This is a genomic window from Actinoalloteichus caeruleus DSM 43889 (genome assembly GCF_000429185.2).
GTDB classification, from domain to species: domain Bacteria; phylum Actinomycetota; class Actinomycetes; order Mycobacteriales; family Pseudonocardiaceae; genus Actinoalloteichus_B; species Actinoalloteichus_B caeruleus.
This window is the reverse complement of sequence record NZ_AUBJ02000001.1, coordinates 5,297,806-5,355,476: the sequence shown is the minus strand read 5'-3', so window position 1 is coordinate 5,355,476 and position 57,671 is coordinate 5,297,806. Positions and strand designations below refer to the sequence as shown.

The window sequence follows — 57,671 nt, the reverse complement described above, 5'->3', positions numbered from 1 at the left end:
CGACGGCGTCGGCGGCGCGTGTCGTGTCCTCGCCGCGCACGTCGCGTTCCCTGACCACCACCGTCCAGGAGTCGGGGCGGGTCACGTTCGGTAGTGCGGAAGCGGGCATTCGCGGGCTCCTGGGAACGTGCGGGCGGTCGTCCTCGCACGGTACTGAGGGGGTTGCCCGCCGATCGAACCGTTTTCCGCCGGGCCGGTCGGCGGCCGTGAGCCGCCGGTCGCCCGCCGAGGGGATCCACCGAAGGAGTCAATCCGAGGCTGAACCGTTCCGGTGTCAGGACGCAGCTGACTAGCGTTGCCGGATGGCCAGCAGCAGCGGGCGGTCACTCCGCTCCCGGGCGGTGGGCGCCCGCCTCCGGCAGGCCCGGTTGGCCGCCGGGATGTCCCCCCGCACCGTGGCGACGAGGGTGGGTGTCCCCGTCGGCGTCGTCGGCGGGTGGGAACGCGGGGACACGCTGCCCACCGCCGCGCAGGCGGCCGCCTACCTGACGGAGGTCGGGGTGGGGGCCGGGGAGTTCGTCAGCGTGACGGCGGAACTCCTGGAACTGGCGGAACGGCGCCGGGAACGCCGGCGGTGGGCCGCGCCGGACCCACCGGACGGGACGGAGCCGTCCGATGCGGACACCAGCTCGATCGTCGAGGCCTCGGCGTTCCTGGTACCCGAGGTGGTGCGCACGGCGGAGTACGCGCGTGCCTGGCTGACGGCACGGGGCACTCCGACGTCGGTCGTGGAGGCGGAGGTCGCCGCCCGGCTCGAACGCCAGGAGATCCTGCACCGGCCACGCCCCCCCACCCTGCGGGTCCTCCTCGGCGAGCCGGCGGTGCGTCCGGGTCCCGACCTGGGCCGGGCCGGCCCCGCCGTGTTGGCCGGTCAGCTGTGGCACCTGTTGGAGCTGGTGAAGCTCCCCCACGTGCGCGTCCAGGTCGTGCCGACCGCGAGGCTGGCCGCCCTCCTCGCCGTCGGGGACTTCCAGTTGCTGGAGTCGGAGCGGGTACCCCCGCTGGTCAGGTTGGACCTCGCCGCGGGGACCACCGTCCTCGACGGAGCGGGGCGCGCCGCCCCCTACCGGCTGGCGGCCGAACGCGTCGGGGGGATGGCGCTGTCCGACCAGGAGTCGGCGGCGTTGCTGGACCGCCGTGCCCGCGACCTCGCGAGGGACTGACACCAGGGCTCGAACCGCTCGGCAGCGGTCCGGGGAAAACCTCACGGGCGCTCCGCGACCGCTGTCCTATGCTCCGCCGATGATCAACGGAGTTCGGAACTTCCTCAGCGGCGTGGGCATGCTGGGGCGCGGGTTCGGGCTGGTGACGCGCACACCACGCCTTCTGCTGCTCGGCGCGTTGCCCGCCCTGCTGACCTCGGTGCTCCTGCTCGGCGCCATCGCCGCCCTGGTGTACTACTCCGGGGACCTCGCCGCGCTGGTCACGCCGTTCGCCGACGACTGGGCGGCTCCCCTTCGGGCGTTGGTGCGCGTCGCCGCCGGCGTGGCGGTGGTGGCCCTGGCGCTGACCGTGTCGATGCTCAGCTTCACCGGAATCGCGCTGGCGATCGGCGGACCGTTCTACGAGGCGATCGCCGAGCGCGTCGAGGACGACCTGGGAGGCGTTCCCGAGTCTGAGGAGGCGTCCTGGTGGCGCTCCTTCTCGGTGGGACTGGGCGAGACAGCGCTACTGGTGCTCATCGCGGTCCTGGTCGCGATACCCCTGTTCCTCATCGGCCTCATCCCCGTCGTCGGTTCGGTGCTGGCCCTCGTGCTGGGTGTCCTGGTCAACGGCTGGCTGCTGGGGCTGGAGATGACGGCCGTCCCCTTCGGTCGCCGTGGCCGCACCCTCGGGGAGCGTCACCGCTGCCTGCGGCGGAACCGGATGCGCGCGTGGGGGTTCGCGCTGCCCACCTACCTGCTGCTCCTGGTGCCCTTCGCGGCACTCCTGGTCATGCCGGCCGCGTTGGCCGGCGGGACCCTCGTCGCTCACCGAGCGCTGACCGAGGACGAGGGGGCGACGACCACCGGCGGGTGACCTCCGCGCCTCGGCGGTCCCGGTGGCCGTGTCCGGTCGGGGACGCTGCCGGTCCTCGCCCCCGACCGCGCCAGGGACGGCGCACCGGTGGCCGCTCCGATGCGAGCTCAACCGGGTGCCGGGGTCGTGGCGGATCGGCTCCCCGGGTGCCCCCTCCGCCGCCGACGGTCATCCGCTCGTCCCAGGCCGGCCGACACGGCCAGCCCGGTGCCGGTGGGAACGCCCTCGGGGCGGAACCACGAGATCCACACTCGCGGGGAGCGCCACGCCGCCGGCACATCCTGGCTCGCCGGCGCCCCAGCAGCCCGCGAGCTGACCTCCCGGGTCGCCGGTCCTGTCGCGGCTCCTCCACAGGACCTGTTCCCGCACGGTCCGCCCGGGGGCCGGGAGGTCCGGGGCCCCTCGCCGGGGCCCGCCCCTCCCCTCGACCCCGCCCCGTGGCCCGCCCCGCCACCCTGCGGGGGACCAGCCCCCTCCGACAGCGTTCTCGTCGGACGGGGCCCCTCGTTCGACGACGTCCGACTGGAACCACCTGGTGCTGGCCGCTCCCATTCGGCCGCCCCCTATTCCGCCACCACGCTTTTCCCCGCGCACCCGTTGACGCCGATGCGGATCCGGGTGAGCTCGTCGATCGCGTGTTCTCCTCGAGCCGGGAGAGGACAACGAGCACACCCGGGCCAGGAGCGTCACCGAATCCACCGGCCCCGGTCGGGGCCGAGGAGCCCGGGCGGGTTGATCCTCGGCCGAATTCCGTGCCCAGGGCTGGGGAGGCCCCGGAGTCGATGTGGGTTTTCCCGCACTCGCCGGGCCGTGCCGGGATGCCGGCCAGCAAAGCGAAGGGAGCAGGCGGCGGCCCGGTTCGCGGCCCAGGTGACGATGTCCGCTTCGCCCAGCGCATTTCGTGATGGACGGTTCTGGATCTGATGGGGGTCGGACCGGTCGCCGTCGCGGTCCGCACCTTTCGACCCACCGAGCGGCGACCCATTCTCGGGACGGGACCCCCGGTCGGCAGGGCTCTGGGCGGCAGCGCACACCATCCCAAACGGCGCCCGTTTCACCGCACCCCCATTCCACCGGGTGGCACACGCCGTTCTGGTCCGCCCGGTCGACCACGGGCCCGGATAGCGCGGGATTGCCGACGAGCCGGGGGCTCCCACTGCGGGTGCCGGCGGACGCTTTTTATCGGGAGAACGGCGGGCGGTGGCGTTTGCGGCGCGGACGGAACACTGTCGAGCACCTCGCGAGCGGGCCACGGGTTTCCGGTTAATCGCACTGTTCACGGCATGGTTTGCCCGCCCCCGGCGAGTGACTTCGGACTAGCTGACACCCGACCTCTTACGTGTTGTGTGCGAATAAGAACTTCCGTGCTATTCTCGCTATCACGCGCTCACGATGCGTTATCAGCGCACTGTCCGACACGTTCCACACCCCGGCTTCGGTCACAAAGGCACCGCCGCGAGCCGCCGCCGGGGAGGGTTCGCGGGGCGGGTGGGCGCGTACCGAAGCAACATCGGATGACAGCACGGCGACCGGTTCGAACAGGCCGAGTTCGCCAACCACGACGAAAAGGAAAAGATCGTTTTCGGGGGCGGACTTCCTCCCGAATTGGTTCCGTGCTGCCGTCTTCAGGCACTGGACAACGGCCGAACACGACGGTCAACAACCATCCGAGAGCACCGAACCCGCTGGTCAGCAGCCCTGCGGCGGATTGGTGCACAGATCGGGACAGCCGTCGGGTCGCGCCACGCGGGAAGGCGGATGGAAAGGATGCCCACCGTGGATGACCTGCTGAAACGAATGATGGACCGTGGCTTCCTGTTCATGCCGGCGCCGGGAGATGCCGAGGTGCCCCACACCCTGATGGCGTCCTTTGGCTGGCCGGGCTACATCGACTGGATTCATATCCGGGGCGAGGACGACGCCACGGCCTGCCGGTTCCGGGACGAACGCGGAGACGGCCGTGACCGGCCCGCGGGAAGGGTGGTGTGGAAGTACGAGGGCACTTTCGCGGACACGGCGATCGAGCTGCTGTGCCTCCCCGATCCGGGGGAACGGAACTCGCCTTACCGGATCACGTCCCCGCCCAGCGCGTTGTGGCTTCCGGAATGGCCGCGCATACCCGAACCCCGCCGGCCCTGACGATCCGACGCCGGCACCACCCGTCCGAACTCGCCAGCCCGGACCGGAGATCGGATCCGCCCGGAATGCCGGAAGTCCCCCGGACGGACCGGGGGCAATGCGCGGCTCCTGGACACGGCCACGCGAGCCCGACCAGCGAAAAGGCGCCAGCACCCGACATCGCCGAGCTGATGCCGGCAACTTCCCCACCCGCCCTCTTTTCGGCGGACCGGTGACCGTCCCGGTGCGGCCAACGCGGATTCGCTTCCGCCACCGAGTCGTTCTCCACCCCTACTGGTCGCGTGCCCGGACCGCGAACGCGCCCGGGCACGCGACCTCGTCGTGCGCGCGATCAATTCGCATCCGGCGACATTGTCGAGCTCCGCCGAACGGTCCATCGGAGAACGGCGCCGTGCCGCCGGGCCCGCGGAAACCGGGATCCGAATAGGGGGAAGCCCGCCGGGGAACCACCCGGAGTGGCCGCTGGTGTGGTCGGGTTCCCACCGACCACACCGCTGTTTTCGTTCCGGATCCCGGGCGCGGCCCGCCGAACGCGGTCGGCCCCGATGAGGACGCGGAGTCCCGTGATCGGGGAGTTCGTCACGAGCGGTGTTCCCAGGTGGCGTGGCGGTCACGTGACCAGCGCACCGCTGACGAAAAGGGCGAATGCCGGCACGCTCACTTTCCTCACTTTCCTCTCACATTCGAATGAGCATTGCCGTCCCCTGCGGCCTCCGCCCCGGCACGTCCGCGTCCCTGCCCACCCGCCCAGGACCTCCCTGCCCTACCCCGCCACCGGACCCCCACCCACTCATCAGATGTCTTTGCCCCCTTCCACTGGCGAGCTGGAACACCTGATCCCGGGTCCACCACGGGTCCGGCCCCTGATCGGCGGGTGTCCGGTCCTGGCCAAGGCCGGACAGACACCGGATGTCTCTCGACACGGCTTGTAGCGTCGAACCACGACGGTCGCTGGTCCCCGCTGTCCCGGGTTCGATCGGGCTCCGAGGGCCGGGGGCCGCCTCGCCATCACGATCGAGCAGCCCGCCCGTGACGTCGGGCGGGCCACCGGAGGTGCGGATGCGACGAGTCGCCCAGGTCATCCGGGTTCGCCCCGAGATGCTCGCCGAGTACCGCCGCCTGCACGAGGAGGTCTGGCCCGCCGTACTCGATCGGATCCGGCACGCCAACATCCGCAACTACTCGATCCACCTGCGGGACGACCTGCTGTTCTCCTATTTCGAGTACCACGGGACGGACCTGGCGGCCGATCTGGCGTCGATGGCCGAGGACCCGGTCACCCAGCGGTGGTGGCGGCTGACCGACCCCTGCCAGCGTCCGCTGGCGAGCGCGGGACCCGGCGAGTGGTGGGCGCCGGCCGAACAGGTTTTCCTGATGGAGGAGTGAGATGTCCCAGTCGACGTTCCCGCAGGACTTCACCGGACTGGTGGCCGTGGTGACCGGAGGGGTCTCCGGCATCGGGCTGGCGACGGGCCAGCTCCTCGCCGCCCGGGGCGCCACCGTGATCGCGCTCGACAGGGCGGGCCGCGCACCGGAACCCCTGACGACCGTGCACGCCGACGTCACCGACGACGAGTCGGTGCGGGCCGCGGTGACCTCGGTCGTGGCCCGCCACGACCGGCTGGACGTGCTCGTGAACAACGCCGGGATCGGCGCGGCCGGCACGGTCGAGGACAACCCGGACGCGGAGTGGGCACGGGTGTTCGACGTCAACGTGACCGGGGTCGCCCGTGTCTCCCGGGCGGCGCTCCCCCACCTGCGCCACTCCCCCGCCGCGTCGATCGTGAACACCTGCTCGATCGCGGCGACGGCCGGGCTCCCGCACCGCGCGCTGTACTCGGCCTCGAAGGGCGCCGTCCTCGCGCTGACGCGGGCGATGGCCGTCGATCACCTCGCGGACGGGGTCCGGGTGAACTGCGTGAACCCGGGGACCGTCGACACCCCGTGGGTGGCTCGGCTGCTCGACGCGGCCGAGGACCCGGTGGCGGAACGGGCGGCCCTGGAGGCTCGGCAACCACTGGGCCGGCTCGTGTCGGCGGACGAGGTGGCCTTCGCCGTCGCGTCACTGGCCAGCCCACTCGCGGGTTCCACCACCGGGACGGCCCTGGAGGTGGACGGTGGGATGGCGGGCCTGCGTCCACGCCCCCGCGTCAGGGGCGGCTCCCGGTGACGGGTGGTGAGGCGAGGACGGCCAGCCGGGGAGGCTGGCGGCTCCGGAGCTCGGGGATCGGCCGGGTCGGTTTCGGGGCGGCGGCGCTGGGCGGGCTCTACGCGGAGGTGTCCGACGAGGAGGCGGAGCGGACGCTCGAGACCGCCTGGCGGTGCGGGCTCCGCTACTTCGACGTCGCGCCCCACTACGGCGCGGGCCGGGCCGAACGCCGGCTCGGCGCGTTCCTCAGCGATCTGCCGCGTCACGAGTTCGCGGTGTCCACCAAGGTGGGTCGCCTGCTGGTCGCGGACGGCGGTGCCCGGGAGACGTCCATGTTCGCCGGGGAGCCCGCGCTGCGCCGGGTACGCGACTACTCCGCGACCGGGGTGCGCCGCTCGCTCACCGAGAGCCTCGAACGGACCGGCCTGGACCGCTTCGACCTGGTTCTCATCCACGACCCCGACGACTTCGCCCGGGACGCCCTCGACCACGCCTACCCGGAGCTGGAGCGGTTGCGGTCCGAGGGGGTCGTACGGGCCATCGGGGTGGGGATGAACCACACCCCGCTGCTCAGCCGGTTCGTCAGCGAGACCGACATCGACGCGGTGCTCGTCGCCGGCCGCTACAGCCTCCTGGACCGCACGGCCGGGACCGACCTGCTGCCCGCCTGCGCCCGGCGCGGAGTCGACGTGATCGTGGGCGGGGTGTTCAACAGCGGCATCCTCGCCGACCCCAGGCCGGGTGCGACGTTCGACTACGCACCGGCCCCCGAACCGGTGCTGCGCCGCGCGCGACGGCTGGCGGCGGCGTGCCGGCGCTGGGACGTGCCCCTCGTCGCGGCGGCGCTCCGGTTCCCGCTCCGCGACCCCGCCGTGAGCAGCGTCCTGGTCGGCATGCGATCGGCTCGGGAGGTGCGGGAGAACGTGGACCTGCTCGCCACCCCTGTCCCGGCCGGGCTGTGGGCCGAGTTGGACGCCATCGCGTCCGGGGAGGCGGCGGAGGCGCCCGGCCCGGGGGAGGAGGCCGCCGCCCGGCCGTGGCCGGGTCTCGGGGAAGCCCGGCACACGGTGCTCGGCTCCGGAACGACCGAGGCGGGCGCACGACCCGGCGAGCCCGTCGTGGACGGCCCGGGACGAGGTGGCCGCCACGGCGAGGCGGAGCGCGCCGCTCCCCCGGCGGACCCGCCGGCGGGTCGGGTGGACGCCCACCACCACGTGTGGCGGCTGGGCGACCGCCCGCAGCCGTGGATCGACCCGGTCGGGATGGCGGCGATCCACCGGGACTTCACCCTGGGGGACCTCCGGCCCGTCGCCGAGGCGCGCGGTGTGACCGCGACGGTGCTCGTGCAGACAGTTCCGGACCCGGGCGAGACCGAGGAGCTGCTGGCCCTGGCCGACTCGGACGACCTCGTGGCCGGCGTGGTCGGCTGGGTCGACCTGGCCGGCGGTGGTGTGGCGGACGAGCTGGAACGGCTCCGGGGCCTGCCGGGTGGCCGCCGGTTGGTCGGGGTCCGCCACGGAGTCCAGGACGAGGTCGACGAGCGGTGGCTGTGCCGGCCGGAGGTGCGGCGGGGGCTGCGGGCCGTGGCCGACGCGGGCCTGGTCTTCGACCTGCTCACCCTGCCCCGGCAGCTCCCGGCCGCCGTCGAGACCGTCTCCGCGTCGCCGGACCTGACCTTCGTGCTGGACCACCTGTCCAAGCCGGCGATCGCCCGTGGCGCGGTGCGGGACTGGGAGTCGGACCTCCGCCGCCTCGCCCGCTCGCCCAACGTCTGCTGCAAGCTCTCCGGGCTGGTCACGGAGGCCGATCACGAGCGGTGGTCGGTGGAGGACCTCCGCCCGTACGTCACGGTCGCCCTGGACGCCTTCGGACCGCACCGGGTGCTGTTCGGTTCGGACTGGCCGGTCTGCCTGCTCGCGGCGGAGTACGGCACGGTCGTGGCGACCGCGGAGGAGCTCACCCGGGAGTTGGGCGCGGCCGAACGCGCGGCGGTGTTCGGGGGGACGGCGCGGCGGGTCTACGGGCTGGGGGCGGGCTGAGCGGCGGCTACTCCGCCACCGGCGTGGAGGTGGACGGCTCCGGGTGGTCGGCGGTTCGGCGGCGGCGGCGGCGGTGCGGCGCGGCCCCGCCAGCGCCGGCCGTGCGCGCCCTCCCACCGGCTGAGGACGCCGCGCGGCGGGCGCACTGGCACCCGGGACACGCACCGGCGGGGGGTGGCGCGCCATCGAGATGGCGGGCGCCGCACCCCCTGGTCCGCCCACGGGGCGCGTTCCGCTCCGGGCTGGAGCCGGGGCGCGCTGGCGTCGCGGGGCGCCTGGTCGGGACCACCCCGCGCTCGGGGTGGGGTGCCCGCCGGCCTCCCGACCCGCGACACCGCGAACCCGGTCGGGCGTCCCGGCCTCAGACCTCGCCGTCGGGCGGGAGGTCGAGGGTGGGCAGCGCGAACTCGACGACCGCTCGTTGCCTGGCGGCCGCCGCCTGCCGGCTGCCCCGACGCCCCCATCCCAACAGGTCACCGACCCGGCGGGGGTCCACCAGCAGGCGGCGGTACGTCCGCCCGTTGTCCAGGTCCGGCGCCACCGGGTGGATCCGCGTGATCAGCGCCACCATCCTGACCTGCGCGTAGCGGTGGGTGCCGCCGTCCACCACGAGCTGGTACCCGAGGTAGCGAGGCGCCCCGATCTCCAGGGTGACCTCCTCCCAGGTCTCCCGGCGCAGGGTGGCGGCCGGGTCCGCGTCCTCGAGTTCCCGTTTGCCACCGGGCAGGCCGTGCCGGGCGCCGTCGACCCGGAGAAACGCGCGCCCGTCCGGCGCGAAGAGGAAGCCGTGCACCTGACGGACGGGGAGGTCGGGCGGGGGAGCCGCCCGGTACCACCTGAGCCGCACCACGGGCACCTCCTCGACCGCCGTCCTCCCGCAACCATCGGTCGCCCCGGGCGGGGGCTTGACGGGTGGGGCCGTGCGCGGGCTCAGAGCGCCGCGACCGCCGCGTAGGTGCCCGAGCGGTGCGGTTCGTCGTCGAGCAGTTCCCGGCCGTCCGGCCGCCACAGGGGTGTCCAGACCAGGCCCGGTTCCACCAGCTGGGTGCCGTCCAACAACGCCCGCACCTCCGCCTTCGTGCGATGGGCCACCGGGTTGGGTGAGTCGCCGAACAGACGTCTCAGCTCGGCCACGAGGTGGGGGTTCGCCTGGTCCGAGGTGGTGTGGGAGAGCACCAGCACGCTGCCCGGGGGGAGGCGGTCCCGGTAGGCGGCGATGATCGCGGCGGGATCGTCCTGGTCGGACACGTAGTGCAGCACCGCGACCATCATCAGGGCGACCGGCTGGTCGAGGTCGAGTTGCCGCCGGGTCTCGGGCGCCGCGAGTACCCCTCGGACGTCACGCATGTCGGCCGGGACGATGTCGGCGCGATCGTTGTCGCGCAGGATCTGCCGGGTGTGGCTGACCGCGACCGGCTCGTTGTCGACGTAGACCACGCGGGCGTCGGGGGCGGCGGTCTGCGCGATCTCGTGCACGTTGCCCTCGGTGGGGATGCCGGAGCCGAGGTCGAGGAACTGCCGAACGCCCTGGTCGAGGCAGTAGCGCACGGCGCGGCGGAGGAAGGCGCGGTTCGTCCTCCCGACCAGCGGCGCGTCGGGGTCGATCTCCGCGAGCCGGTCGAAGGCGTCCCGGTCGATCGCGAAGTTGTGCGCCCCGCCGAGGGCGTAGTCGTACATGCGCGCGGGGTTGGGTTGGGAGAGGTCCACGCCGGGCGGGCCCTGTTCCATGCTGACCTCCGTGTCGATGTCGGCACTCACAGTATGCGCGTTCATCCGATCACGCAGCACCCTGTGAGCACCGATCACCCTCGGTCGAGACTCCACCCCGAAACTGGTCACCCTCGGTGATAACTGGTGTACGCACCGGGTGACTCCAACCCGGGAGTCGCGAGGGGCCCCGCCGCGGGCCGACCACGACCCCCGGGTCTCCCACCGAGTCCCTGTCGTCCCCGGGCAACCGGGGCTGGCCAGCTCACGGCACCGTCCACCCGCGATCGCGGCGGGGTGCGGGCCGAGGCTGCCGCCCGCAGGCCCGGCGGTCAGCGGTCGAGGTGCTCGACCACGGCCGAGGAGATCTCCCGGGTCTTGCCGGACAGCCGCCCGGCGGTTCCCGCCGCGTTGACCGCCTTCTCGATGGCGGTGGCCTGTTCCTCGAACCCGATCTCGCGCAGCAGCAGGGCCGCGGACAGGATCGACCCCGTGGGGTTGGCCACCCCCAGCCCCGCGATGTCCGGTGCGGACCCGTGCACCGGCTCGAACAACCCCGGGTGCTGGTTGTCCGGGGCGATGTTGGCCGAGGGCAGGAACCCGATGCCGCCCGCCACCGCCCCACCGAGGTCGGTGACCAGGTCACCGAACAGGTTGTCGGTGACGGCCACGTCGAAACGCCCCGGGTCCTGGACCAGGTGAATGCAGGTCGCGTCGGCGTGCTGGTAGGCCACCTCGACCTGGGGGAAGCGCTGGTGCTGCTCCTCGACGACCTTCGCCCACAGCCTCCCGGCGTGGGTCAGCACGTTCGTCTTGTGGATCCAGGTCAGGTGACCGCGTCGCGCCGCGGCGAGCTCGAAGGCGTACCGCACCGCCCTGGTCACGGCCCTCCTGGTGTTCACCGAGTCCTGGAGCGCCAACTCGTCGGGGGTGTCGACGCGGAACGACCCCCCGGTCCCCGCGTAGGGCCCCTCGGTGTTCTCCCGCACGAAGACCATGTCCACGCTCTCGGCGTTCGCCGCGCGCAACGGGCTCCTGGCACCGGGGAGGAGGCGGACCGGCCTCAGGTTGACTCCCAGGTCGTAGCGGAACCGCAGCCTGAGCAGGATGTCGCGTTCCAACACGCCGGAGGGGACGGCCGGGTCGCCGACGGCCCCGAGCAGGATGCCCGCGCTGGTGTCGAGGCGCTCGAGTTCCTCCTCTCCGATGAGGTCCTCCCCTCGGTGCCACCGGCCCGAGTTGATGCCGAACTCCTCGAACTCGACCGGAGCCCCGGTCGCCTCGACGACGGCGATCGCCTCGCTGGTCACCTCGGGCCCGATGCCGTCGCCGGGGATGACGGCCACTCGCTTGCTCGTCACGCGTGTCTCTCTCCTTCGTCGTGCTGGCGCCTCGCGGCGCGGCAGGGCCGCCCGGGCACGGCGGCCCACCTCCCCGGACGGGCGCGGCGCCGGCGGAGCGGAGGCGGAGACCGTGTGCCGAGAACGGGGAACGCGGCCCGGTCGACGCTCTCCTCGGTCTGGGACGACGCGCCCGCGCGGTTCCGCCACCGTAGGGGCACCGCCCCCCGCGACCGAAGCCCAGCCGCGCGTTCGAGCTGACCGGGTGAGGAACAGCCCCACCTGTTCACCCGGTCGGGGGAGTACGGCGGGCGGGACCACCCGCCGCGCCGCCGGGCGGCGGACGCGGCGGCTCGGGCCAGCGCGGACCGCTGATCGCTCCCACCCGGCTCACCCGGGGGAGGCCCCGACGGATGCTCGTGGCTCACGAGCACGCCCGACGGAGTGCCGGAACCCTGTTCACGGGAACGACGTCGTCGCGCGGGGCGACCGGGTGGCACGAGCCCACGGCCGCCCCCGGTCGTGCGCCGGAGCCCCGCCTGGCCGAAGCGGGGAGGAACGCCGCCGCCTGGGTCAACCCGGCCACGGCCGCCGAGGGGGCGCCGTGGTCCGAGGACGGCGGCCTCGGCCGACCGCCTACGTGTCCCCCGCCCGCCCGGCGGCGACGGCCCGCCGGCCCCGCCACTCGTTGAGCGCCACCGCGAGGATGATCACCGCTCCCTGGATCGCCTGCTGCCAGTAGGCGCTCACCTGGAGGGCGATCAGGCCGTTGGTGATCAGGCTGAGCAGCACCGCGCCGAGCACCGCGCCGAGCACCGTTCCTCGGCCGCCGAACAGGCTCGCGCCGCCGATGACGACGGCACCGATCGCGGTCAACTCGTAACCGACTCCGGTGCTGGGCTGGGCCACCGACAGCCGCGCGGTCTCCAACAGGCTCGACAGGGCGGCCAGCGAGCCCGCGACCACGTAGACGAACATCTTGACCCGTTGGACCCGGATCCCGGAGAGGACCGCGGCGGGTTCGTTCGACCCGGTGAAGTAGACGTGCCGCCCGATCGTCGTCCTGGTCAGGACCAGGTGCGCCACGACCGCGACCACCAGCGCCACCCACACCGGCACGGGAAGCCCCAACCAGGACCCCTGCCCGATGCCCAGGAAGGGCGGAGCGAAGCCCGTCTGGGTGGAACCGCTGGTCAAGCCCAGGGCCACGCCGCGGGCGATGCCCAACATGCCCAGGGTGATGATGAAGGGCGGGACCTTCGTGAGCACGATCAGGGCGCCGTTGAGCAGCCCGCAGGCCAGACCGGTGGCCAGGGACAGCGGGATCGCGACGATGTAGGGGAGGTCCGCCGAGATCACCCAGAACCCGGTCGCCACCGAGGTCAGCGCGACGACGGAGCCCACCGAGAGGTCGATGCCGCCGGTGGCGATCACGAAGGTCATGCCCACCGCGATGATCGCGACGAGGGCGGCCTGCCTGGCCACCACGAGCAGGTTGTCGACGGTGACGAAGGTGTCGGTCCTGATCGCCAGGAAGGCCAGGATCCCCAGCACCACCAGCAGCAGCCCCGACTCCCTGCCCCGGAAGGGCCGCAGCCACGGCGAGTCGGTTCGGCGCGTGCTGGCGCCGGAGGAGCCGGTCCGGTCCGGGTCGGCGGTGGGCGTCGTGGTCGTGGACATGGTGTTCGCTCCTCAGCCCGTCGCCGGGGTGCCGATTCCGGTGGCCAGCGCCACGATGGCTTCCTCCGTGGCCTCGTCCGCGGTCAGCTCGCCCGCCGTCCGTCCGGCGGAGAGCACCACGATCCGGTCACTCATCCCGATCACCTCGGGTAGCTCGCTGGAGATCATCAGGACCGCGACGCCGGCCGCAGCGAGTTCCCGGATGATCCGGTAGATCTCCGCCTTCGCCCCGACGTCGACTCCCCGGGTCGGCTCGTCGAGCAGGAGGACCGATGGCTCGGTCGCCAGCCACTTGGCCAGCGCGACCTTCTGCTGGTTCCCGCCGGAGAGCCCTCCGACGAGGGAGTCGACGCTGGGGCACGCGATCCGCAACGACGTGCGGAACCTGTCGGCCACGTCGCGTTCCGCCCGAGGCCGGAACCACCCCTTCGGCGCGATCGTCCTCGGGACCGTCACGGCGATGTTGCGCCGGACCGACATCTCCAGGAAGAGCCCGGTGGCCTTGCGGTCCTCGGAGAGGTAGCAGACCCCCTCCGCCAGGGCCTCCTTCGGGTGGCCGAAGCGCACCGGCCGGCCCCGCAGCAGGATCTCACCCTGGTGGGGGTCGGCGCCGAAGACGGCCCGCGCGGTCTCGGTCCGCCCCGAGCCCACCAGGCCGGCCAGGCCGACGATCTCCCCGGCGCGCACCGCCAGGGAGACGTCACGCACCCGATCCCCGGAGGAGAGGTTGCGGACCTCGAGCACGACCTCGTCCCGGGCCTGGTCGGACCGCTCCCCGTAGAGCTGGGTGATCTCCCGGCCGACCATCCTGGCGACGAGGGCGTCCGGGTCGGTGTCGTCCGCGCGCGACAGACCGGTGTGCCGCCCGTCCCGCAGCACGGTGATGCGGTCGCAGACCTCGAAGATCTCCCGCATCCGGTGGCTCACGTACACGATCGAGACGCCGGAGTCCCGCAGCCTCCTGACGACCGCGAGGAGCCGGTCCACCTCGTCCTCGGTGAGTGCCGAGGTCGGTTCGTCCATGACGATGAGCCGTGCCTTCGCGGCCAGCGCGCGGGCGACCTCGACGAGTTGCCGCCTGGCCAGGGACAGCCGTTCCACCTCGACCCACGGGTCGAGCTGGATGCCCAGCTCGGACAGCGCCGCCTCGGTCCGCCGTTCCATCTCCCGGCGGTCGAGCATCCCGAACCGGGTCGGCTCGGCGGCGACCAGGATGTTCTCGGCGACGGAGAGGTGCGGGGCGAGGGTGAGTTCCTGGTGGATCACCGCCAGCCCCAGCCGCTGGGCGTCCCGGGGGCCGCTCATCCGGACGGGACGCCCCTCGACGAGCACCTCGCCCTCGTCGGGGCTCACCACGCCGGCGAGCACCTTGAGCAGGGTGGACTTCCCGGCCCCGTTCTCACCGACCAGGCCCATCACCTCGCCGGGCCGGACCTCCAGGTCCACCGAGTCGAGGGCGCGCACGCCCGGGTAGGTCTTCACGATCCCGGTCATCCGCACCAGGGGTTCGACGCCGGGGGCCGGTGGGTCGTCCGTGGGCGGTTCCGCCTCGGGTGCCGCGCTCACGAGATGGTCCGCTCGAAGTCGGGGAGCGTCTCCTTGGTGATGGCGACGACGCCGGTGTCCAGCTCGGTCTCGTCCACGTCCGCGTCCTGGGCCATCGCGACCAGCAGTTGGAGGGCCGCCGCCGTCATCCCGTAGGGCCGCTGGGAGACGAGCAGCTGGATGCAGTCGTTGCGCATCAGGTCCCTGGCCTGGGGGATCGCGTCGAAGCCCGCGACCAGCACGTCGCCGCACCGCCCCGTCTGCTGGAGGGCGGTCGCGGCTCCGGGCGCGTCGCCACCGTTGACGCCGACGATCGCCGCGACGTCGGGGTGCGCGGCCAGGATCGCCTCGGTCTTGCTGGTCGCCTCGGCGATGGCGTCGCCCGACTCCTCGATCGCGACGATCTCCACGTCGGGGTCGGCCTCGACGACCTCGCGCAACCCGGTCAGCCGCTGCTGGCTGTTCACCGCGCCGAGCGAGCCGACGATCACGGCGATCTCGCCCTCCCCGCCGATCTGCTCCAGCAGCTGCTCACCGAAGGTCCGCCCGGCGTTGGTGTTGTCGGTCCCGATGTAGCCACGAGCCTCGCTGTCGGGCACGGGCGAGTCCCAGGCGATGACCTCGATGCCCATGTCCCGCGCGGTGGCGATGGTGCCCAGGACGGACGCCGGGTCGTTCGGCGAGATCGCGATGCCCTTGGGCTGCCGGGCGAGGGCGGCCTCGAACATCTGCACCTGCTGGCCGACGTCGGTGGTCTGGGGGCCGACGAACTCCGCCCGGACCCCGAGCCGTTCCGCAGCGTCCTCCATCCCGGCCCTGGCGTCGTCCCAGTACGGGTTGTCCAACGACTTGGGCAGGAAGACGTACAGGTCGTCCGACTCACCGGAGACGTCCGGGATGCCCAGCTCGGCCGCGAGTTCCTCGGCGACCTGCTGGCTCTCCTCACCCAGGTCCTCGGCCTCGGCCCGGGTCGGCAGGTAGTCCGAGTTCGAACCACAGGCCGTGAGGGACACCGCGAGCGCGGTGCCGAGCACGGCGGTCACGAACGGTGGGACCCGCACTGCGCACTCCCTTTCCGGCCAGCCACGCCGGCCTCTTTCCTCGTTTTCCCGGTTCTCCGGCGCGGGTGGCCACCGGAATCCGGTCACACCGGAAACCGGAGAGGGACACGCTACTCCCCCACTCGCGTCACACCCGGGAGACGTGGCCGCGATCGGCCCTCTTTGCGCCTCGGCGTGCGATTCTCCACAAGCGGAAGATAATGGCGCACTCCTCGTCGACATTCGGCCGCGTTTCACCCAGAAGGAGGAGTTTCGGGCGGTGGTACGCCTGCTTCCGGCAGGACCCGCACGGCGCGGACCACCGGTCGACCACCGATGACCTGGCGCCCTCCGCCTGCGCGGATCTCGATGGCGGAGGGGCCGGCGGCTGGCAGGTCGAGGCCTCACGCCACCGCGCGAGGTGTGTTCGCCGCCGGGCCGACGCCCGGGGAACCGAATTCCCCCGCCACTCCCGGCAGTGCCGGTTCGGGGCGGGCGGAGAGTCGGGCGGAGCCACCACGTGATGCCCTCGAGTGCGTTCCGCCCGAATTCTCCGTTCCTTCCCGGGGACGCCGGAACGAATACTCCCCCACCCGAGGAATTCCATTGCTCCAAATGCCGGACAAACAGCTGGGCCGGTGGTCCGTTCCGCCTTCCCGGTTCTCGCCGGTGGCGGGACGCCATGCCCCGGACGAGGGCTGGAAGCGCGCCCCGAGCCGGTCACCCGGCGGGAGCGGAGCTCCCACCGCCCCTCGTGCCCAGCTCCGTCAGCTCCCCGCCTCCCCCGAGGCCGCGCCGCGCGGGGTCGCCGAGGCGGCCTCCGCCGGTTCGCCCGCCGCCTCCACCTGCCGCGCCTCCGCCGGCAGGAACAGCAGGCCCACCACCAGGATCACCGACAGGCCGGCGGCGGACAGGAAACCAGCCCTGATCGAGGTCGCCTCCATCAGGGGACCGAACAGCAGCGGCGCGGCGAACTGGCCCGCGAAGGTGGCGGTCCCGGTCAACGAAGCGGCCTGCGCCCGTGCGGCTGGCGGTGCGGCATCGGCGATCAGCACGGTGAGGGCGGGCATCGCCAGCCCCATGCCCAGACCGAAGACGATCACGGCGAGCAGGATGAGCGGCGGTGAGTCGGTCAGGCCGAGGCAGAGGAAGCCGGCACTCCAGCCCACCACCGCGACCCGCAGCATCGCCGGGTACCGGAGGCGTCCCCGGATCCGGGCGTACCCCAGGCCCACGAGGCTCATCGCGACCGCGAGGACCGCGCTGAAGACCGACACGACGAAGGGGTTGTGCACGCCGACCTGGGCGAGCCGTTGGGGCAGGAAGACCGCGACGACGAGCATCAACATCGCCAGTACCAGGAGCAGCCCGCAGTACGCCATCAGGCGCGGCACACGCAGCAGCGAGACCAGTCCTCCACCTCCACCGCCCCGGGCCGGCGCGGGCACCTCCGGGAGCACCACCAGGGTCGCGATCGCGATCGGGACTCCGACGAGGTAGACGGCGAACGGGCCGTGCCAGGAGACCGCTCCCGCGGCTCCCCCGATCAGCGGCCAGAGCACACCCCCCATGCTGACGGCCGTCGACCGCCATCCCACGACGCGGTCGCGGGCCGTCCCCTGGTAGAGCATGAGGACCGCCACCGTCGTCCCCGTGAAGACCGCCGCCGCCCCCAGACCGAAGACCAGGCGGGTGACCAGCAGCTGGGTGTAGGACTCGACCACCAGCCCGGCTCCCCCGGCCAAGCCGTACACCAGGAGCCCCACCACCAACGGGCGGCGCACCCCCCAGCGGTCCATGACCCATCCCACCAGGGGGCTCGCGAGCGCGATCGCCAGGGAGTGGGCGGTGAGCACCAGGCCCGCCGCCGTTCCCGTGACGGCCAGGTCGGCGCGCAGCACCTCGATCACCGGCCCCAGGATGGCGCCCGCCATCACGCTCAGGGTCGAACCGAGCAGCAGGACGACGAGGACCCCGGGCCGCTGCCCGGTCCCGAGGCGTGCTGTCGTGGTCATCAGGACTCCCATCGGCGAGGCCCCCGGGCGGCGGTTGGGGCTCGGGACCGGGGTGTGCCGCGCGGCGGCACCGTGAACCTGGCCCTGATGATCTCGCGAACGGGCACGCAGGGCACCCGATTGGTGACACGGAGCGGTCACACTTCCCGCGCGGTGCGCGCGAGCGGCTCCCCCCGGGCACGGGAGGATTCCTCCGGAGGAGGGAGTCGGGAACCGGTTGTCACCCCGACTGACGATCATCGGGGGAACGCCCTGGACGCGGTCGTCGCCACCGCCACCGGGTCCCGGGCACCTCGGGCGGCCCCGGCCGCACCGGGCTCGGGGCGCGCGGGGCGTCGGCGCGGCGGGTGCGCCGGGAGGACCCGGCCCGTGCCGGGGACGGCGTCCGGGCGGCACCTCCGGCACCGAGCGCGGTCCACGGGACGTCCAGCGGCGCTCCGGCGGCTGGTCGGTCCCGCTCGGGACCGGCCCGACCGGGAGCTCCCGCCGGGTGGCGGGAGGGGCGCTGGCCCTCGCCCGTGGAACTCGCCGACCGGGAGCCGGCGCGAGCCGGAGGGAGCGGACGAGCGGTGGGGCGGTGTGTTCCGGGTGGCGGCCTCCCCGGTCCGCCGACTTCGGTGGATGGCGGGCGGGGGCACCCGGGTCATGACCCTCGGGCGCCCCCGCGCCGGCCCGGCCGCGCCTGTCCTCAGTCGCCGGAGCCGGGTATCCCGTTGGCCTTGATCACGCGGGCGAAGAACCTGCCGCTGTCCTTGACGGTCCGTTCCTGCGTCTTGTAGTCGACGTGGACGACACCGAACCGCTGGTCGTAGCCCCAGGCCCACTCGAAGTTGTCCAGCAGCGACCAGCAGCAGTACCCGCGCAGGTCGACGCCCTGCTCGATGGCGTCGTGCACGGCTCGCAGGTGCCCGTCGAGGTACCGGGTGCGGTCCTCGTCATGGACCTGGCCGTCCTCCGCCACCGTGTCCAGGTAGGCCGCGCCGTTCTCCGTGACGTAGAGCGGAACGCCCGGGTACTCCCGGTGCAGTCGCAGCAACAGGTCGGTCAGCCCCCGGGGGTCGACCGGCCAACCCATCGCGGTCCTGGGCAGGTCGCGCTCGGGATTGCTGAAGGGGGCCGCGCCCACGAGGGGTGTGGGACGTCCGTCCAGCGAGGGCGCCTCCGTCCCGCCGTGCCCGGAGACGACCTCGTCGTGGTAGAAGTTCACGCCCAACAGGTCGATCGGCTGGGAGATGAGCTTCAGGTCACCGTCCCGCACGAGTTCGGAGAACCCGAACTGGTCGAACTGCGTGTGGGCGTCCTCCGGGTACTCGCCCCGGAACAGCGGATCGAGGAAGACGCGGTTGCGCACCAGGTCCACCCGCCTGGCGGCGGCGACGTCCACCGGGTCGTCCGGGTCCGCCGGCACGATGGGCGCGGGGTTCAGCGTGATGCCCAGCTTGACGTCGGGCCGCCGCGCCCTGATCAGCGCCGTGCCGAGACCGTGGGCCACCAGCAGGTGGTGCACGGCGGCGACCGCGGCGTCCGGCTCGGTCCGCCCCGGGGCGTGCTCTCCGGAGGCGTACCCGAGGAACGCCGCGCAGAAGGGCTCGTTCAGCGTGGTCCAGTAGGGCACCCGGTCACCGAGCGCGGTGACCACCGTGTCGGCGTACTCGGCGAAGCGGTAGGCGGTGTCCCGGTTCGTCCACCCGCCCCGTTCCTCCAGGGCCTGCGGGAGGTCCCAGTGGTAGAGGGTGATCCACGGAACGATGTCGCGTTCCAGCAGCTCGTCGACCAGACCCCGGTAGAAGTCCAGGCCCCGCTGGTTGACCGACCCACCGTCCGGTCGCACCCGCGGCCACGCGACGGAGAACCGGTAGGTGGCCAGTCCGAGATCCGCCATCAGCGCGACGTCCTCGGACACCCGGCGGTAGTGGTCCGCCGCCGGGTCACCGGTGTCCGCGTTGGCCACCGCGCCGGGTTTCCTGCAGAGGACGTCCCAGATGGAGTCGGTGCGCCCGTCGGCGGTGGTGGAGCCCTCGATCTGGAAGGACGCGGTGGACGCTCCCCAGAGGAATCCCTCCGGGAACGTGATGGCGGCCGAACTCGCGGCCGGGTCCTGGGCAGTGTGTTCCGTCATCTCGTTGTGGGGGCGCGCCGTCCCCGGCCGATCGCCGGGGAGCGCCCCTCGCCTCCGTCCTTGGCTCGGTGTTGCTCGCTGGTGTGTCTGCGGCGGAGAGATCAGGTGAACCCCGCGGGGAAGGCGCCGACCGGAGGCGCGTCCGGTCGGCGGTCGGGCCCCGCGGGCCCGCTCATCCCTTCACCGCTCCCTGGGCGATGTTGGCGACGATCTGCTTCCCGAAGATGACGAAGACCAGGAGGATCGGGATCGTGGCCAGCGTCGTCCCGGCCAGCACCAGCGAGTAGTTGGTGTAGTAGCCGGCCTGGAGCCGTTCCAGGGCCACCTGCACGGTCGGGTTCTGCGCGTCCAGGACCACGAGGGGCCAGAGGAAGTCGTTCCAGGAGTGCATGAAGGTGAACAGGCCGAGGATCGCGGCCGCGGGGCGGGCGATCGGCAGGACCACGTGCCAGAAGGTCCTGATCATGCTGCACCCATCGACCCTCGCGGCCTCCAGCAGTTCGTGGGGCAGCGCTCCGACCAGGTACTGGCGCATCCAGAACACGCCGAACGCGGTCACGAGGTTCGGGACGATCACGGCGGCGAGCTGGCCCTGCCAGCCGTAGGAGGTCATCGCGATGTAGAGGGGGATGATGCCCAGCTGGGTGGGTACCGCCAGCGTGGCGACCACGAAGGCGAACAGGGCGCCGCTCCCCCTGAACCGCAGCCGGGCGAAGGCGTAGCCGGCGAGGGTCCCGAAGAGCACCACCGAGACCGTCACCGTGGTGGCCACGATCAGGCTGTTGCCCAACGCCAGCCAGAAGGGAACGGTGTCGAACACCTCGGCGGCGTGGGAGAAGAAGTTCGCACCGGGCAGCAGGGGTGGGATGCGTTCCCGCACCACGGAGCTCTCGTGGCTGGCGACGATGAACGACCACCAGAGCGGGAAGACCGACCCGAGGACGAACGCGAGCAGCAGGCCGTAGGTCAGGAAGCGCGGCCGGCTGATCAGGGAGGCGTGTTCTCCTCCCTCGGACGCGCGGCGTCGGGTCCTCGGTGGCCGGGGAGCGGTCTGGGTACTCATCGACGTTCCTCCCCGGTCGAGGCGATCCGGCGGGTGATCAGGAAGTTGATCAGCGCGATCACGACGATCAGCAGGAACAGCGTCCAGGCGATCGCCGAGGCGTACCCGAGGTCGAAACGCTCGAATCCGGCCTGGTACATGAACAGGGTGATGGTCTGGAACTGGTTGTCCGACCCGCCGTTGTTCGAGCCCGGGATGTCGCTGAACAGCTTGGGCTCGGTGAAGATCTGGAGACCACCGATGGTCGAGGTGATCACGACGAAGATCAGCGTGGGCCGCAGCAGCGGCATCGTGACGCTGAAGAACCGGCGGAAGGGCCCGGCCCCGTCGACGACCGCGGCCTCGTAGAGGTCCCGGGGGATGGCCTGCATGGCGGCCAGGATGATGAGCGCGTTGTACCCGGTCCACCGCCAGTTCACCATCGTGGCGATGGCGACGTGGCTGGCGAAGCGGTCGCTGTGCCAGTTGATCCGGTCGAAACCGAAGAACTCCAGCACGTTGTTGATCAGACCGTAGTTGTGCCCGAACAGGTTGCTGAAGATGATGCCCAGGGCGACGAGGCTCACCACGTACGGGATCAGCACGCTGACGCGGAAGCCGGTGCGGGCGCGGATCCTCGCGTCCAGCAGCACGGCCAGCAGCACCGCGATCACCAGCTGCGGACCGGTGGACAGCAGGAAGATGCTGATGGTGTTGACCAGCGCCTTCCAGAACTGGTCCGACTCGATCAGCCTGGCGTAGTTGTCGAGCCCCACGAACTGCTGTTCGTCCGCCAGCATGTCCCAGTCGAACAGCGAGACGTAGGCGGTGAAGAGCAGCGGGAACAGGCCGACCAGGCCGAAGACGATGAAGAACGGCGCGATGTAGAAGTAGGGCGCCGACTTGACGTCGAAGCGGTAGAGGCGCTGTCGCAGGGTCAGGTCGTTCTTACCGGAGCCTGAACGGCCTCCGGGCGGTGGAGACGGTTTCCGGGACACCTCGGCGGTCTCGGAGCGCAGATCGGCCAACTCCCCTCCTCGGTAGGGGCTGCGCGGACGCGGCGGACGGATGACGGTCGTGGAGCGGACGGGGCGCCGTCACGGCGCCCCGTCCGGGAGGTCGCGGTCAGCCCTCCAGTTCGTTGGCGCCGCGTACCGCCTGCTCCCACGCCTCGTCCGGGCTGGCCAGTCCCTGCTCGATGGTCTGGATGGCCGGTCCGAAGACGTTGTCCTGCAGGTCGCCGTCGCTCGGGCCCTTGTACTGCGCCCGCTCGATCCGCTTGGCCGCCTCCGAGAAGAGCGGTCCGACGTCCGGGGTGGCGAAGTAGTCGTCGCGGTGCTCCAGCAGCTCCTCCATGTCGAGGGCCTCGACCTGCGCCGGGAACGGGCCCTCCGCCACGAAGGCGCGGATCTGCTGCTCGGGGGCGGTGAGCCAGGCCGCCAGCTCCGCCGCCTCCTCGGGGTGCTCGCTCTGGGTGGGCACCGTCAGGTAGGTGCCGCCCCAGTTGCCGCCGCCGTCGGGGAAGGTCGGGCTGATGGCCCACTGCCCGGCGTGCTCCTCGCCGGAGTGCTCCTTGATCGGCCCCATCATCCACGCGGGGCAGGTCTTGGTCGCGAACGCCGAGTCGGCGAACCCGCTCTCCCACTCGTTGCTGAACGCCGCCAGCCCGGCGGACTGGCCGCCCTCGACCGCCGCGGTCATCCGGTCCCAGTTGTGCCGGACGTCCTCGTTGCTCTCGACGATCAGGTTGTCCTCGGCGTCGTAGTAGCCGAACTCGAGCTGGTTGTTCATGGCGTTGAAGACCTGGCTGCCGTTGTCGAACCAGGCGGAGCCGATGTCGGCCGAGGTGAACTCGTCGCCGGCCTCGAAGTAGGCCTCCCAGGTCTCGAACAGGGGAGCCACCTCCTCCGGGTCGGAGGGCAGGCCAGCCTCCTCGAAGAGGTCCTGTCGGTAGCACATCGCCAGCGGGCCCATGTCGGTCCCATAGCCGATCAACCGGCCCTCGGCGTCCTGACCGCCGGCGTACTTCCACTCCTGCCAGCGGTCCTCGAGCCCCTCGGGACCGATCTCGGTGAGGTCGTTGAAGCGGGAGGAGGCACCCCGGGCCCGGGCCATGTGCCCCTCCTCCACGGCCTCGATGTCGGACAGTCCCGATCCGGCGCCGAGCTTCTGGAACAGGTTCTGGTGGTGGGCGGGGGACCGTCCCGTGTGCTGCTGGACGATGGTGATGCCCGGGTTCTGCTCCTCGTACTCCTCCAGCAGGGCCTCGTAGCCCATCGAGCCGAAGGTCGCGATGGTCAGCTCGATCTCACCGTCGGCGCCGCCACCACCTCCCCCGCCACCACCGCACGAGGCCAGCGTCAGCACGGCCGCCATCCCGGCCGAAACGGTCAGCGTTGTCCTGGATAAGTGACGCATCGTTGAATCACGCACCTCGAACTCCCTGTTGGTGGGTGCGACGGTCGACCTGCTCGAGGAACGACGGCGCCACACCTCATGTGAGCGCTCCCAAATTCGCTTGACCAGTCTTCGAGTGACACGCCCCACTGTCAAGCACTGTTGCAGGCCCGTGACCTGAAGATCACGCTCCGGGGTCGACCCACCCATCGAAACCGCACGCTGACCTGCTCGAAAAGTCCTCGATGGAGGGACAAACGAACCAGTGGTCCTTTGTGGTCACCCTCCAACGTGGCGCTCGTCGCTTGCCCCGGCGCCAACTAGCCCGGGAGCGCTCTCACGAGTAGGCTCGACGCGGGGCCTCACGCACCGTGACCACTCCACCACCAGGGCGTTCGTCGTCTCGGTTCCAGTGGTCCGGGTGGCCTACCATCGGCGGTAGGAGCGCTCACACCCACCACGGGGGCGGGGCGGGGAGCACCTCGCTGGCCCACCACCAGTCGGTTGGCCAGCGGGGCTCGGAACGGCCCCTTGGGTAGGCGCTAGTCGGGGAGGTACATCAGTGGTGGAAGCCACACGCAGCGGGAACGGGAGTGCCCGTCCCACCCTGGAACAGGTGGCGGCGGCCGCGGGGGTGTCCCGGGGGACGGTCTCCCGTGTGGTCAACGGTTCCCCCCAGGTCAGCGAGGCCGCTCGAGCGTCGGTGCTGGAGGCCGTGCAGCAACTGGGTTACGTTCCCAACCGGGCCGCCAGGAGCCTCGCCACCCGTCGCGCCGACTCGGTGGCCTTCGTCGTCTCCGAACCGGAGTCCCGCGTCTTCACCGAGCCCTTCTTCGGCAGTCTGCTGCGGGGTGTCAGCAAGGAACTGTCCGCCAGCGGTCTCCAACTGGTGCTGGTGATGGCCTGGACCGCCCGGGAACACGCCCAGGTCGAGCAGTACGTCCGCAACGGTCACGTCGACGGGGCCGTCCTGGTCTCCGTGCACGGGGACGATCCGCTGCCGTGGCGGCTGATGGAGAACGGCACGCCGGTGGTCATGTCCGGCCGTCCGCAGCTCTCACACCCCTCCCTCCCCTACGTCGACTCCGACAACGTCGAGGGCGCGCGCGCCGCGACCGCCCATCTCTACGAGCGCGGTCGCCGCCGCATCGCGGCGATCACCGGACCGCAGGACATGTCGGTGGGGGTGGACCGGCTCGCCGGCTACCGCAAGGCCCTCCGCGGGCGGCGGGGAGTCCCCCGCGACCTGTGCGCCTTCGGCGACTTCAGCCAGGAGAGCGGCGAACGGGCGATGCGCCAGCTGCTCGAACGCGACCCCGAGCTGGACGCCGTGTTCGCCGCGAGCGACATGATGGCCGTCGGCGCGTTGCGCGCGCTGCGGGCGGCCGGGCGACGGGTCCCGGACGACGTCGCCATCATCGGGTTCGACGACTCCGAGACGGCCAGGCACACCGACCCCCCACTGACCTCGGTACGACAGCCGACGGAACTGATGGGGCGCGAGATGACCCGCATGCTGTTGACCCTCATCGAGGGCGGGAGCACGACCAGCGAACCGGTCATCCTCCCCAACGAGCTGGTGTTGCGCGGCTCGGTGTGAGCCGGCGCCCGACCCGGACCAGGTCGACCCCGGCAGGCCACCCAGGACGGAGTGGGGCGCCACCCGCTCGCCGTTGAGCGGATGGCGCCCCGGTCAACGGGTCAGCCGAAGAGTTCGGCGTGGGTCGCGAAGGCGGTCGCGATGTCCGTCTGCGCCCAGAACCGGTGGTAGGTGAAGGTCGGCGCCGGTCCGCCGTCCAGGTAGGCCTGCACCTGCGGCCAGTCGGGGTCGTCCTGGTAGAAGCTGCGGATGGACCCGAAGGTGGAGTCGGAGTCGATCACGTCCCCGTTGGGCATCGTGCCGGTCCAGCCGTTGGGGATGTAGAGCTGCTGGTCCCCGGTCTCATCGAACCGCGAGTAGTCCTCCCGGGTCTCCTCGGTGGCGATACCGAGGTCGGTCTGGTTCGCCAACAGCGCGTCGAGCAGCCCCTCCCCGGTCGCCAGGGCGGCGCTGTCGCCGGTGGCGGCCGCGTAGTAGAGCAGCGTCTTGGCCAGACCCGCGGCCACGCCGACGTCCTGGCTCTGGTCCACCACGCTCACCCGCAGCGACGCGTTGTCACCGGGGTTGGCGGCGTCCCAGGTGTCGGGCTCCCCGCTCCACGAGAGGTTGCTCGGCACCCCGAAGTCGCCCCCGGTTCCGACCGTGGTGTGCTCGATGGCCCAGGGGATCCAGTTGTCGAGGATCTCGCCGGCGCGCTCGTCGCCGGTGATGTGGTGGTACTGGGCAACCCGCTCCATGTCCCACACCTGGAAACCGAACCAGTTGTTGCTCGGCGGGTCGTTCCACACCGGCTGCCAGTCGTAGGCCATCCCGTAGAAGGTGGGGTGGTCCGCTCCAGGGTCGGAGTAGTCGCCCTGCCAGCTGTTGGTGGCGCCGCCGGCGATGCCACCGTCGGCGGACTGGAGCCACCGCAGGAACTCCAGTTGGCGGTCGAGGCTGGTGGCCCAGTCCTCCTGGGCGGTCGGTGACTCGGGGATCAGCCCGTCGACCTCGGACAGCGCCCAGGCGGCCAGGACGTTCTGGTAGCCCTGGTGGGAGGCGCTGGAGCCGATGCGGAACGCCCACGGGTACTGGGCGTCGGCCAGGGCCCCGCCCCACGAGTAGTACCAGGACAGCAGGTAGTGCGCGCTGTCCTTGCCCTGCGCTCCCGGGCACCCGGTCTCGCTGGTGCAGTCGCCGATCTGCTTGAAGTACTTGTCGTACATCGAGTACCGCAGGTAGTCACCCATCTTCGCGGCGTCGGCCACGGTGTCGGCGACCGCTCCCGCCTGCCCCTGCTCCTCGGCCCAGGTCTGCGCCAGGTAGGCGACCTGGACGGCCCTGGCGTCGGCGTCGGGGGCGTTGGTGTAGCGCCACTGCGGGGAGTAGGCCTGGTCGTCGGTGAAGAGGTCGAGGAAGCCGTTCTCCCCGCCGAACTCGAAGGTCTCGCAGGAGGGGTGCGGAACGGTCTCCCACACCGACTCGCCCGAACCGCGCTGGTAGGTGTTGATGAAGGCCGGCTCGTCGTCGGTCCCGTCGCCGCAGAAGCCGTAGCCGTAGACGTTGTCCACGTCGAGCAGCCAGTGCATGCCGTAGATCTCGTCGGTGCCGTAGGTGGCGCTCAGCTCGCTGGCCAGCGGGTCCTCACCGACCGGCACGTCCTGGCGGAGCAGTGCGGGGTACTGCGTGGGCGAGGGGTGCTCGGCCGCGTAGGTCGCGGGGCTCCCGGGGTCGTAGGAGGAGTTCGTCGGTTGGTCCTCGGTCCCCGGGATGGCGAAGCGCTCCAGCGACTCCCAGGCCGCGTTGAACGGCTCCCAGTCGCCGGTCACCCTGCCGTAGCTCGCCTCCAGCCACAGGTAGTAGCTGAACGCCTCGGAGGTGGTCTGGTGGCCGTGGTCGGGTGCCTCCACCAACAACGTCTCGACCGAGTGGTAGGGCACCAGCAGCCCGTCGAACTCGCGGAAGTAGCCGCTGGCCGGGTCCTTGATCTTCTCGTACTGGTCGAGGAAGGCCGCCTCGTACTCGGAGGGCTGGCGGGGCTCGACCTCGACGTCGGCCGGCAGGTCGTCGGCCGGGGCGCCGCCGAAGGCCGCCCCCGAGGTCACCGGCACCATCGCGGTGGTCAGGAGGGCCGCCGCCGCGAGGACGGGCGCCTTTCTCACCGACCTCCGCCGTAACGTGGACGCTGTCATGGCAGGGATGTCCTCCACTCGTCACTGGACCTTCACCGGGAACGGGCGCTCCCGGGCGAGCGCCTCCCTCCGGGCAGACGGGTCCCCGCAGTCGCGGTCAACCGGTTCGTCTCCGCCGCCGGATCGAATGAGCGCTCTCGTGCTGGATGACCGCGACTGGGGGTTGGGGTCCGGTGCGGAACGCGTGGGCGCGCAGCACGTTCCGCACCGGAGTCAGGAGGGCGGCCGACCGGCCACCGGTGTCCTCAGCCCGTGCCGCCACCGGAGGGCGGGAAGTCGGGCAGCGGGTCGCCGCCGTACTCGGCGTAGAGCTTGACCAGGGCCGAGGTGAACCCGGCGTTGTAGTCCAGGGCGACCTCGTTGGAGACGTAGTCGGTGCGGTCGTCCACGTACTGGTCGTCTGGCAGGGCCGGGCCGCCGACCAGCGCCCCGTACAACACGTGGGTGTTGGTCGCGGGGACGTCGATGTCGTCGGTGGTGGACCCGTGGGCGGAGCGGTGGTGGGGGTTGACCGGCGGGTTCTCACCGAAACCGACCACGTAGCTGGACTGGCGGGGGTTGTCGCCGAGGGCGTAGTCGACCTGGCGGACACCGAAGTCGTGGTACCGCTGGCGCAGCGCCGGGTCGCTCACCGTCTCGCTGTGCACCAGCGCGGCGAAGGCCGTCGTGGTCGCGTATCGGAGCGAGCCCCAGGTGTCGAGCACCGCCTGCCCGCCCGGGGAGTAGTCGACCCGGTCACCGTTGACCCCGACCGTCCAGAAGTCCAGCCACCGGTTGGCGTCCTCCACGTACCGCTGCTCGCCGGTGAGCTGGGCCATCAGCACGTAGCTGCCGTAGGCCTTGTCCGACCAGGACTGCGTCCAGCCGTAGGATTTCCAGCCGTTCGGGTCCGGCAACAGCTCGTACTCCTGACGAGCCTTGTCCAGGTAGGACCGCTCGCCGGTGGCGCGGTGGAGCCAGATGGCGCCCCAGACCAGCTCGTCCTGGTAGCCGCCCCAGGAGTTGTAGAAGTCCTGCGCGTTGGTGATGCAGTCGGAGTAGACACCTCGGTGGGTGTCGGCGAAGTCGTACAGCTGCCGCGCGTGCTCGACGAGGGTCTCCGCGTAGGCCGGGTCGGAGTCGGCGAACACGAGCGAGGACGCGGCGAGGGCCGCCGCCGTCTCCCCGGCGAGGTCGGAGCCGGGGCAGCTGGGGTCGATCCGGAAGGCGGGCCGTTCCATCGTCATCGCCTCGGCCGGCCCCCAGAAGGAATGGTCGAGATGGCCGTCGCCGACCTGTCCGTACAGCACGTCGGGTTCCGGGTGCGCCCGCAGGATGTAGTCGGTCCCCCAGCGCAGGTTGTCCCTGAGGTGTTCCAGCTGGCCCGACTCGGCGTACGCGTCGGGCTCCTCGACGGCTCCCCAGGCGAGCATCGTCATGGTGTAGGCGAACGGGAAGCCGAACTTCACGTGGTCCCCGGCGTCGTAGAACCCGCCGCTGAGGTCGAGGCCCACGTCGGAGCCGTCGTCCACGGCCGAGTCGCCGCGCCAGCTGACCCTGTTGTCGGCGGGCAGCACCCCGGAGCGCTGCGCGTCGTAGAACCAGATCGACTTCTGGAGTGCCTCACCGTAGTTGAACTGGCCGGTCCTCGGTTCCGCTCCGCCGGTGTCGGCCAGCGCGGGCGGGGTGGCTCCGAGCGCGGTCACCGTCAACAGCGAGATCGCTGCGGTCAGGCACGTACGTCTGCGTAACGGGCCGTTCGTCACGGCTACTCCTCACGTGAAACCTCGTCGGACGCGGGGCGTCGAGTCGATGAGACGTGTCGTGATGGGAGCGCTCCCAGGCCCTGATCGTAATTCTTGCGCAACACGGTGTAAACCCCGAATGTCGCGCAAAGTGATATTTCGCTTACCGCCCGCGACAGACGGGTGAGAGGGCTCCGCTGTCCGGCCGAGCACGAGCCTTTCCCTGCTCCGTTCGGTCGCGCACCCCGGCGCGCGGGGCGGCACCCGCTCGGCCGACGGCTCCCTACACCGGCCTACCCGGCGCGACCGACACCTGGGAGCGCTCCCAACTTTCGTCCCGTCGGTGGATCGGGAAGTGAGCCGAAGGCATGCCCCGGCCGTGGCGGTCGGCGCACGCCCGGACGAGGACGAAGCCCACCCGCCGCGCCGCGCCCCACGGCGCGCGGTGTTCGACTGACGTCGACGCCGCCCACTCGCACCGTTCGACACGGCGGCCACCGACCACGCGGGGTCCACCACCGGAAGCCGCGGGACCGGGCCGGGTGGCCCAGGGCGCGGGGAGGTAGCCGAGCCGGCGAACGGACCGACGCGGAACGGCGACATCGGGGACCCGCCCCGAGGTCAGTCGACCCCGGGACGAGGGGCTTGGCCGCCCCGCCCCTGGATTCGAGCCCCGGCCACCCCGGTGCGGGGCGGCACCGACGCCTCCCGTCGGTCCGCGCCCGAGGCCAGGCGACATCGACCGGACGAGGGACGAACGGGCGGGGAACCCGGGACGCCCGCGAGCAGGACGACCATCGCGCCGCCCCCCGGCGAACACCACACAGCCCGCCCGGGAGTACCCGGACGGGCTGTGTGCGGCACGTCGTCGCTCAGGCTGGACCGAACGACAGGTCAGTCGGCGACGGAGACGCCCATCGACCGCGCGGAACCGGTGACGACCTTGATGGCGGCCTCGATGCTGGTCGCGTTCAGGTCGGGCATCTTGCGCTCGGCGATCTGCCGAACCTGCTCCTGGGTCAGGGAGCCACCGGAGCCGTGGCCCGGCTTGGCGTGGCCCGTGGTGACCCCCAGGGCCTTGCGGATCAGGAAGCTCGTCGGCGGGGTCTTGTACCGCAGGGAGTAGCTGCGGTCCTCGTACACCGTGATGACCACGGGAGCGATCTCGCCACGCTGGGCCGAGGTGGCCTCGTCGTACTCGAGCTTGATCTGGCGGGTGTTCGCGCCGGTCGGGCCGAGCATCTTACCGAGGTCGACCATGGCAGCGTTGCCAGCTTCGAGCTCCAACGTCGCTTCGAACGTCTTACGCTGCTTGGGAGGCATAATCGAAAACCTTACCTTGTCAGAAATCCTGGCCTGTCGGCGTTCGGCACCGCAGGGCATCCTACGCCAGCGCTCATGGCGCACTCGGCGCGGGGCCGCACCATGCTGTCCAGGCAGTCGACATCGGGTCCGCGCCGTTCGCGGGTGGACAACGTCCCACGGGTCCCGGCGCGTGATCAGCCTGCCTCAGCCGAGGCGGTTCGCCGCGTTCCCGGTCAGCCTACCGCACGGGCCGGGCCCCTGGTGCGGGCGTCGAACGCGCACCCCCACGAGCCGCCCACCGCGCGGCCCGCGCGGTGGCCCCGGGTCCTCCCCCTGGTCCTCCCCCGGGAGCCCTCGACCGCGATGCCACGCGGCCCCGCCACCCGGTCGTGCGAGGTGCGCCGCGCACCGCGACTGACAGCGAGCGAACACCCCAACCTGGGGGATTCGACACCCACCAGGGGGTGAACAGCGATAACGAGGGGGTCGCGATTGGCTGGCCTCCGCGTCAGGGCCTCCGGTCATGCGGTAACTTCGGCCGCCACACGGCACCACAAGATCCGCGGCTGGCGAGAACGCCACCCGGCGGCTGCTGACGTCCCTCGTGCTGCTGCTCCACCACGGCCGCCCGCCCCCAGGGCGACGGGCCGGGCGGACGCGCCACGACGGTGGCAGTTGACAACCCGTGACCACATCCTCTGGGGAGTGAGAGCATGGCCAGCGTCCCGGCCGCACCGGCCGCAGGCACCGACCGCCCCAAGCGCCGGCAGACCAGCTGGGACCTGCTCCGCGGTTTCGCCATCATCTTCGTCATCGTCCAGCACGCGACCTGGGGCGGACCGTTCCTGGTGTCCGAACTGGAGCGGCGCCCGTGGGAGTTCAGCATCCAGTCGGGCGCGGCGATCATGATGATGATCTCCGGCTACTTCGTCTGCCAGACGCTGAGTTCCAAGGGCCCGGGAACACTGCTCCGGAACCGGTTGGCCCGGATGCTCCCGGCCTTCCTGGTCGCCACCCTCCTCACCCAGATCATCACCCACCTGATCGGCCCCGAGTCGCTCCAGCGCAGCTTCACCTCGATGATCGGCACCATGCTGGTGCTCCCCCCGGGTTTCGTCGAGGGGATCGCCAGGACCGACGGCAGCTACTGGACCGTGCCGGTGCAGATCATCATGTTCTGCGTCGCGGCGCTGCTGTGGCCGCGTCGGTGGGGGCACGGGTGGCGGCTGCACCTGGTGCTGGCGGCGGCCATCACCCTGCCGGTGGTGGCCAAGCTGACGCTCACCGAGCCGGGTCTGGCCCAGGAGGTCCGTTCCCTGCTGTCCGCCGGAGGCGCCTACCGGGCGCACCTGTTCGCCGCCGGCGCCGCCCTGTGGCTCTGGGGTAACCGGCGGGGGAACTGGGCGACGCTGTTGCTGGTGCCGGCGGCGGTGTGGGCCCACGAGTTCCACCACGACGACATCGACTCGACGTTGTGGGTCGCGATCGCCACCGTGGGCATCGCGCTCGCCGCCCGGGGCAAGGACTACTACCACCCGGTGATGCGGCCCATCATCTGGCTCGCCGGGATCTCCTACTGCGTCTACCTGGTCAACCACAACATCGGCTACAGCGTCATGTACCAGCTGTCCGAGGCGGGCTGGCCGCCCATGGCCCAGTCGGGTGCCATGCTCGTGGTGGCGGTCGTCCTGGGTTGGGCGTTGACCCGCCTCGTCGAGGAACCGGCGGCGAACTGGTTGCGCTCGGGCGGCCTCTGGTCACGGCGGAAGGCGGCGCGGGCGGCGGCCGCCGGCGGGTCGGCGACCCACGACACGGTGTCCCAGGACACGGAACGGGAGTCCACGGTCACGGCGACCCCCCAGGACCGCGAGCCGGTCAGCCACCTGAGCTGGGTGGACACGGCGAGCGGCGCCGAGGTCGGCCGGGTGGAGGCACCGGCCAGGGCCGTGGACGACGCGGGGAGGGCGTCCACGGACGACCCGGCGGCGTCCTCCCGGGCCGCGGCGACCGGCCCGGTGCCGAGGGTGGACTGACCTCCACCACCGTTCGGCGTCGGCCCGGCTCGACGGGCTCCGGCCAGCTCGGCCGGAGAGGGCCGGCACGAGCTCGAGCTCAGCCGACCATCCGCAGGGCGAAGGAGCTGTGCGCGGCGGTACCGAGTGCCCGGCGGACGACCAGGTGCAGCCGCCCCATCCCCTCCAGTTCCCGAGCCCCGCGCAGGCCGCCCGCGTTCAGCGGCAGCATCCCCGCCGCCCGGACCAGGGTGAAGAGATCGACCCGGGCCTGTTCGTCGTCCGTGGCGACGAAGACGTCCACCAGGCCCGGGCCGAGGAGCGCGCCGGCGGTGACGGTGTTGAACGCCTTCACCACCACGGTGCCCGCGGGGACCAGCCGGGCCAGTTCCTCCGCCGCCGACGCCGGACCCGGCTCCGGGGACGCACCCGCCCCGGGCAGCCCCTGGTCCGGGTTGCTCACGTCCACCAGCACGCGGCCGGGGAGGTGCTCCCCGTACTGGGCGATGATGGCGGGGGCCGCCGCGAAGGGGACCGCGAGAACCAGCAGGTCGGCGGTGACGGGGTCGCCGAGGGTCGCGGGTCGCACCGCGTGGTCGTCCCGCGCCACCGCGGTCACGAGCCGCTCGGCGGCGCGGGTCGTGCGCCCGTACACCGTGACGGAGTGGGCGGCCGGGGCCAGCCGACCGGCCAGCCCACGTGCCATCTCGCCGGCCCCGATGATCGCCACGTCCATGCCGTACCTCCCGACCTCGCTCGAGCGGACCGGTGCGTACCCATCACAACGCCTCGCCGGGCGCGCCGCAGGTTTCGTGCTCCCTGTGGGTGACTGTCCGTGATCAACCCCAGCCCTAGGGGGTCAGTCGAACGCGGTTGACGAGCCGGGGCGCCCTGGGCAACCCCCGGCCTTGGCCGACCGGAGCCCGCGACGCGCCGTGCCCGTTGTCCAGCAGCGACCGGGCCCGGCCCCATCCCGTGGCACCGAACCGCCGAGCGCGCGTTACCCAGCATCCAGTCACGGGCAGTACCCAGTGAATCTCTTTCCGATGAGGGGCCGCCGAGGCGCCCTGCGGGGTCGGACGCCGCCACCCGCCGCCATCCCGGGCGCCGAACGCCCCGGCCGTCCCGCGACGGGTCGACGGGGGTGCGAGGCGCGTTCGACCGCTCCCGGCCGAGGGCCCGCGACCCGGGCCCTCGTCGCGCAGGACAGCCCGTGGCACGGCGGACCGGTGTCGGTCGTGCCGCGGCTGCCCGCCAGCGGTGTCGTCTGGTTGGCCCCCTCCGACTGATCCGCTCGGACCCTCGGGTTCCCGGCCGCGCGTCCCGCCCCCTCGGCTGGCGAGGGACGTCGATCGCGCACCGCTCGGCGGCGGTGACGCACGGTCCCGCTGGGCGGCGAAAAGCGCGAAACCGACAGTGGACGCCGACCCGGGAAAGTAGCCTGCTGGCCCGGGAGATCCGCCTGTGCCACCGAGCCGGGTCGGAACCGCCTCCCGTCGTGGCCCAACCTCTGACAGGAGCAGCGTGGCAGTGGCCAGCTCATCCAGAACGCCGTCCCCCGCCAGGATCGTGGCCGCGCTCGTCGTGGGCCTGGTGGTCCTGGTGGCCTGCGGGCACCGGGAGGTCGTCGGGACGGCGTCGGCCCTGGAGCGGATCAGCCCGGACGAGGCGGCCGGGCTGCCCATCACGAGCGGCCCCAGCGGCCCGAGGGCCTCGACTCCCCCCATCAGGGCCACCGCCCTGAACAGCGACGGGGGCCCGCTGGACCAACTGGCGCTCGCCGCGGTGACCGACCTGTACGACTACTGGGAGGTCGAGTTCCCCGCGACCTTCCCAGGGCTGACCTTCGAACCGGTGGCGACGCTGCTGTCCTACGACGCGAACGGGCAGGGCGTTCTGGTGTGCGGCATGGACACGACGGGCGTGCCCAACGCCTTCTACTGCCCGTCGGACGACTCGATCGCCTGGGACCGGGGCGTCCTGCTCCCCGAGCTCCGCAACACCTTCAGCGAGATGGCGGTGGTCACGGTCATCGCCCACGAGATGGGGCACGCGGTCCAGTACAAGGCGGGTCAGATGGGGCCGGCGATGCCCACGATCCTCGCCGAGCAGCAGGCGGACTGCTACGCGGGCGCCTACTTCCGCTACGTCGCCGACGGGGAGTCCCCGTTCTTCGAGATCTCCACCGGCGAGGGACTGAACGCCATCCTCGCGACCCTGTTCTTCATCAGGGACCAGGCGGGGACGGACTACCTCGCACCCCGGGCCCACGGCAGTGCCTTCGACCGGGTCTCGGCGTTCACCTTCGGCTTCACCGACGGGCCGTCCCGCTGCGCGGAGATGGACATCGAGGAGTTGGAGGGGCGCATCACGCAGCTGGAGTTCGCGGAGGGCGACGCCAACTCCGGTGAACTGCCGATCGTGGAGGAGAACGTCGAACACGTCGCCGGTTCCCTCCGCGAGGTGTTCGCCCGGTTCGGCGACGGGCCGGCGCTGGACTACCAGGGCGTGTCGTGCGGGAACACCGCTCCGGTGGCGTTCTGCGAGGCGGAGGACGTGATCTCCCTGGACCTGGCGGCGCTCCAGGTGATCGGGACCGCACCGAGGCGGCAGGGCGACAGCGGTATCGGCGACTTCGCCGCGTTCGCCGAGATCGCCTCCCGGTACGCGCTCTGGGTCCAGGCACGGCAGGGGCTGCCGTTGCGCGGGGACGAGGCCGGGTTGCGCACGGCCTGCCTGGTCGGCGCGTGGGCCGGCGAACTGCTGCCGGACGGCGCGCCGCGACCAGGTCGGGTCCGGATCTCCCCCGGCGACCTGGACGAGGCGATCGCCGAGCTGCTCACGGAGGGGAGCCTGATCGCCGCGGACATCGACGGCGAGAGCATTCCCGCCGGTTTCGCCCGGGTGGAGTCGTTGCGCATCGGTTTCGAGGACGGGATGGACACCTGCCTCGACGAGTTCAGCGGGTGATCAGGCTCCGGCGCCGGGGGTGACCGACGGGTCCAGCCCATGGCCACCGGCTCCCACGCCCCGCACCGGGACGTCCGCCCGGGTCCCGACTTCTTCCTCGCCGCCACCCGCGAACCGGCTTGGCGGGCCGGGGTCGGCGGCCGCGCCCGGGCGGCTTGGTCCTCGACGGGCTCGCCCGGGGAGCGGTGGCGTGGGCGTCCGGCAGGCGGCCGACCTCGTGCGGAGGGCGTCCTCGCGCACACCTGCCACGGGGGCCGCCGGGCGACGCTGCGCGCGCCGGTCGCCACCGCCACCTCCGCCGCACGGGCCGGGGTGTGGTGGTTCATCCTCCTCGGCGAACCACCACACCCTTGGCGACGACGCTCAGAACAGCGCGCTGGCGAGCGCTCGCCGCGCCGCGACGACCCGCTCGTCGGAGGCGGGGAACAGTTCGAAGAGCTCGACGAGGTGTGTCCGGACCCGGTCGCGGTCCTCGCCGCTGGTCCGCCGGACCAGTTCGATCAGCCGGTCGAACGCCGCCACCTCCTGCTGGGCGGACAGCTCGTAGTCGGCCGCCGCCAACTGGGCGTCGACATCGTCGGGCGCGGCGGCGGCACGCTCGACCGAGGACGGGTCGGCAGCCTGCGCCCTGGCGAGGAAGCGGACCTGGTTGAGCGCGTCCCTGGCCTGCTCGTTGGCGGGCTCGGTGTCCAGGATGTGCTGGTACGCCCGCTCGGCCGCGTCGAAGTCACCCCTGTCCAACGCGGCCTCGGCCTCGGTGAACCGGGGGTCCTCCGGAACCTCCGGCTCGGTCGGCTCCTCCGCCGGGGTGGCACCCTGTTCGGCGGCGCTGATGCCCGGCAGCTTGTCGCGCAGCGCGTCGAGCAGCGAGCCGATCCACTCGCGGATCTGGGGCTCGGGCTGGGCGCCGGCGAAGGCGTCGACAGGCTGTCCCCCGGCGATGGCGACCACGGTCGGCACCGACTGGACCCCGAACACCTGGGCGATGCGCGGGTTGGCGTCAACGTCGACCTTCGCGAGCACCCAGGCGCCGTTCGCGGCAGCCGCCAGCTTCTCGAGCACCGGCGACAGCTGTTTGCACGGCCCGCACCAGGTGGCCCAGAGGTCGACGACCACCGGGACCTGGAGGGAGCGTTCCAGCACCGCCGTCTGGAAGTCGGCCTCCGTGACGTCGATGACGTGGGGGGAGGAGGTGCCGGGGGTCCCGTTCCCGGCACCGGGGCCCCCTGCCGGGGACGCCGGGGTCTGGGTCTGCTGCCTGGCCGCGTCGGCTCTGGCCTTCACTGCGGAAAGATCGACCGCACCGGACAGCGCGGCGGACAGAGCTGCGGTCTGGCGTGGATCTGGCCTCGTCACGTCCCCCATCCTGGCACGGAGCGCGGATCCCCCGCCGCGAGGTCAGCGATCCGGTTCCCGGAGGCGGCCGGGTCAGAACCGGGCCGGTTCGGTGTAGTCGCCCCACTCGGCGCGGAGGGCACCGCAGATCTCCCCCAGGGTCGCTTCCGCCCGCACCGCCGCCAACATGGGCTCGATCAGGTTGTCCTCGCCGCGCGCCGCCCTGACGAGCTCGGCGAGCGCCTCCGCCACCACGCGCTGCCGCCGGGCCGTCTTCCTCGCTGCCAGGACCCGCTGCTGCTCGCGTTCGACCTCGTCGCTGACCCGGAGGATCTCCAGATCCCCCTCGGTGGGTTCGACGTGGCGGTTCACCCCGACCAGCCGCCGGTCACCCCGTTCCAGTGCCCGCTGGTGCGCGAAGGCGGCGTCGGCGATCTCCCCGGCGAACCAGCCGTCCTCGATGCCGCGCAGGATCCCCGAGGTCATCTCGCCGATCGGGTGCTCGCCCGACGGGACGGCGCTGGCCGCCATGTCCCGGATCCGACCGAAGATCCGTTCCGCCTCCTCCTCCAACCTGTCGGTGAGGGCCTCCACGTACCAGGAGCCGCCGAGGGGGTCTGCGACGTTGGTGATCCCGGTCTCCTCGGCGATGACCTGCTGGGTGCGGAGGGCGATCCGCGCGGCGCGCTCACCGGGGAGGGCCAGCACCTCGTCGAGGGCGTTGGTGTGCAGGGAGTTGGTGCCGCCCAGCACGGCGGCCATCGCCTCGACCGCCGTCCGGACGATGTTGTTGTCCGGCTGCTGGGCGGTGAGCGAAACGCCGGCGGTCTGGGTGTGGAACCGCATCCGCTGCGCCTTCTCGGTGGTGGCACCGTAGACGTCGCGCAGCCAGCGGGCCCAGGTCCGCCGCGCGGCGCGGAACTTCGCGATCTCCTCGAAGAAGTCGATGTGGGCGTCGAAGAAGAAGCTGAGGCCGGGGGCGAACCGGTCGACGTCCAGTCCGCGCGCGAGACCGAGTTCCACGTACCCGAACCCGTCGGCGAGGGTGAAGGCGAGTTCCTGCGCGGCGGTCGCCCCCGCCTCCCTGATGTGGTAGCCGGAGATCGAGAGGGGCTTGTAGTCGGGGGTGTTCCGCACGCAGTACTCCAGGAGGTCACCGATCAGCCGGAGGTGTGGTTCCGGCCCGAAGAGCCACTCCTTCTGCGCGATGTACTCCTTGAAGATGTCGGTCTGGAGGGTGCCGTTGAGCGCCCCGACGTCCACGCCCTGTCGCTCGGCCGACACCAGGTACATGCAGAAGACGGGCACCGCCGGCCCGGAGATGGTCATCGAGGTGGTGACCTGGTCGAGGGGGATGCCCTCGAACAGCAGATCGGTGTCGGCGGCGGAGTCGACGGCCACCCCGCAGTGCCCGACCTCGCCCCGCGCGCGCTCGTCGTCGGAGTCTCGGCCCATGAGGGTCGGCATGTCGAACGCCACGGAGAGACCGCCGCCCCCCTGGGCCAGGATCGTCCGGTACCGCTCGTTGGTCTGGCGCGCGGTGCCGAAACCCGCGAACTGGCGGATCGTCCAGGGCTTCTCCCGGTACCCCGTCGTGTGAGGCCCCCGGGTGAACGGGAACTCCCCGGGCCAACCGATGCGGTCGAAACCGGGGACGACGCCCCCTTCCGGGGGGCCGTAGACGGGGTGCACCGGAACTCCGGACAGGGTGGTGACGTCGACGTCCGGGACCCGGCCCGAGGCGGCGGCGGCCTCGTAGCGCTCCCGCCAGCGCCGGCGGCCGGGTTCGGGGTCGTCTGGTCGGGGGTCCCGCCCCGTTCCGCGTTCCGACATCCTGACCTCCGCTCGTGCCCGCGTCGATCGACGGACCCCGGTGCGCCGTCATCAGTGTGCCGACGACCGGCGGTGATCACAGCCCGAGCGGCGGGGGCGGCCGTCCCGGGTCAGCCCTCCCCGGCCAACCGGCGCTCCACCCGCTCGACCTTGGCCCGCAGTTGCCCGGTGAAACCGGGGCGGATGTCGGCCTTGATGACCAGGGACGCGCGGGGCGCCCGCGCGAGCACGGCGTCGGTGGCGCGTCGGACCACGTCCATGACCTCATCCCACTCCCCCTCAACGGTGGTGTACATCGAGGACAGCTCGTACGGGAGTCCGGAGTCCCGCACGATCCGCACCGCCTCGCTCACCGCGCCGCTGACGCTCTCCGGGCTCTCCTCCCCCCTGGCACCACCCGTGGGGCTGACGCTGAAGGCGACCAACATGAGCACGCACCTCCTGTTCGGGCGCCGGCGGTTCCGGCGCCTCCGTTCCCGGGCTACCCGGTGGGTCCGGGACCCGCCAAGCGGTCGGGCCCACCTCCGACGCTGCTAGCGTCAGTTGTCATGACCGCCCAGCAACCACTTCCGTTCGATCCGATCGCGCGCGCCGCCGAACTGTGGGCCTCGCGCATCGGGCCCTCGAGCACGATGGCCGCGGTCACCAGCGTGATGCGGGTGCAGCAGCTCCTCCAGTCGGCGGTCGACGGTGCGCTGCGTCCCCTGAGCCTCACCTTCGCCCGGTACGAGGCACTGGTGCTGTTGACCTTCTCCCGGCGGGGGGCCCTCCCGATGAGGGTGATGGGCGAGCGGCTCCAGTTGCACCCCACCAGCGTCACCAACATCGTCGACCGGCTCGAACGGGACAAGCTGGTGCGCAGGACACCGCACCCCACCGACCGGCGGACCACGCTGGTGGAGATCACCGACGCGGGGCGGGGACGGATGGAGGCGGCCACCACCGCCGTGACCTCGGTGAACTTCGGGATGCGGGGCCTGAACGAGCAGGAGATGACCCAGTTGACCCAGCTACTCACCGGCGTCCGGCTGGCGCACGGGGACTTCAGCCGCGAGCCGGCCGAGGGGTGAGTCGCCTCACGCGGCGGCACGCTCGTCGAGGGGCGCCCTGACCGCGCCGGGGTCGGCCAGCTTCCCCTTCCTGGTGGCCCAGCGCTCGAACAGCACGGTTCCCAGCGGGGGCACGCTCGCCACCAGCGCCCAGAAGAGGGTCACCAGGTTCCACCTCAACGCGCGGGCGGTGACCAGGGCCACGACGACGTAGAGGATGAAGAGCACCGCGTGGACCCGGCCGAAGATCGCCACCCCCACGTCGTTGTGCACCACGACGTACTTGAAGAACATGCCGACGAGCAGCCCGACCCAGGAGGCGGCCTCCGCCAGGGCTGCGAGGCGGAAGCGACCGACCGGCGTGGTGAACACTGCACTCCTCCTGGGGCTCGGTGGCGCCGGGCGACGACCCCGGCGGTCCCCAGTGTGCTCAGTGCCCCACGTCACCGGGCGACCGGGTCGCCGTCGGCCCGCCCCGGCCGGCGACATTGCTCCCGCTATCGAGGACAGGGTCGGACGAATTCGGCTGACCGCCCTACTTTCTCCGACCCGCTGGCGTGACGACTTGACGCAATGCGAGGTTTCCCTTCAGGCCCCACTCAGCCATAACCCGGGAGCTACTTAATCGATAAAGCTGTGCTATTGGCGTAAACGGTCGCCGGGAATGGGCCCAGCCGGCCGATGATCCGTCGAACTGTTGACAGCGAAGCGTCTACCGGGTGAGATGAGCTAGCTGTGACGACCTTGCCCGAGGGATTACGACGCCACCGACGTGCGACCATGAACGACGTGGCACGACTGGCCGACGTGAGCATCAAAACCGTTTCCCGGGTGGTGAACAACGAGCCCGGAGTACATCCGTCCACCGCGGAAATCGTCCTGTCGGCAATCGATCAACTCGGATTCCGCCGTAATCTCGGTGCCCGGAATCTGCGTCGCGGCTCGGCGACGGGAACACTCGGCCTGTTGCTGGAGGACGTGGCCAACCCCTTCTATTCCCAGGTGACGAGAGCGGTCGAGGAGGTGGCGAGGAAACACGACCACCAGGTCCTCGCCGGTTCCTCCGACGAGAGCCACGTCCGGGAGCGCGAACTGGCGTTGGAGTTCTGCTCCCGCCGGGTCGACGGGATGTTGCTGGTCCCCTCCGGGGTCCAGCACGGCTACCTCGTACCGGAGATGCGGGCGGGCACCCCCATCGTGTTCCTGGACCGGCCGCCGGGGGACATCGCCGCCGACACCGTGTTGGTGGACAACCAGGGCGGTGTCGCCGAGGCGGTGGCCCACCTGGTGCGGCACGGCCACCGGCGGATCGCGTTCTTCGGGGACTCGCCCCACATCTACACGGCGGGCGAACGGGTGCGCGGCTACCGGGAGGGGCACGCCTCAGCCGGCCTCCCCTTCGACGAACGGCTCGTCTTCATGGGGCCGCACGACGAGACCACGCTGACCTGCGGCCTCTCCCGCATCAGCGGCGGCGCGGCCAGGGCGACAGCGGTCATCGCCGGCAACAACCGGATCACCGTCGGTCTGCTGCGCGCCCTCCGAGGCCGTTCCCACCGCCCCGCCCTGGTCGGCTTCGACGACTTCGAGCTGGCCGACCTGATGGCTCCACCGATCACGGTCATCAGCCAGGACGTGCCAGAGTTGGGACGAACGGGCGCGGAGCTGCTGTTCTCCCGGATGGCGGGGGACGGTTCACCGCCGCAACGGGTCGTCCTGCCGGTGCGGCTGATCCCCCGAGGCTCAGGGGAGACGCCACCTCCCCCCGAGGACTGAGACCGGGCGCGGCCGACACCCCCGGACGGGAACGCGCCCGCCCCTTCCAACGGAGCGGCGCGACGCGACCGGCACCGGCCGGCGCGCACCTCGGAGCACCGCCGAAACCAACCCGCCCGGCACGTCCCCGGATCGATCCGCCCGGCCCGTTCGAGGGGCACCGTCGGGGTCAGGGGGTGTAATGGACCGGTGGTGACGGCGAGCGGGAGCGGGCGGTGGGTGGCGCACCTCGACATGGACGCGTTCTTCTCCTCCGTCGAGCAGCTGACCCGCCCCACCCTCCGGGAGTCGCCCGTGCTGGTCGGCGGTGCGGGGCCTCGGGGCACCGTGGCGGGAGCGAGTTACGAGGCCCGGGCCTACGGCGCGCGGTCGGCGATGTCGATGGCCCACGCCAGGCGGCTCTGCCCGGTGGCGACCGTCATCCCGCCTCGCTTCACCGTCTACCAGGCCGTCAGCGCCCGGGTCTTCGACCTGGTGCGCCGGTTCAGCCCGGTGGCGGAGCAGGTCTCGCTGGACGAGGCGTTCATCGAACCCGGCTCGCTGGCCGGGGCCCAGGCCGACGAGGTGCGCCGCGTCCTGGCCGAGCTGCGTGCCCGCATCCACTCCGAGGTGGGCATGGTGGCCTCGATCGGGGCCGGCTCGGGCAAGTCGGTGGCCAAGATCGCCTCGGATCTGGCCAAGCCCGACGGTCTGCTCGTGGTAACTCCGGAGGAGCAACGCGCGGTACTGCGTGATCTTCCGGTCCGGGCGCTGTGGGGGATCGGCCCGGTCTCCGAGGGCAAGTTGCGGCGGATCGGGGTGCAGACGCTCGGTGAGTTCGCCGACCTCGATCCCGCCACCGTCACCGCGCTGCTCGGGACGGCCGTCGGCCGGGAGCTGCACGACCTCGCCCACGGCAGGGATCCCAGGCCGGTGGCGGAACGTGCCGAGGTGAAGCAGGTCAGCGCCGAGACGACCTTCGACACGGACCTGGTGGACGGCGGCGCGCTGGAGAGCGCGGCCGTCTCGATGACGAGCGCCGCGCACCAGAGGCTGGTGCGCTCGCACCGCGCCGCCAGGACGGTGACGGTGAAGGTCCGCAGCGCGGACTTCGCCACCGTCAGCCGTTCGGAGACCGTCCGCGCCGCCACCTCGGACCTGTCGTCGCTCTCCGCGATGGCCCGACGACTGGTGAGCTCCGCCGTTCCTCCCGGCACACCTGTCCGGTTGGTGGGGGTGTCCCTGGCTGGGCTGACGACGGCGGAGCAGGAGTCCCTGTTCCCCGCGCCGCCAACCGCCGGCCCGGAGCCGCACCCGGACGAGGAGACCGGACCGGACGAGGCGACCGACGCCGGACCCACCCCTCGACCGGACACGGCCCCGCTCCCGGGCGGTCGTGACCGTGGCGGCCGTGGTTGGGCGGCGGGTGACGACGTCCGCCACCCCGAGCACGGGCACGGGTGGGTGCAGGGAGCGGGGGTCGGCAGGGTGACGGTGCGGTTCGAGACCAGGACGACCGGGCCCGGACCGGCCAGGACCTTCGCGATGGACGACCCCGCGCTGCGCGTCGCGGACCCGCTCGCGAGCCTGGACTGGTTACCCGTCGTGGGCAGGAGGAACGACCTGGCACGGGCCCGGACGGTCGAGGACGGGAGGACGCCGCACCCGGGTCCGGCCGCCGGTTCCACGACGGTCATGGAGTGGGTGGCACCCGTCGGCCAGGAGCACGACGCCGTGAGCTCGTGAACGAGCACCGGGAACAAGGGGCGACGTGGACGATGGTGGAGGAGCAGCCGACTGGCCGCGCCGGCGACGATCCGTTCTGGGCGGCGTGCCACCACGCGACGGGACTGAGCGGGAGTAGGCTGATCATCGAGGCCGCAAGGTCAAGAAATGATAACGGCACTCCATTCGCGCTGGTCGCGAAGGGTAAGCCCCGCGCAAGCGGGGGTGAGCCGGACGCCTTCGAGGGGCAGGCCGTGACGGTGCCGTAAGCCCCGCGCAAGCGGGGGTGAGCCGACCATCGCCCCCGGACGCTGGGAGGCGACGATGTAAGCCCCGCGCAAGCGGGGGTGAGCCGGGCGACGTGGACGTGGTCCCCGACCCGGCGCAGTAAGCCCCGCGCAAGCGGGGGTGAGCCGGTGAACGCGTTCGTCGGCAACGGCCAGGTCACGTAAGCCCCGCGCAAGCGGGGGTGAGCCGTAGCCGACACGCTCGGCCTCGAGCCGATGGCGTAAGCCCCGCGCAAGCGAGGGTGAGCGGGTGCTCGACCGCGGATCTGAGCAGGGCGGCTACCGCCGCCACCCGCCGGTGAGCACCGCCCGGCCGGCCCGTTCGCGTCTTCGGTCCGGCCGGAACCGGGATGTCACACGTCCGGAACGCGCGGGCGGCTCATCGCCGTGGCCGCAGGCCCGCGACCAGCTCGTCCGCCGCCGTGTAGGGGTCGGTCCGCCCGGCCAGCACCCGGTCGGCGAGGTCGACCAGCGCGGAGCCGCCCCGCACATCCCCCAGCCGGCCCCGCAACTCCTCGACCGCGATCGCCTCGACCTCACTGGCGGCTCGCCGCCGCCGCCGGGCACTGAGCTCTCCGTGTTCCCGCATCCAGTCGTGGTGTTCGTCGACAGCCGCGACGAGCTCGGTCATCCCCTCCGCCCGGGATGCGACGGTCCGCACGATCGGCGGACGCCAACTCGGCCCCTCCTTCTCCCGGCGGCCCAGGGAGATCATGTGCTTGAGCTCGCGGACGGTCTGGTCGGTGCCCTCACGGTCGGCCTTGTTGACCACGAACACGTCCGCGACCTCGAGGATGCCCGCCTTCGCCGCCTGGATGCCGTCGCCCATGCCGGGAGCCAGCAGGACCAGGGTGGTGTCCGCCAGGGAGATGACGTCGACCTCCGACTGCCCGACGCCCACCGTCTCGACGAGGATGACGTCGAAGCCGGCGGCGTCGAGGACGCGCAGCGCCTGCGGCGTGGCCCAGGCGAGCCCGCCGAGGTGACCTCGCGTCGCCATCGAGCGGATGAACACCCCCGGGTCCAGCGCGTGGTCCTGCATGCGGACCCGGTCACCCAGGAGCGCACCACCGGAGAAGGGGGAGGAGGGGTCGACAGCCAAGACCCCCACCGTCCTCCCCTGGGCTCGCAGGGCCGTGACCAGCGCCGAGGTGGACGTGGACTTCCCCACTCCCGGTGGACCGGTCAGCCCGATCACTCGGGCGTGTCCCGTGTGGGGCGTGAGCTCGGCCGCCACGTCCCGCAGCCGAGGGCTGGCGTCCTCCACCAGGGAGATGAGCCGACCCAGTGCCCTCGACTGTCCCGCGCGCGCCCGCTGGACCAGGTCGTCCACCTCGGCGTGGCTCATCGCTCGGCCCGGTCCGCCTCCGGGACGCGCAGCAGCAACGCGTCCCCCTGCCCGCCCCCGCCGCAGAGACCGGCGGCGCCGAGGCCGCCACCGCGCCGCCGGAGTTCGAGCGCCAGGTGGAGGACCAGTCGGGCACCGGACATCCCGATCGGGTGGCCGAGGGCGATGGCACCCCCGTTGACGTTGACCCGGTCCAGGTCCACGCCGAGCTCCCTCGCCGATACCAGGCCCACCGCCGCGAACGCCTCGTTGATCTCGACGAGGTCGAGATCGGCCGGGGTGACACCGGCTCGCCGGCAGGCGGCCGCGATCGCCCGGGAAGGCTGTTCGTGGAGGCTGGCGTCCGGGCCGGCGACCACCCCGTGCGGGCCGATCTCGGCGATCCACTCCAGGCCGAGCTCCTCCGCCCTGGCCCGGCTCATGACCACCACGGCCGCCGCCCCGTCGGAGATCTGGGAGGCGGAGCCCGCCGTGATGGTCCCGTCGGTGGCGAAGGCCGGCCGCAGCGCCGCGAGGCCCTCGGCGGTGGTGTCCGGGCGGATGCCCTCGTCACGATCGACGACCACGCCCGGTGCGCCCCGACGTCCCGGGAGCTCGACGGGGACGATCTCCTCGGCGAGGACCCCGGCGGCGGTGGCGGCGGCGGCGCGCTGGTGCGAGGCCGCCGCGAAGGCGTCCTGCTCGGCGCGGGCCAGGCCGTACCGGGAGTTGTACCGCTCGGTCGACTCCCCCATCGCCACCTGGTCGAAGGCGCAGAAGAGGCCGTCGTGGGCCATGTGGTCGCGGAGCACGGCGTCCCCGTACTTCGTCCCGGTCCGGGAGTTCGGCAGGAGGTGGGGTGCCTGGGACATCGACTCCTGCCCGCCGGCCACCACCACGTCGAACTCACCGGCTCGGATGAGTTGGTCGGCCAGGGCGATGGCGTCGAGCCCCGAGAGGCAGACCTTGTTGATGGTCAGGGCGGGCACGTCCATCGGGATGCCCGCGGCGACCGCCGCCTGCCGGGCGGGGATCTGCCCGGCTCCCGCGGTGAGCACCTGTCCCATGATCACGTACTGGACCTGGTCGGGGGTCACTCCCGACCGGTCCAACGCGGCCCTGATGGCGACGCCGCCCAGCTGGGCGGCGGACTGATCCTTGAGCGAACCCAGCAGCCGCCCGATCGGGGTGCGGGCTCCGGCGACGATGACGGAACCGGTCACGGATGTTCTCCCTCGTTCCTCCGCCTACGACTGATCCGGACCCTACCGGCCCCGCCAGGACCGACGAGGGGTGACGGCGACCACACATGTCGTCACGGGGGCGGTGGGCGCACCGGGTGGGGCCGGCCCCGTTGGTGCGCGCCTCGGGGGAGGGGTGGCCGGGGTACGGCCGGAAGCCGGGGAACGGCAACGGCGGACGGGCTCGTGGCCACGGCGAGGGGCGGCCGGCCCGAGGGAACGGCCCCGCCTCAGCCCAGTTCGGCCAGCTTGTTCCAGGCGGGGGCCAGCGGCCCCCCGTGGGAGGCGCGCAGGGCGCAGAGCGCGGCGAACCTCGGGGTCTGCGAGCGGGCCGCGTTCACCAGCAGCGCCGCCTCCGGCAGGCCGTGCACCAAGGCGCCGACCGCCGCCCAGCCGGCCAGCAGGGCGTCGCCGGGCAACCGGGCCGAGGCGTCGACGAGGCGGCGCGCCATGTCGATGTCCTCGTGCAGCACGGACGAGCCGCTGGCGATCAGGTCGTGGGCGTGGTGGACGTCCAGGAGACGGCCGAGTTCGCGCAGCGGGTCGCGGTGGTCGTCGACCCTGAGGTCCAGCGGCAGCGGTTCGGTCCCCCCGGCGGCGCGGACGACGAGCGCCACGGACTGCTGCCCCCGGGCGTCGCCCCCGGCCTGCTGCCCGGCGCGGAGCGAGGCGACGAGTCGGCGGTGCAGCGGACCGGTGGTGGTGTGGAAGGTCTCGCGGGCCGCCTCCCACACCTCCGTGGAGGTCAGCAGGTTGCCCTGGACGGCGACCTCGGGCAGCGCGACGCCTCCGGCGGCACCGGGGCAGGCGTCGCCGGTCCAACTGGTGCTCTCCGACGGGGTGACGACACCGCACTGCATCTCCGCGCTGAGCCCAGCCGCGCGCACCGCCTCTTCCGGCTCGTTCCCCTCGCGGAGCCGGTCGAGGACGGCGTGGAGCTGGTCGGCGCCCGCGGCGCCCTGCACGACCACCGCCGCCAGCCCTGGTTCGACGGCGAGCGCCCTCGAGCCGATGGCGAGGACACCGCTGGCGACGGCGGCGCCCAGTTCACCGGTCACCGGGTCCCTGGCGACGATCGAGAAGGTCACACTGGCACCGTAATCGAGATCCGCGCCACATACCCTCCTGGAATGCCGGAGGAACTCAGCCAGTTCGTCACCGCCATCGACCACGTCGGTGTCGCCGTCGCCGACCTCGAGGAGGCCATCGCCTTCTACCGCGACACCTTTGGTCTCAGGGTGGTGCACATCGAGTCGAACGAGGAACAGGGCACCAGGGAGGCGATGCTCAGGGCGGCGGGGGACGCGGGGGACGGCGCGGCGCTCCAACTGCTGGCCCCGCTCAGCGCGGACTCGCCGATCGCGTCCTTCCTCGACCGGCGGGGCCCGGGCCTGCAACAACTGGCCTACCGGGTGTGGGACATCGACGCGATCAGCACGGCGCTGCGCCACAAGGGCGTCCGCCTCCTCTACGAGGAGGCCAGGCGGGGCACCGGGGGTTCGCGCATCAACTTCGTCCACCCGAAGGCGGCCGGGGGTGTCCTGATCGAACTCGTCGAACCTCCCAAGTCCGCGCTCCCGTGACCGGGGAGGGCGCGGCGGCACCCGCCTGGGGCCCCTCCCCGTCCGACCACCGGGGAAGGGCCGTCACCCGTACGGCGGGCCGGTCGGTGCGAGCCCCGTCGGCGATCCGGTCCGGAAATCACCCAGCAGGAGGAAACCGGACCGGCGGGACCGGCCCGTGACCGGGGTGACCGGCGGTGGAACCGCACCTCCCACGGGCCGCCGCTCACCCCAGGGCGGGACCGGGCTCAGCCGGGCAGCAGGACGATCCGTTCGCCCACGTGCCGTTCGATCTCGGCCCGGCTGTAGAGCAGGGGGACGAACTCGCCGTCGCGCCACGGCTCGGCGTGGTCGCGGTAGTGCGGGCTGTCCGGGTCACCGGACTGGCCTGGCCCGTTGATCACGAGGGAGCGGTCCCACTCGCCGACGTCGAGGACCATGCGGAACGACGGGCCGTTGGTCTGGCGGAAGTCGGAGACCCGGTAGGAGGACTGGTTCACGGTGTCCTTGGAGCCGCCCCGGGGGAAGGGCCCCACGTCGAGGCTGGCCGGGTCGTCTTCCGCGCCGCCCCGTCCGACGGGGTGCGCGAAGAGCGTGTGCTGCAACCGCCCCCACTCCCACCGCCGGTCGTTGCCGCCCAACAGCTCACCGGTCTCCCGGTAGGCCGCGCGCAGCGTGGTGAGCAGCAGCTCGTCGCGTTCCTCCTGGTCGAGCCAGCGGCCCGGGTTCTCCAGCTCCTCCACCAACACCAGGGTGTCGGGTTGTTCGATGATCTCCGCTGCCTCCGGAGCGGCCAGGCGGACGAACTCCGGACCGAGGTGCCGGGACAACCACACCTCGAACAGGGCCGCCGGGCCCGAGTCCGCGGTCTCCACGTGGTCCCACCCGACGAGGAGGTCGCGGGCTCGGCTGGTGATCGCGTCCCCGGGCTCCAGCCCGGGCAGCAGCGCGGTGATCCGTCGCGCGGGCAGGGACAGCTGGTCGAGCTGGAGGGCGGCCGAGTCGGCCAGACCGTGGTCGGTGTCCTGGGCGAGCACCTCGGTGATGCGCTGGAACCGGAACGGGTTGGTCCACTCGTACCCCAGCCCGTACTCCTCGTGCGGGAAGTCCGGTGGCAGGTTCATCTCGTTGGCGGTCGCCACGTACCCCTCGGCGGGATTGCGCGAACGCGGCAGCTCGGCCCCGTCGTGGAAACCCGTCCACTCGTAGCGGCCGTCTCCCGGGACGGGCAGCAGACCGTCGTAGCCGGAGCGTTCCGGCGCGAGGCCGCCGGGCACCCAACCGATCTCACCGGAGACGTCGGCGTACACCTGGTTCTCCGTCGGCGCTCCCCACGTCCGCATCGCCTCCTCGAACTCGTCGAAGCTCCGGGCCCCCTGGTAGGCGAGGCTGCCGAGGTAGGGGGACATCCCCGGTTCGCTCCACGCCGTTCGCACCGCGTACCCGAGGTCGCGGTCCTCGTCGACGTGGATGAGGGGACCGTGCCGGGTGTGCCGCGTCTCGACGGTCACCGCGTCCTCTCCGGCGACCTCGATCCGCTGTTCCTCGACCTCCACGCGTTCCCACCCGTCCCCGTAGCGGTACCGGTCGTGGTCGGCGGGATCGAGTTCGTAGACGTAGAGGTCCTCCTGGTCGATGGAGAAGATCGTCAGGCCGAAGGCCGCGGTGCCGTTGTGCCCGATGGACACGCCGGGCAGTGCGGGCTCACCGGCGCCGATCACGTCCAGCCCGGGTGCGGACAGGTGCGTGACGTACCGGAGGGCCGGGGCGGAGTAGGCGCGGTGCGGGTCGTTGGCGAGGATCGGGCGCCCGGTGCTCGTCCGTTCGGGCGCGACCACCCAGTTGTTGCTGCCCACCACGGTCGGGTCCTCCGCCTCGAGGACCCGCACCTCCCCGTCGGAGAACGCGACCCCGCTGGTTGCCAACCGGAACGTGTCGAGCACCTCGTCCCCGATGGCGCAGGGGTCGAGCCCGTCGGGGACCTCGGTGGTCCAGTCCGGTTCGAGGCCACGGCGCACCAGGTCGGCGTCGGTGCCCTCGGCGCACGCGACGCGCGCCCGGGCGACCTCACTGGTGAGGTTCCTGGTGAGCCCGTGGCTGCGGATCCGGACGACGTCCTCCGGGGCCCACCGGGAGGGCTCGTACCCGAGTTCGGCGAACTCGGGTGGGAGCTGGTCGGGGTTCTCCTCCAGCCAGTCGACGTAGGCGTTGATCCCGGTGACGAAGGCCGTCACGGTGCGTTCGGCGTCCGGTCCGTAGCTCGCCCACTCGGCCTCCATGTCGCCGTCGTAGAGGAAGAGCCGGGCGGCCCTGTCCTGTTCGACGTAGTCGGGCCCCAGGTCCGAGGACAGCTCGCCGAGTCCGCGTTTCCGCCACAGGTCGATCTGGAAGAGCCGGTCGCGGGCCGCGTTGAACCCCTGCGCCAGGTAGAGGTCGTCGGTGTTGGCGGCGAAGATGTGCGGGATCCCCCACTCGTCGACGAGGATCTCCACTTCCTCGGAGAGGCCGGGGAGGGTGACGGTGGTGCCGGCCCCCTCCTCACCGTCGGCCGCTCCGGAGGCGGTCACGGGCAGCAGGGCCACCAGCGCGACGGCCGTCGTTCGTCTCCGCCACCTGGCGGCGGGATCACGTCCGGTACTCGGTATGCGCATGACTACTCCGTCCGAGCGGCCCACCTGACGTGGGCTTCGGACACGAATCGTGCATGCAACGTGAATATTTCACCATGCGCCCCAGCAGGACCTCACTCGAACGGCCCAGGGCCGGGCGGCCACCACTACTCCACCTCGATCAGTGACCTACTCCGTCCGGCCTGGACCGCCGGCGTGCCGACGAGGACCGCGCACCCCGGACGGGACCGCCCGACGGCCGACCGGGCGCGTCCCCTCTCCGCGCTCGGTGTTCACCCGCTTTCCAGCGCCCGCGCGACGAAGTCCAACTCCCGGTCCAGCACGTCCGCCGGCTGGGTGTGCCGGGCCACCGAGTGGCGGTAGCTGACCGCCAGCGCCAGCAACGCCGCCGCGCTCTCGATGTCGTCGCTCCCCTCCCGGGCCCCGACCCTTCCCTCCCCGACGAGCGCCGTCTCCGCCGCCGGCCCCCGGTCGCTTCCCGCGCGGCGATGAGCACCTCCCGGATCTGGGAGACGATCCCGCGCAGCCGCGCATCCAGCGCGTCCCGGACGGCCGGATGGGTGTCGGTCTCCCGCCAGAGCAGGTGGGACAGCAGCGGTGACGCGTCGAGACCTCGGTCGAGCGCGGCCACCAACTGGCGCAGGCTGGTGGCGACGTCCCCGGGGACGACGACCGAGGTCAGGTCCACCCGCACGTCTGGCAGGCGTTCGATGAGGGCCGCCAGCAGGTCCTGCTTGCGGCGGAAGTAGTAGTGCACCAGCCCCTTGGGGACCTCCGCCCGTTCGGCGATCCGCGAGGTGGGCGTGGCGTCGAAACCCGATTCGGCGAACAGCTCGCCGGCGGCGGTCAGGATGCGCTCCCGCGCCCCGACACCGTCCCGCTGGCCTGTCCGCCGCACCCTGCCGCTCCTCGTCGAGCCTGCCGCCGCGTCCGCCACGCTCACCGTTGTCCCTCCCCATACGCCGGTCGTGCCCACAACGGGTCCGCCTTCTCGGCACTGGACACGTTATGGGCACGCCGGGCGCGGGGACACCGCCGCCGGTGTGGCCGGCGGCATCCACTCAGTGGGCCATCACCCCCCGGTGAGCGGTGTTCGCCTCGGGCAGCGCCGCCGCGCTCACCAGGACCGCCAGCACACCCACGATCCACGAGGTCCACGCCGCGCCGCCCTGGTCCGTGTACCCGATGACCCAGGGCGCCAGGAACAACAGGACCCCGAAGAGCATGTGGGTCCACTCGCTGGCGACCGAACCGGGCGCCGAGAGCGACCACAGACCGCTGATCGCCAGCAGCGCGCCGAGCACGATCATGGTCCACGCCGTGCCCGCGGTGACGTCCAGCCAGATGGTCGAGATGACCGTGTAGACACCGAGCGCGAACGCTGCCCAGTCCTGCCAACGTGACCACTTTCCAGTCATGGTCTCCACCTCCGTTCCTGCAGGAACTACCCCAGGATGCGCCTTGGTTGGCCAACCGGTCAACCCGTGCGGTCTCGTCGTCCGGCGAACTCGGGACACGTGAACCACAATGGCGGGGAGATACCCCGAACCCTCCGGCCATCCAGGTAGCGTGACACTCATGGGCCTTGCCGACGACCGTGACCTACTACCCCTTGGCTCCGGCTTTGACGTCGCCAAACGTGGTTACGACCGCGCTCAGGTCGACGAGCACCTCGAGCGGTTGGACGCCGATCTCCGCATCCTCGCGGCCGACCGGAACGCGGCCCTGTCGCAGGCGGGCGACCTGGCCCGCCAGTTGGAGGCGGCCCGCTCCGAGATCGAGAGCCTCCACTCCCAACTGGAGCGGATGAGCCAGCCCCCCACCAGTCTGGAGGGGATGAGCGAACGCCTCCAGCGAATGCTCCGGCTGGCGCAGGAGGAGGCCAACGAGATCCGCGCCCGCGCCGAGACCGACGCGGCCGAGATGCAGGCCAAGGCCGAGAAGGAGGCCACCGGCCTCCGGAACCAGTACGAGCGGCTCATCGCCGAGAACGACACGCGTCGCGCCGAGATGGAGGCGGAGCACCGCGCCACCCTGGACAAGGCCAACCAGGAGGGTGAGCGCATCCGTGCCGCCGCGCAGGAGGTCCTCCAGCAGGGGGAGGCCGACGCGGACCGCATTCGGCAGGACGCCGAGAACATCCGCCGGCAGGGCGAGGCGGAGGCCCAGCGGCTCCGCCAGGAGGGCGAGGCGATCCGGCAGAAGGGCGAGCACGACGCCCAGGAGTACCTGCGGCAGGCCGAGCAGACCCGCCAGGCAGCCGACGCCGAGGCCGACGCCCGGCGCAAGCAGGTCGAGGACGACTTCGAGATGGCGATGTCGTCCCGCCGCAACGAGGCGATGCGCACGCTGGCCGAGCAGGAGGCCCACAGCAAGGCGGAGGCCGAGCGGCGGGTCAGGGAGGCCACCGAGGAGGCCAACCGGCGGCTCCAGGAGAGCACGAACGAGGCGCACCGCCGAGTGCGGGAGGCCACGGAGGAGGCCAACCGGCGGATCGGCCAGGCCCAGCGCCAGGTCGACACCCTGCGCCAGACGCGAGGCCGGCTGGCCCAGCAGCTCAAGGCGATCCGGGCGGTCTTCGTCGAGGCCGGCCCCCTGCTCGACCTCGCCGACGAGGACCAGCAGCCGGTCGAGCCGCCCGCGCTGCCGGCCGGTTCGCAGTCACGTCACGACCCGCCCACGCAGCACTTCCCCCGGCCCCACTTCCACCCGGTGCCCGCCGGCCCGCCGGTGCCCGGCTGGGCGCCCGCCAAGCAGCCGCCGCACCAGCAGCACAACGGGGCGGAGGAGACGGTCATCCAGCGCCACCCCCACCAGCGGACCCGGGTCTGGGACCAGTCGGCGTCGGTGCCGGTGAACGTGCCCTCCGCTCCGCAGGACGCGGTCTCGCAGGTGCGGTTGGAACAGCCCCACCCGCCGGCGCCCCCGGCCCCCCAGCAGGCCACCGACGCACAGGTGACCCAGGAGACGCCGGCCCCACCCCCAGCGAACGACCAGGTCGCGGCGGAGACGGCCACCGGCGCCGAGGCCACGCCGGCCGACGGGGCCGGTGCGGACAACGAGGGCACCACGGTGATGGCGATCCCCCGGGCCGAGGACGAGCGGGCCACCGGGGAGGAGCCGGCCACCCCGGCCACCGGGAGCTCCGACGCCGACGCGGCGGTGACCTCGGACGACGGCACCAGGATCATGCGGTTGCCCACGCCGGAGGACGAGCGGGAACCGGAGCAGCAGCCCGCCGAGGAGCAGGGAGCCGAGGCGAGCCAGGGGCACGGGGATGAGACCACCGTGTTGCCCGCTCCCAAGCAGCAGTAGCCGCGCGACAGGCCGCACCACCACCGCGAGGGGTCCCGGTTCCGGGGCCCCTCGCGGCGTTCCGAGCGCGCCAGCTGGAGGTCCTCCTCCCACCGCCCGCCCCCAGGCCCGACCATCCGTTCCGTGCGTTCCCACCTCCCAGCGGCGGCGACCACCACCGGGGGCCGTCGACGAGCACACCACCCGAGGCGGGTGGGAGTTCCCTGGTCGGAGGAACGCCTCACTCCCCCGCCGACGCCACCTCGTCGAGCCACGGGACGAGGCATCCGGCGAAACCGACCGGGTCCTCGACGGGGGCGAGGTGCCCGGCTCCCGGCACCACCCGCAGCGCGGAGCCCGCGATGTCTCCCGCCAGGGCGCGGTGCTCACCGACGGGGACCACGCCGTCCTCCTGGCCCGCCACGACGAGCACTGGCACCGTGGCGGCGGCCAGCAGCGCGCGCGAGTCCCGCCGAGACGCCATGGCCCGCTGCGCCCACGCCACGCCGGCCGGCGACTGCTCGCGCGCCCAACCCCGGACCGCGCGGACCACCTCCGGCCGGGACGCCCGCGTGGTCGGCCCGAGCAGTCCCTCCACGGCCGACTCGGCCGACCAGCCGGTCGCGCCCTCGCGTTCGAGCCGGTCCGCCACCCGCAGCCGGTTGGCGCGCTGTTCGGGACCGTCGGCGCCGGCCCGCGTGCCCACCAGCACCAGACCGGCGACCCGCCCCGGGGCACGCCGCAGCAGCGCCATCGCCACGTAACCGCCCATCGAACAGCCACCCACCACGACGCGCCTGACCCCCTGGGCATCCAGCTCGGCGAGGACGTCGTCGGCGACGACGTCGAGATCGGGCTGGGGCACGTCGCCGTCCCGGGTCAGGGGGCGACCGCCCAGTCCCCGCTGGTCGGGGGCGAACACCCGCCGGCCGGGCCCGAGCAGCGGGCGGACGCCGCCCCACATCCGGGCGTCCACGGGGAAGGCGTGCAGCAGCACCAGGGGCGGTGTCATCCTCGGTCCCTTCCGTCGGTACGCCGGCCATCCTCCCCCCGGCGACGCGGACGCAGCGACCGGAGCGGCCGATCCGACGGGCGGGTCAGGACTGGTGGACGGTGAACTGGTGGGTCTCGTACGGCCCGTCCCAGCTGCGGGGCAGTGGGGTCGGCACGTCCGGGGCCACGATGGAGACGATTTCGTCGAGGACGTCGTCGGCGCGACCGACCCAGAGGTGCTTGGCTCCCTCGAAGGGCACCACCCTGGCCCCGGGGATCGCCTGGAAGCGCTCGTGGGCGGCGGGCGGGCGCAGGTAGTCGTCGAACTCGGGCACGAGCGCGTGCACCGGCTTGCCCGACTCGGCCCACACCCGCAGGTGCTCCTCGCGGCTGTACCGGAGGGGCGGGGACAGCAGGATCGCACCCCGCACCAGCGGGTCGCAGCCGTGCATGAGCGCGAGGTCGGTACCGAAGGACCAGCCCAGCAACCAGACGTTGGGCAGGTCCTCGAACTCGGCGTACTCCAGGGCCGCGACCACGTCGTGCCGCTCGGCGTCCCCGTGGGAGAACTCGCCCTCGCTCCGCCCCGCCGCGCTCTCCGTTCCCCTCGTGTTGAACCGCAGCACCGCGATGTCGGCGAGCGCGGGCAACCGCCAGGCGGCCTTGCGGTAGACGTGCGAATCCATCATCCCGCCGTGGGTGGGCAGCGGGTGCAGGCAGACCAGCGTCGCCACCGGGGCCCTCCGCTCGGGCATCGCGAGCTCCCCGACCAGGCGCAGGTCGTCGGCGGTGTGCAGGGTGAGCGGCTCCCGGCGTGCGGGCAGTACCGTGCCCGCCCGGATCTGTGTACTCATCAACACTCGATCGTGCCATCACCGGCCGCGGTGGCCGGGGTGATCCGGGCCACCGGGACACGGGTCACGAACACCCGTTCCCTACCACCACCGCCGGGTCGGGCCCCGCCTGCCGCGCGCCTGCCAGCACCCGTTGTGCCAGTGCCGACGTTCCTCGGCGCTGCCGTACTCGTCGGCGGGCCAGGCCACCACGTGGGGGATGCCGGCGCGGATCTCGTGGTCGCAGCCCGGGCACCGGTAGGTCTTCACCGCCTGGGAACCGGGAACGGTGCGCACCATCCAGTCACCGTCGGGCCCGGAGACCCGCTGGGCGGACCCCACCCCCGCCGACAACGGGCGCGCGGCGGTGGCCCGACCTCGGACGGCGGACTTCGGGGATCGGTTGCGGCGCGGCACGGACGACCACGGTAGTCGCCCCGGCGCCCGCACCGAGTCCTCGGCCACCGTGACCGGCTGAGGGGCGGGGACGCCGGCAGGAGCCTCGACCGGCTCCGTTCTGCGATGATGGCGGCGTGCCCAGCTACGAGTTCCGCTGCCGTGAGTGCGCCACGACCTTCGAGGTCCAGCGGCCGATGAGCGCCGCCTCCGACCCGGCTCGCTGCCCGGTGGGTCACGACGACACCGTGAAACTCCTCTCGACGGTGGCCCTGGCCCGAGGGGGCGGCGCAGCGCCGGCCGGGGCCGCCGCTGCGACGCCGGCCGGGGGAGGCTGCTGCGGCGGGGGATGCTGCGGCTGACCTCGGCTGAGCGACCTGCTCCCGGCCCGGCGCGTAGGCGTGCGTCGGACGGTTCCCCCTCGGATGACCTCGCGTCGACTCCCTCGGCGGATCGGCGCGGTTCACTCGTCGAAGTTCCGCTCGACCAGGTCCGTCACCCGCCTCAGCGCGGTCTCGGCGTCCGGTCCGGTGGCCGACACGGTCACGGTGTCCCCCCGGCCGGCGCCGAGTCCCATCAGGGCCAGCACGCTGGCGGCGTCCACCTCCCCGTCACCGAAGCGCACCCGCACGTCCGCGTCCAGGCCGGCGATGCTCCTGGTGAGCAGGGCGGCGGGCCGCGCGTGGAGCCCGACCTCGTTGCGCAGAACGAACGTCTCGGCCCGGACCTCAGCGGTCTCGACCGCCCCTTCGGCCGCCGGCCCGGTGAGGGCCGGTCCCCGCGCTTCCGGGCCGGGTGCCGCCGCCACCGCCGCCGCGCCGACCGTGGCGAGTTCGCCGCCGTTCTGGGCGGCCACGGCGGCGGCAACGGCGCCCTCCACGAAGGGCGCGTCGACGAGCAGGACCCGGTCTGGATCGCCCACGCTCTCCGCCGCCAGCTCGGCGGTCATCCGGGCGCTGCCCAGGTCGTAGAGCACGACGAGGCCGGCCCCCTGGTCGGCGTCCGCGACGGCCGTGGAGACCGCGTCGAAGTCGGTGCCCAGGCCTCCTCCCGGCAGCCCGCCCACGGCCTCCAGCCGCACGTCCGGTGCCATCTGGCCGGCGAGTTCGGCCAGTCCCTCCGCCAGTGCCCGGCTGTGGGACACGAGGACCACCGCCACTCTCATCCCTCGCACTCCTTCCCCGGGGTTCGGCTGGGGCTGGGGCCGGGCGAGGCGAACGCGCCCAGCACCAGGGCGGTCGAGCGCGCACCGGGGTCGAGATGACCGGCGCTGCGTTCTCCCAGGTAGGACGCCCGTCCCTTCCTGGCGACGAGGGGGGCGGTCTCCCGCGCGCCGGTCTCGGCCGCGGCGGAGGCGGCGGCCAGCACGGCTCGGGTGTCCCCGCCGTCGCCGACCGCCCGTTCCGCCGCCGCGACCGCCGGGACCAGCGCGTCCACCATGGTCTTGTCGCCCGCCTCCGCGCGTCCCCTGGCGACGACGCCCTCCAGGGCGGCGGCGAGCGCGGCGGCGACGTCCTCGGGGCCGAGTTCCACCCGGTCGGGCACCGCCTTGGCGGCTCGGAGCAGGGCCGTGCCGTAGAGGGGGCCGGCGGCGCCACCGACCGTGGAGATCAGGGTGCTGGCCACCAGTTTGAGCACCTCGGCGGGACTGCCGTGCTCACCCTCGTCCAAGCTCGCGCGGACCGCGGTGAAGCCTCGGGTGAGGTTCTCGCCGTGATCACCGTCCCCGATCGCCCGGTCGAGGTCGACCAGTTCGTCGCGGTGCGCGGTGATCACCTCGGCGACCCGGTGGAAGGCCGCCACCACCTCGTCCACCCCGCACCCCATCAGGACCCCCAGTTCAGCGCGGTGGTGCGCACGGGGGCGTCCCACAGCGCGGTCAGTTCGTCGTCCAACCGGAGCACGCTCACGCTGATGCCCCGCATCTCAAGGCTGGTCACGTAGGGGCCGACCAGGCTGCGGCGCACCCTGATCCCCCGTTCGGCGAGCAGGCGTTCGGCGATCCCGTGGGCCAGGTACAGCTCCAGCGGGGGAGTTCCGCCCATCGAGTTGGTGAACAGCAGGACCTCGTCCCCCGAGGCGAACGGCAGGTCGTCGAGCACGGGCTCCAGGAGCCGGCGGACCAGGCCGTCCGCGGGTTCGAGCGGGATGCGCTCCCGCCCCGGTTCACCGTGGATGCCGATCCCGATCTCGATCTCGTCCTCGCCCAACTCGAAACTGGGCCGGCCGACGTGGGGCACGACGCAGGGCGACAGCGCCAGCCCCATCGACCGCACCTGGGAGTTCACCCGGCCCGCGATCTCGGCGCACCGGTCGAGGGAGTCCCCCCGGGCGGCGGCCGCACCGACGATCTTCTCGACGAGGACGGTTCCCCCCACTCCCCGCCGCCCCGCGGTGA

47 protein-coding genes and 1 CRISPR repeat array (2 of these 48 only partly in view) are annotated in these 57,671 nt (G+C 72.4%); of the genes, 15 read left to right on the top strand and 32 right to left on the bottom strand.

Features of this window, described 5'->3' with window-relative positions; genetic code table 11:
* Positions 1–109 carry the beginning of an antibiotic biosynthesis monooxygenase gene (locus G443_RS21825; RefSeq protein ID WP_155886101.1) on the bottom strand. Its footprint begins 536 nt before the window's first position, so 109 of the gene's 645 nt are visible here — the first part of the coding sequence; it begins with the start codon at positions 107–109; the stop codon falls past the left edge of the window.
* A 193-nt stretch (positions 110–302) separates the two neighbouring features.
* On the opposite strand from G443_RS21825, the gene G443_RS21820 reads away from it, so the two are divergent.
* The 6 genes from G443_RS21820 to G443_RS25615 all read left to right on the top strand — a co-directional run bounded on the left by G443_RS21820 (position 303) and on the right by G443_RS25615 (position 8,346).
* Positions 303–1,163, top strand: a complete 861-nt coding sequence (locus G443_RS21820; RefSeq protein WP_026418569.1) for a helix-turn-helix domain-containing protein — start codon at positions 303–305, stop codon at positions 1,161–1,163.
* 79 nt (positions 1,164–1,242) lie between these two features.
* On the top strand, positions 1,243–2,019 hold the full coding sequence (locus tag G443_RS21815) for an EI24 domain-containing protein (protein ID WP_026418570.1): 777 nt from the start codon (positions 1,243–1,245) through the stop codon (positions 2,017–2,019).
* Positions 2,020–3,795: 1,776 nt separating this feature from the next.
* Positions 3,796–4,158, top strand: coding sequence for a hypothetical protein (locus G443_RS21810; RefSeq protein ID WP_155886102.1), 363 nt, complete (start codon positions 3,796–3,798; stop codon positions 4,156–4,158).
* A 1,059-nt stretch (positions 4,159–5,217) separates the two neighbouring features.
* Entirely contained in the window at positions 5,218–5,544 is a 327-nt protein-coding gene (locus G443_RS21805) for an L-rhamnose mutarotase (protein ID WP_026418572.1), read from the top strand.
* A gap of 1 nt (position 5,545) precedes the next feature.
* Positions 5,546–6,328: an SDR family NAD(P)-dependent oxidoreductase gene (locus tag G443_RS21800; protein ID WP_026418573.1), complete on the top strand. Its 783-nt coding sequence runs from the start codon at positions 5,546–5,548 to the stop codon at positions 6,326–6,328.
* The gene (locus G443_RS25615; protein ID WP_308208870.1) at positions 6,325–8,346 is read left to right on the top strand and encodes an aldo/keto reductase; all 2,022 of its coding nucleotides are present in this window, start codon (positions 6,325–6,327) and stop codon (positions 8,344–8,346) included. Before G443_RS21800 ends, G443_RS25615 begins: the two co-directional genes overlap by 4 nt.
* Positions 8,347–8,707: 361 nt before the next feature.
* On the opposite strand, the gene G443_RS21785 is transcribed toward G443_RS25615, so the two are convergent.
* From G443_RS21785 to G443_RS21735, 11 genes are all read right to left on the bottom strand, one after another.
* Entirely contained in the window at positions 8,708–9,196 is a 489-nt protein-coding gene (locus tag G443_RS21785; RefSeq protein ID WP_026418574.1) for an NUDIX domain-containing protein, read from the bottom strand.
* Positions 9,197–9,276: 80 nt separating this feature from the next.
* On the bottom strand, positions 9,277–10,119 hold the full coding sequence (locus tag G443_RS21780; RefSeq protein WP_245588768.1) for an SAM-dependent methyltransferase: 843 nt from the start codon (positions 10,117–10,119) through the stop codon (positions 9,277–9,279).
* A 266-nt stretch (positions 10,120–10,385) separates the two neighbouring features.
* Positions 10,386–11,414, bottom strand: coding sequence for a 3-isopropylmalate dehydrogenase (locus G443_RS21775; RefSeq protein WP_035274340.1), 1,029 nt, complete (start codon positions 11,412–11,414; stop codon positions 10,386–10,388).
* A 615-nt stretch (positions 11,415–12,029) separates the two neighbouring features.
* Positions 12,030–13,073, bottom strand: a complete 1,044-nt coding sequence (locus G443_RS21770; protein WP_035291908.1) for an ABC transporter permease — start codon at positions 13,071–13,073, stop codon at positions 12,030–12,032.
* A gap of 12 nt (positions 13,074–13,085) precedes the next feature.
* On the bottom strand, positions 13,086–14,639 hold the full coding sequence (locus G443_RS21765; protein WP_051313880.1) for a sugar ABC transporter ATP-binding protein: 1,554 nt from the start codon (positions 14,637–14,639) through the stop codon (positions 13,086–13,088).
* Complete coding sequence (locus G443_RS21760) at positions 14,636–15,679, bottom strand: sugar-binding protein (RefSeq protein WP_026418578.1); 1,044 nt, start codon at positions 15,677–15,679, stop codon at positions 14,636–14,638. Before G443_RS21760 ends, G443_RS21765 begins: the two co-directional genes overlap by 4 nt.
* A 746-nt stretch (positions 15,680–16,425) precedes the next feature.
* Complete coding sequence (locus G443_RS21755) at positions 16,426–17,673, bottom strand: MFS transporter (protein ID WP_081715385.1); 1,248 nt, start codon at positions 17,671–17,673, stop codon at positions 16,426–16,428.
* Positions 17,674–18,361: 688 nt separating this feature from the next.
* Entirely contained in the window at positions 18,362–19,792 is a 1,431-nt protein-coding gene (locus G443_RS21750; RefSeq protein WP_026418579.1) for a GH1 family beta-glucosidase, read from the bottom strand.
* 172 nt (positions 19,793–19,964) lie between these two features.
* Positions 19,965–20,855, bottom strand: coding sequence for a carbohydrate ABC transporter permease (locus G443_RS21745; RefSeq protein WP_026418580.1), 891 nt, complete (start codon positions 20,853–20,855; stop codon positions 19,965–19,967).
* The gene (locus tag G443_RS21740) at positions 20,852–21,775 is read right to left on the bottom strand and encodes a carbohydrate ABC transporter permease (protein ID WP_162182577.1); all 924 of its coding nucleotides are present in this window, start codon (positions 21,773–21,775) and stop codon (positions 20,852–20,854) included. Before G443_RS21740 ends, G443_RS21745 begins: the two co-directional genes overlap by 4 nt.
* A gap of 184 nt (positions 21,776–21,959) precedes the next feature.
* Positions 21,960–23,252, bottom strand: coding sequence for an ABC transporter substrate-binding protein (locus tag G443_RS21735; RefSeq protein WP_372492997.1), 1,293 nt, complete (start codon positions 23,250–23,252; stop codon positions 21,960–21,962).
* 544 nt (positions 23,253–23,796) lie between these two features.
* On the opposite strand from G443_RS21735, the gene G443_RS21730 reads away from it, so the two are divergent.
* On the top strand, positions 23,797–24,831 hold the full coding sequence (locus tag G443_RS21730; RefSeq protein WP_026418583.1) for a LacI family DNA-binding transcriptional regulator: 1,035 nt from the start codon (positions 23,797–23,799) through the stop codon (positions 24,829–24,831).
* 101 nt (positions 24,832–24,932) lie between these two features.
* Here the strand turns inward: G443_RS21730 and G443_RS21725 are convergent, their stop codons facing one another.
* From G443_RS21725 to G443_RS21715, 3 genes are all read right to left on the bottom strand, one after another.
* The gene (locus G443_RS21725) at positions 24,933–26,972 is read right to left on the bottom strand and encodes a glycoside hydrolase family 48 protein (RefSeq protein ID WP_026418584.1); all 2,040 of its coding nucleotides are present in this window, start codon (positions 26,970–26,972) and stop codon (positions 24,933–24,935) included.
* Positions 26,973–27,247: 275 nt separating this feature from the next.
* Positions 27,248–28,747: a glycoside hydrolase family 9 protein gene (locus tag G443_RS21720; RefSeq protein ID WP_026418585.1), complete on the bottom strand. Its 1,500-nt coding sequence runs from the start codon at positions 28,745–28,747 to the stop codon at positions 27,248–27,250.
* A gap of 873 nt (positions 28,748–29,620) precedes the next feature.
* Complete coding sequence (locus tag G443_RS21715; RefSeq protein WP_026418586.1) at positions 29,621–30,049, bottom strand: uL11 family ribosomal protein; 429 nt, start codon at positions 30,047–30,049, stop codon at positions 29,621–29,623.
* Between the two features lie 695 nt (positions 30,050–30,744).
* Here G443_RS21715 and G443_RS21710 point away from each other — a divergent pair.
* Positions 30,745–32,064, top strand: coding sequence for an acyltransferase family protein (locus tag G443_RS21710; protein WP_026418587.1), 1,320 nt, complete (start codon positions 30,745–30,747; stop codon positions 32,062–32,064).
* 79 nt (positions 32,065–32,143) lie between these two features.
* On the opposite strand, the gene G443_RS21705 is transcribed toward G443_RS21710, so the two are convergent.
* Positions 32,144–32,779 carry an NADPH-dependent F420 reductase gene (locus tag G443_RS21705; protein WP_026418588.1) on the bottom strand — a complete coding sequence of 212 codons (636 nt, stop codon included), beginning with the start codon at positions 32,777–32,779 and terminating at the stop codon, positions 32,144–32,146.
* Positions 32,780–33,573: 794 nt separating this feature from the next.
* Between G443_RS21705 and G443_RS21700 the strand changes: the two genes are divergently transcribed.
* The gene (locus G443_RS21700) at positions 33,574–35,013 is read left to right on the top strand and encodes a neutral zinc metallopeptidase (RefSeq protein ID WP_026418589.1); all 1,440 of its coding nucleotides are present in this window, start codon (positions 33,574–33,576) and stop codon (positions 35,011–35,013) included.
* Between the two features lie 363 nt (positions 35,014–35,376).
* Here G443_RS21700 and G443_RS21695 read toward each other — a convergent pair whose 3' ends face one another.
* The 3 genes from G443_RS21695 to G443_RS21685 all read right to left on the bottom strand — a co-directional run bounded on the left by G443_RS21695 (position 35,377) and on the right by G443_RS21685 (position 38,609).
* Positions 35,377–36,378, bottom strand: a complete 1,002-nt coding sequence (locus tag G443_RS21695; RefSeq protein WP_211237508.1) for a tetratricopeptide repeat protein — start codon at positions 36,376–36,378, stop codon at positions 35,377–35,379.
* 63 nt (positions 36,379–36,441) lie between these two features.
* On the bottom strand, positions 36,442–38,181 hold the full coding sequence (gene icmA / locus G443_RS21690) for a coenzyme B12-dependent isobutyryl-CoA mutase large subunit (RefSeq protein WP_026418591.1): 1,740 nt from the start codon (positions 38,179–38,181) through the stop codon (positions 36,442–36,444).
* 110 nt (positions 38,182–38,291) lie between these two features.
* Positions 38,292–38,609 carry a thiamine-binding protein gene (locus G443_RS21685; protein ID WP_026418592.1) on the bottom strand — a complete coding sequence of 106 codons (318 nt, stop codon included), beginning with the start codon at positions 38,607–38,609 and terminating at the stop codon, positions 38,292–38,294.
* Between the two features lie 120 nt (positions 38,610–38,729).
* Between G443_RS21685 and G443_RS21680 the strand changes: the two genes are divergently transcribed.
* Complete coding sequence (locus G443_RS21680) at positions 38,730–39,251, top strand: MarR family winged helix-turn-helix transcriptional regulator (RefSeq protein ID WP_026418593.1); 522 nt, start codon at positions 38,730–38,732, stop codon at positions 39,249–39,251.
* A 6-nt stretch (positions 39,252–39,257) separates the two neighbouring features.
* Here the strand turns inward: G443_RS21680 and G443_RS21675 are convergent, their stop codons facing one another.
* A complete protein-coding gene (locus G443_RS21675) occupies positions 39,258–39,602 on the bottom strand; it encodes a DUF3817 domain-containing protein (RefSeq protein ID WP_026418594.1) in 345 nt (114 codons plus the stop codon).
* A gap of 408 nt (positions 39,603–40,010) precedes the next feature.
* Here G443_RS21675 and G443_RS21670 point away from each other — a divergent pair, with 408 nt between their 5' ends.
* Positions 40,011–41,006 carry a LacI family DNA-binding transcriptional regulator gene (locus G443_RS21670; protein WP_026418595.1) on the top strand — a complete coding sequence of 332 codons (996 nt, stop codon included), beginning with the start codon at positions 40,011–40,013 and terminating at the stop codon, positions 41,004–41,006.
* Between the two features lie 189 nt (positions 41,007–41,195).
* A complete protein-coding gene (locus G443_RS21665) occupies positions 41,196–42,731 on the top strand; it encodes a DNA polymerase IV (RefSeq protein WP_103056293.1) in 1,536 nt (511 codons plus the stop codon).
* A 183-nt stretch (positions 42,732–42,914) separates the two neighbouring features.
* Positions 42,915–43,247: a CRISPR direct-repeat array (repeat unit 29 nt; unit sequence GTAAGCCCCGCGCAAGCGGGGGTGAGCCG).
* Between the two features lie 129 nt (positions 43,248–43,376).
* Here G443_RS21665 and meaB read toward each other — a convergent pair.
* The 3 genes from meaB to G443_RS21650 form a co-directional block, all read right to left on the bottom strand.
* Positions 43,377–44,345, bottom strand: a complete 969-nt coding sequence (gene meaB / locus G443_RS21660; protein WP_026418596.1) for a methylmalonyl Co-A mutase-associated GTPase MeaB — start codon at positions 44,343–44,345, stop codon at positions 43,377–43,379.
* A complete protein-coding gene (locus G443_RS21655; protein WP_026418597.1) occupies positions 44,342–45,547 on the bottom strand; it encodes an acetyl-CoA C-acetyltransferase in 1,206 nt (401 codons plus the stop codon). Before G443_RS21655 ends, meaB begins: the two co-directional genes overlap by 4 nt.
* A gap of 248 nt (positions 45,548–45,795) precedes the next feature.
* Positions 45,796–46,653, bottom strand: a complete 858-nt coding sequence (locus tag G443_RS21650; RefSeq protein WP_051313882.1) for a DUF1028 domain-containing protein — start codon at positions 46,651–46,653, stop codon at positions 45,796–45,798.
* A 42-nt stretch (positions 46,654–46,695) separates the two neighbouring features.
* Here G443_RS21650 and mce point away from each other — a divergent pair, with 42 nt between their 5' ends.
* Entirely contained in the window at positions 46,696–47,148 is a 453-nt protein-coding gene (gene mce, locus G443_RS21645; RefSeq protein WP_026418598.1) for a methylmalonyl-CoA epimerase, read from the top strand.
* 227 nt (positions 47,149–47,375) lie between these two features.
* Here the strand turns inward: mce and G443_RS21640 are convergent, their stop codons facing one another.
* From G443_RS21640 to G443_RS21630, 3 genes are all read right to left on the bottom strand, one after another.
* Positions 47,376–49,778, bottom strand: coding sequence for a penicillin acylase family protein (locus G443_RS21640; RefSeq protein WP_051313883.1), 2,403 nt, complete (start codon positions 49,776–49,778; stop codon positions 47,376–47,378).
* Positions 49,779–49,917: 139 nt separating this feature from the next.
* Positions 49,918–50,655, bottom strand: a complete 738-nt coding sequence (locus G443_RS21635; RefSeq protein WP_372492996.1) for a TetR/AcrR family transcriptional regulator — start codon at positions 50,653–50,655, stop codon at positions 49,918–49,920.
* Between the two features lie 163 nt (positions 50,656–50,818).
* Positions 50,819–51,175 carry an SPW repeat protein gene (locus G443_RS21630; RefSeq protein WP_030105491.1) on the bottom strand — a complete coding sequence of 119 codons (357 nt, stop codon included), beginning with the start codon at positions 51,173–51,175 and terminating at the stop codon, positions 50,819–50,821.
* A gap of 160 nt (positions 51,176–51,335) precedes the next feature.
* Here G443_RS21630 and G443_RS21625 point away from each other — a divergent pair, with 160 nt between their 5' ends.
* Positions 51,336–53,072 (top strand): chromosome segregation protein, encoded by a 1,737-nt coding sequence (locus G443_RS21625; RefSeq protein WP_245588769.1) that lies wholly within the window; start codon positions 51,336–51,338, stop codon positions 53,070–53,072.
* A 220-nt stretch (positions 53,073–53,292) separates the two neighbouring features.
* Here G443_RS21625 and G443_RS21620 read toward each other — a convergent pair whose 3' ends face one another.
* The 3 genes from G443_RS21620 to G443_RS21610 all read right to left on the bottom strand — a co-directional run bounded on the left by G443_RS21620 (position 53,293) and on the right by G443_RS21610 (position 55,294).
* Entirely contained in the window at positions 53,293–54,063 is a 771-nt protein-coding gene (locus tag G443_RS21620) for an alpha/beta fold hydrolase (protein ID WP_026418602.1), read from the bottom strand.
* 85 nt (positions 54,064–54,148) lie between these two features.
* The gene (locus G443_RS21615; RefSeq protein ID WP_026418603.1) at positions 54,149–54,898 is read right to left on the bottom strand and encodes an alpha/beta hydrolase; all 750 of its coding nucleotides are present in this window, start codon (positions 54,896–54,898) and stop codon (positions 54,149–54,151) included.
* An 81-nt stretch (positions 54,899–54,979) separates the two neighbouring features.
* On the bottom strand, positions 54,980–55,294 hold the full coding sequence (locus tag G443_RS21610) for an Rv1322 family protein (RefSeq protein WP_026418604.1): 315 nt from the start codon (positions 55,292–55,294) through the stop codon (positions 54,980–54,982).
* A gap of 116 nt (positions 55,295–55,410) precedes the next feature.
* Between G443_RS21610 and G443_RS21605 the strand changes: the two genes are divergently transcribed.
* The gene (locus tag G443_RS21605; protein ID WP_081715388.1) at positions 55,411–55,635 is read left to right on the top strand and encodes an FmdB family zinc ribbon protein; all 225 of its coding nucleotides are present in this window, start codon (positions 55,411–55,413) and stop codon (positions 55,633–55,635) included.
* A gap of 101 nt (positions 55,636–55,736) precedes the next feature.
* Here G443_RS21605 and dhaM read toward each other — a convergent pair whose 3' ends face one another.
* The 3 genes in view from dhaM to dhaK are tightly spaced (each overlapping or abutting the next) and all read right to left on the bottom strand, a layout consistent with a single transcriptional unit that may run on beyond the window.
* On the bottom strand, positions 55,737–56,438 hold the full coding sequence (gene dhaM / locus G443_RS21600; protein ID WP_026418605.1) for a dihydroxyacetone kinase phosphoryl donor subunit DhaM: 702 nt from the start codon (positions 56,436–56,438) through the stop codon (positions 55,737–55,739).
* Entirely contained in the window at positions 56,435–57,100 is a 666-nt protein-coding gene (gene dhaL, locus G443_RS21595; RefSeq protein ID WP_051313901.1) for a dihydroxyacetone kinase subunit DhaL, read from the bottom strand. Before dhaL ends, dhaM begins: the two co-directional genes overlap by 4 nt.
* Positions 57,100–57,671, bottom strand: the 3' portion of a protein-coding gene (gene dhaK / locus G443_RS21590) for a dihydroxyacetone kinase subunit DhaK (RefSeq protein WP_026418606.1). 430 nt of this gene lie beyond the right edge of the window; 572 of the gene's 1,002 nt are visible here — the last part of the coding sequence; its start codon lies off the right edge, out of view; its stop codon occupies positions 57,100–57,102. The genes dhaL and dhaK overlap by 1 nt, the downstream gene beginning before the upstream one ends.

Excerpts from the sequence above, each read along its gene's own strand:
- G443_RS21820 (WP_026418569.1), top strand. The coding sequence starts at position 303 with ATGGCCAGCAGCAGCGGGCGGTCACTCCGCTCCCGGGCGGTGGGCGCC.
- G443_RS21815 (WP_026418570.1), top strand. The coding sequence starts at position 1,243 with ATGATCAACGGAGTTCGGAACTTCCTCAGCGGCGTGGGCATGCTGGGG.
- G443_RS21805 (WP_026418572.1), top strand. The coding sequence starts at position 5,218 with ATGCGACGAGTCGCCCAGGTCATCCGGGTTCGCCCCGAGATGCTCGCC.
- G443_RS21800 (WP_026418573.1), top strand. The coding sequence starts at position 5,546 with ATGTCCCAGTCGACGTTCCCGCAGGACTTCACCGGACTGGTGGCCGTG.
- G443_RS21780 (WP_245588768.1), bottom strand. The coding sequence starts at position 10,119 with ATGAACGCGCATACTGTGAGTGCCGACATCGACACGGAGGTCAGCATG.
- G443_RS21770 (WP_035291908.1), bottom strand. The coding sequence starts at position 13,073 with ATGTCCACGACCACGACGCCCACCGCCGACCCGGACCGGACCGGCTCC.
- G443_RS21755 (WP_081715385.1), bottom strand. The coding sequence starts at position 17,673 with ATGACCACGACAGCACGCCTCGGGACCGGGCAGCGGCCCGGGGTCCTC.
- G443_RS21750 (WP_026418579.1), bottom strand. The coding sequence starts at position 19,792 with ATGACGGAACACACTGCCCAGGACCCGGCCGCGAGTTCGGCCGCCATC.
- G443_RS21745 (WP_026418580.1), bottom strand. The coding sequence starts at position 20,855 with ATGAGTACCCAGACCGCTCCCCGGCCACCGAGGACCCGACGCCGCGCG.
- G443_RS21735 (WP_372492997.1), bottom strand. The coding sequence starts at position 23,252 with ATGCGTCACTTATCCAGGACAACGCTGACCGTTTCGGCCGGGATGGCG.
- G443_RS21715 (WP_026418586.1), bottom strand. The coding sequence starts at position 30,049 with ATGCCTCCCAAGCAGCGTAAGACGTTCGAAGCGACGTTGGAGCTCGAA.
- G443_RS21710 (WP_026418587.1), top strand. The coding sequence starts at position 30,745 with ATGGCCAGCGTCCCGGCCGCACCGGCCGCAGGCACCGACCGCCCCAAG.
- G443_RS21705 (WP_026418588.1), bottom strand. The coding sequence starts at position 32,779 with ATGGACGTGGCGATCATCGGGGCCGGCGAGATGGCACGTGGGCTGGCC.
- G443_RS21695 (WP_211237508.1), bottom strand. The coding sequence starts at position 36,378 with ATGGGGGACGTGACGAGGCCAGATCCACGCCAGACCGCAGCTCTGTCC.
- icmA (WP_026418591.1), bottom strand. The coding sequence starts at position 38,181 with ATGTCGGAACGCGGAACGGGGCGGGACCCCCGACCAGACGACCCCGAA.
- G443_RS21685 (WP_026418592.1), bottom strand. The coding sequence starts at position 38,609 with ATGTTGGTCGCCTTCAGCGTCAGCCCCACGGGTGGTGCCAGGGGGGAG.
- G443_RS21680 (WP_026418593.1), top strand. The coding sequence starts at position 38,730 with ATGACCGCCCAGCAACCACTTCCGTTCGATCCGATCGCGCGCGCCGCC.
- G443_RS21670 (WP_026418595.1), top strand. The coding sequence starts at position 40,011 with ATGAACGACGTGGCACGACTGGCCGACGTGAGCATCAAAACCGTTTCC.
- meaB (WP_026418596.1), bottom strand. The coding sequence starts at position 44,345 with ATGAGCCACGCCGAGGTGGACGACCTGGTCCAGCGGGCGCGCGCGGGA.
- mce (WP_026418598.1), top strand. The coding sequence starts at position 46,696 with ATGCCGGAGGAACTCAGCCAGTTCGTCACCGCCATCGACCACGTCGGT.
- G443_RS21640 (WP_051313883.1), bottom strand. The coding sequence starts at position 49,778 with ATGCGCATACCGAGTACCGGACGTGATCCCGCCGCCAGGTGGCGGAGA.
- G443_RS21630 (WP_030105491.1), bottom strand. The coding sequence starts at position 51,175 with ATGACTGGAAAGTGGTCACGTTGGCAGGACTGGGCAGCGTTCGCGCTC.
- G443_RS21625 (WP_245588769.1), top strand. The coding sequence starts at position 51,336 with ATGGGCCTTGCCGACGACCGTGACCTACTACCCCTTGGCTCCGGCTTT.
- G443_RS21620 (WP_026418602.1), bottom strand. The coding sequence starts at position 54,063 with ATGACACCGCCCCTGGTGCTGCTGCACGCCTTCCCCGTGGACGCCCGG.
- G443_RS21615 (WP_026418603.1), bottom strand. The coding sequence starts at position 54,898 with ATGAGTACACAGATCCGGGCGGGCACGGTACTGCCCGCACGCCGGGAG.
- dhaM (WP_026418605.1), bottom strand. The coding sequence starts at position 56,438 with ATGAGAGTGGCGGTGGTCCTCGTGTCCCACAGCCGGGCACTGGCGGAG.
- dhaL (WP_051313901.1), bottom strand. The coding sequence starts at position 57,100 with ATGGGGTGCGGGGTGGACGAGGTGGTGGCGGCCTTCCACCGGGTCGCC.